Origin of the sequence: Glycomyces sp. NPDC048151 (assembly GCF_043202775.1) — a bacterium.
In the GTDB taxonomy this organism is placed as follows: Bacteria; Actinomycetota; Actinomycetes; order Mycobacteriales; family Micromonosporaceae; genus Glycomyces.
The window spans coordinates 400227-456762 of sequence record NZ_JBIDBB010000005.1 but is presented as its reverse complement, the minus strand read 5'-3'; the positions used below and the strand labels follow the sequence as shown (position 1 = coordinate 456762).

The window sequence follows — 56536 nt, the reverse complement described above, 5'->3', positions numbered from 1 at the left end:
GCGTCAGCGAGGAGCAGCTGACCCGGTTCTGGGCGCTCCTGGAGCATCCCGGCTTCACCGTCAACTCCTACCCGCTGGTCTCGGTGTGGGGCCGCAGGTCAGGTCGGTGAGCGCGGGGCGGCCGGTCGCGACCGGCCGCCCCGCTATGCCGAGGCCCGGCGCTTCCAGAGGAGGCCGTGCTTCGGGGCGGCGAGCCAGGCGAGGAGGAAGAGCCCGGTGAGGACGAGGACGATCATGCCTCCGGCCGCCAGGTCGTAGTGGTACGAGACGTACAGGCCCGCAACCGATCCGAACGCCGCGACGACGGACGCGGCGATGGTCATCGTGGCCAGGCGCTCGGTCGCCATGCGGGCCGTGGCTGCCGGGGTCACGAGGAGCGCCAGGACGAGGACGTTGCCGACCGCCTGGAGGGCGACGACGATCGCGGCCGTCACCATCGCGTACAGGACGATGTCCAAGGCCAGCACCGGGATGCCGGTGGCCTTCGCGGTCTCACGGTCGAGGCTCACGGCGATGAGCTGGCGGCGCAGCACGAACGTGAGCGCCACCAGGACCGCGCCGACGACCGCCACGGCGATCACGTCCCCGTCGCCGAGCGCGAGGATCTGTCCGAAGAGGAATGAGGTGAGGTCGCCGGTGTAGGCGTCCTGGGTCGAGACGATCACGATCCCCAGGCCGAACGAGCCAGCCCAGAAGACGCCGATCACCGTGTCCTCGTTCAGCCTCCGGGACTGGCTGATCAGCGCGATCGCCACGGCCGTCACGATCCCGGCGGCCGCACCGGTCAGCGACAGGTTCGCGTGCAGCACGAACCCGACCGCCACGCCGGGGAACACCGCGTGGGCGACGGCGTCGCCGATGAACGCCATGCCGCGCAGGACCACGAAGGTGCCGACGACGACGCAGACAACCGCCGCGATCAGCGCGACCAGGAAGGCCCGCTGCATGAACGGGAGCTGCCAGGGCTCGGCCAGCCACTCGATCATGTCGCCTCCCGCGCGGTGCCGGTGAGCAGCAGCGCCGACTCGGCGACCCCGAAGGCCCGCAGCCAGAGCGACGGGTCCTCCAGTTCGGACGGCGGGCCGTCCGCGACCACGGTGCGGTTGAGCAGGCACAGGCGCGTGCACACCGCGCGGGCCTGCGCCAGGTCGTGGGTGGTCATCAGGATCGCGGTGCCTTCCTCGGCAAGCTGGGACAGGAGCCCGACCAGGAGTTCCTGGGTCGGGACGTCGACGCCCGTGAACGGCTCGTCGAGGAGCAGCAGCCCGGGTTCGCGGGCGAGCGCGCGGGCGACGAGGACGCGCTGGCGCTGGCCGCCCGAGAGCGCCCCGATCGGACGCGAGGCGAGGTCGGCGAGGCCGACGCGCTCGACCGCCCGCGCGGCGGCCTCGCGGTCGGCCCTGCGGGGGCTCGTCCACCGGGTGGCGGTGCGGGCGTTGAGGACCGCCGCGCCCACGGTGATCGGGAAGTCCCACGCGAACTCGTGCTTCTGCGGCACGTAGCCGAAGTCGCCGCGCGCCGCGCGCGGGGCGCGTCCGGCGATGCGGACGGCCCCGGCGTCGGGAGTGAGCAGGCCGAGGACGGTGCGCAGGAGCGTGGTCTTGCCCGCCCCGTTGGGGCCGATCAGGCCGACGGTCTCGCCGGGGGCGACGGCCAGGTCCACATCGTGCAGGACCTGGTTGCCGCCCAGCGTGACCGCGAGCCCGGTGACGTCCAGGCCCGCGTTGTCGAGGTCAGCTCGCATCGGCGTCTCCGGCGGCGGCCTCGGCGGTGCTGCGGCGCTTGCGGGTCGCGACCATGATGATCACGCCGACCACGACCGCGACGGCCGCCGCGCCCAGCCCCCACAGGAGCCAGCCGGTGCCGGTGGTCGGCAGGAAGCCGCCCTTGTCGTCGTCGTCCGAGTCGGACCCGCTGTCGCCGGAGCCGCCGCCCTCGCAGGCCTCGTTCGGGTCGGCCGCGGAGCCCACCGCCAGCTGGATGTCCTTGGTGTCGGTCACCTTGTCGCCGTCGCCCGTGGTGGCCGTGAACTCGACCGTGAGGCGGTAGACGCCCGGTTCGGAGAAGGTCCAGTTGCCGTGCGCGTGGGTGTTGCGCGGGATCGAGACCTTCTGCGGCAGCGCCTCGGAGGAGTCGAAGAGGACTTCGGCGCCGCCGAACGTGCCGGTGAGGAAGATCGTGAACTCGCCGGGACCGTCCACTTCGGTGAGATTCCAGTCGACCGCGCCGGGGACGCCGTCGATCACGGTCTTGTCCTGGGTGTTCCAGCCGGGCCAGACGATGCCGGAGGCCTGGACCTGCGGCAGCATGTAGATCTCCTGGCCGGTCTCGCCGAGGAACCCGAAGTCGCCCTCGGGGATCGGGAACAACGCCGCGTCGGGGACCTGGAGCACGACGTCCTCGAGGTCGCGCCACACTGACTCTGAGGCGGTGTCGTCGCGCAGCTGCGCGGTCCAGGTCCCGTCGACGAAGCGCGGGCCGATGTCGATGTGGCCGTCACCGATGACGGTGCAGGCGGTGTCGGCCTGCGCGCCGCCGCTGTTCCCGCCCGCCGCGATCGACTGGGCCTCTTCAGCAGTGGCGTCCTCGGCGGTGACGCTGTAGCTGGCGCGCGCGGCGGTGGCGGCCTGGCCGTGGCCGGTCGGCGCGACCGAGCCTCCGGCGTCCTCGCTGGCGACGAGTTCGAGCGTGTACTCCCCCGGGGCGTCCACGGCGAGGACCACGGGGGTCGCGGTCCCGGCCTTGAGCGTGAACGCGGCGGCGTCGGCGGTCGTGGCGAGCGGCGCGGCCGTGCCGGTGCCCTCGAAGGTGTAGAGCCAGGCTTCGCCGGGGCCCTCGGTCTTCTTCAGGGACACTGCGACATCGGCGTCGGCTTCGCTCGCGTCGAGCATCGGGAAGGTCTGGCCGTCCACGGTCCCGGCGACCCACACCAGGTCGCCCGCGTCGCCGAGGAACGCGAAGTCCTCGCGTTCGGGGACGAGCGACGGCACGGTCTCCAGTTCGGCGGGCGCGTTGATCTCCAGGCGCGAGCCCTCGGACGCGAACTCAGCGAGCCCTTCGGCCGGCTGCGCGCCCGCGGGCGCGGCCCACAGGCCCGCGGCCAGCGCGGCGGCCCCCGTCAGGGCTCCGATCCGGTGGTGTCGTCTCATTGGTCTCCTCCCAGGCAGCGGCTCAGCTCGGAGGCGTTCTGCCGCATCATGTCGATATAGGTGGGTGCGTCTTGGGGCAGGGCGTCGCCGTGCAGGGTGCAGACCTGGACGCCCTGGTCCTCGGCCACTTGGCGCAGCACGGAGGCGCGGGCGTGCAGGTTGGGTTCGACGAAGACGGCCTGGACCTGCAGGTCGGCGATGGTCTCGGTGAGGGCCTCGACCTGTTTGGCGCTGGATTCGGCGGCGGGGTTGGGGACGACGAACCCGGCGATCTGCATGCCGTAGGCCTCGGCGAGGTAGCCGAAGGCGTCGTGGGTGGTGATGAGCTGGCGGTCGGCTTCGGGGATGGTCGCGATCGCTTGGGCCACTTCGGTGTCGAGGGCGTCGAGTTGGGCGAGGTAGGCGTCGCGGTTGGCCTCGTACGTGTCGCGGCCGTCGGGGTCGCGTTCGATGAGGGCGTCGGCGATGACCTGGACGTAGGCCTTGGCGTTGGCGACGTCCTGCCACAGGTGGGGGTCGATCTCGCCGTGGACGTGCTTGCCGAGGACGGCTTGCGGGAGCTGGTAGACCTCCTCCCCCGCGGCGCCGAGGAACGCGAACTGGTCGCCTTCGGGGATCTCCTCGATCGCCTTGGTGGGCACGTCGATCACGACGGCGTCGGTGGCGAGTTCGCCCCGGTCGTCGTCGCGGGCGATGAAGTCCTTGGCGTCGAGGTCGACGGTGAGGTCGACGTGGCCGCTGTCGAGGACCGTGGCGCCGGGCTGGACTTCGCGGGGGTTGACGCCGACCGCGTAGGTGAAGACGGCGGTGCCGGCCTCGGTGGACACGCCGTTGTCGGTGAGGGTGGCGGCGGCGGTCAGGGTGTAGACGCCCGGTTCGGTGAAGGTCCAGTTGACGTGCGTGTGCGCGTTGGGCGGCAGGGTGATGACGTCGTCCTCGGCGAGGCCGTCCGCGGTGTTCCAGTAGATCTCGGGCTGCCCGAAGGCGTCGGTGAGGAACATGGCGGCCTGGCCGGGTCCGGTGAACTCGGTGAGACGCACGCCGATCTCGGCGGAGCGGGTCTCGGTCTCGCCGCGCACGCCGAAGCCGAGCCAGACGGTGTCGAGGGTGATGTTCTCGACGAGGGGCATGAGCTTGGCGCCGTAGGGTTCGGCGTTCTCGGCGAGGGAAAGGTTGGGGACGCCTTCGGGGACGTTCGCGTCGAAGAGCTTGATGAGCGGGTGGTCTTCGAGGAGGAGGTGGTTGGTGAAGGCGAGTTCGGCGCGGGCGACCTTCGCGGCGTCGTTCGGGCTGGGCTCGTAGGAGTGCGGGTCGCCGCCGGGCGGGACGATCGTCTCGACGTCGACGCGGTCGCCGCCGACGACTTCGGTCCAGTCCTTGATGAGTTCGGTGGTGACGACGACGTCGACGCCGTCGCTGTCGCCTCCCGCGCCGGAGCAGGCGGTGAGCAGCAGCGCGGCGGCCGCGGTCGCGGCGGTCAGGATGGTCCTCATGCTTCGGCGGGCTCCTTTTCCTTGTCGTCGGCGGGCTCGGGTTCGGGCTGGACCGTGTTGCGCCGCTTGCGTTTGCGGGTCTTGACCCAGATCCAGGCTGCGAGGGCGAGCAGGGTTGCGACGGCGGCCTGGGTCCAGGGCGGGGCCCACAGGCCGGTCTCGTCGGAGCGGGACGGCAGCGGCGCTTCGGCGTCGGCCTCGTTCACCGCTTCGGGTCGCACGGTGAGGTCGAGGTGCTCGTAGAGGAGCGGCCAGACCCCGTCGAGGCGGGCGGTGCCCTCGTACCGGTCGCCGGGGAGGATCTGCGGGAGTTCGGCGACGGTGAACTCGCGCTCGAGGAGGCCCCAGGGTCCGGAGACGCGGGCGACGAGCGTCCCCTGGAGACGGACGTTGCCGGTGTTCGCGACGGCGTACGCGAAGCTCAGGTCGCCGGGTTCGATCGGGTTCCACGTGTAGTGGAAGGCCTCGTCGTCGCTCTCGGGGACTAGGTTCGGGTCGAGTTCGCCGGTCACGCGCAGGTGGATGCGGACGCCGACGCGCCGCTCGACCTGGATCTCGTTGCCGTCCGCGTCGGTCGCGGTCTCGGTGACGGCCGCGACGATGCCGCCGACGTGGTCGCCGGGGGTCGCGTCGGCGGGGACGGTGAGCGCGAACGGGACGTCGAGGCGGGTCTGCGGGTCGATGCCGAGTCGCGGCTCGTTGAAGCCGATCCACGAGCCGACGTCGATCGGGTCCTCACTGGACGGCAGGAGGTCGAAGGTGCCGGTCTCGGTCGTGTAGGCGTCGGAGGCGTACAGGTCGACGGTGACTGGCTCGGTGCCGAAGTTGGAGACGCCGACGAAGTCGATCAGGGTCTCGCCGGGGTCGAGCTCGTAGTCGAACGCGGCCCGGCCGTCCGGTCCGTCCTGGCTGGATGGGTTGACGCCCCAGGTGACGGCGGCGGGCTCGTCCTCGGCCGTCTCTTGGGCGGCGGCCGAGTCGACCGCGAGGAGGGCGGCGGCCGTCAGCGACGCGGCCAGGGCGGCGGCCGCGCTCAGGGTCTTGAGGTTCGGCACGGGGATGGGTTTCACTGGGGCGCTTTCGGATCAGGGTGACAGAGTGGAGGTGCGGGGCGGTCCCGCTGGAGTGGACCGCCCCGCTTTCCTGTGGGAGGGAACCAGGTCGCTAGCCGACGTCGAAGGTGTAGGTGACCGGGTCGGAGGTCACGGCGCCGTCGGTGATGTGGGTGTCGGTGAGCTGGAAGGTGAGCGTGTAGGTGCCGGGCTGGGTGAAGACCCAGGTCGGGTGGTGGTGGGTCTCGGAGACGGCGATCGTGCCGTCGTCGCAGGCGGGGTCGGTGTGGAGGCGGGTGGTGCCGGTGCTGGCGTCGTAGACCGCCACCTGGCCGCCGGTCGGGGCGGTGTAGGAGAGGAGGTCGGCGGTGACCGAGCCGCCGAAGTCTGCCAGGTTGAGGCCGTCGGTGTTCCAGCCGGCCCAGAGCTTCCCGGCGGTGTCGAGCCTCGGCAGGACCCAGTTGGTGCCGAGGTCGGTGCGGCAGGCGGTGGCGCTGGTCGTGGTGGCCTGGTGGGCGCTGGTGACGTCGAAGAGGACGTCGGCGGGTTCGGCGGTCGTGCCGTTCGCCAGCTCCACGTTGAGGTCGAGCTTGTTTGCGGCGTCGTCGTAGGCGAGCGCCAGGACGTCGACGTGGCCGGAGCCGACCGTGGTCAGCGCCTGCGCGGTGCCGGAGAACAGCAGTGCGGCGGCGGCGCCGATCGCACCGGCGGCGATGGAGGATTTCGCGAGGGTTCGCATGGGGTTCCTTTCTCGGGTATGGGGGGTGAGGCGGGCGGGGCGGTCCGGGGAGTGGGCCGGCCGGCCCCGCCGGCCTCATCGGGGTGGCTTCAGTGGCTAGGCCTCGACCCAGAACCAGTAGTCGACTTCGCCGGTGGAGACGGCCTGGCCGGTGGCGGCGTCGACGCCTTCGGCCTCGACGGTGAGCTTGTAGAGGCCGGACTTGGAGAAGCCCCAGTTCATGTGGCCGTGGCTGCCCGCCGTGGCCTCCCAGGTCCCCGCGCCGTCGTTGGAGTCGAAGAGGACGTTCGCGGCGCCGAAGTCGTCCACGGTGTAGAGCGCGACGTCGCCGCGGCCTTCGGCGTCGTGGACGGTGATCTGGAGGCTGTCGTCGACGAAGTCGCCGGGGATGATCTCCTCGGCGCCGTAACCGGCGAAGAGGAGGCCCTCGACCTCGGTGTCGGGGAGGATCCAGACGTTGGAGCCGGCCGCGCCGAGGAAGCCGTATCCGGCGGGGACGGTGGTCTTGGCTTCGTTGTTGGCCTTGAGGAGCACTTCGTTCGGGGCGTACTCGGAGGCGGTCTCCTCGGCGTGGACGTGGAGGTCGAGCACGCCGTTCTCGTAGGCGAGGCCGAACACGTCGACGTGGCCGCGGTCGAGGACCGTGATGCTCTGCGTGGTCTGGGCGGTGGCCGGGGCGGCGGTCGCGGCCAGGACCGCGACGGCGGCCGCGGCGACGGCGGAGTACTTCGCGATGGTGCGCAAGGGAACTGCCTTTCTGGTTATTTAGATGGCGGTGAAGGTGACGAGCGCGGTGTAGGTCCCGGACTCGACGTCGGTGGGCAGGTCCAGGTGGAGGTCGGCGCCGAGCACGCAGGTGCCCTTGCCCGCTCCGGCCGCGGCGGCGGCGAGGATCTGCGAGGTGGACAGGCCGGGGCCGCCGTCGAGTTCGCCTTGGACGGCGGCGCCGGGCGCGACCCGCTGGCTGTCGCCGGAGGAGACGACGCCGGGGATCCAGCCCAGGTGCGAGCTGCTGAATCCGCCTGCGTCGCTGGAGAACTCGGAGACCTGGGCGGCGGCGTTCCAGCCGGGGTCGGCCGAGCGGGTGTCGGTGACGGTGACGGGGCGCAGTTCGCCTTCGGTGGTCCAGCGGGTGGCGGTGCTGTTGAGCGCCATGGCGGGGAGGACCACGTCGCGGTCGTCCGGGTCGACGCTGATGACGAGCCCGCCCGCGTCCGTGTCCACGGTGGCGGTGATGGTCTGGGTGTGCTCGAGGTCGGGGTTGCCCGGGTCGTCGGGGTCGTCCGGGTCCTCGGAGGGCCATTCGCCGACGACGAAGACGTACTCCTCGGGGTCCGAGGTCACGGCGGTGCCGTCGGCGAGGACGGTCGCGTACTGCCACGTCAGGGTGTAGACGCCGGGCGCGGTGAAGATCCAGTTCGCGTGGGCGTGGGTGCCTGAGCGCGCGGTGATGCCGTCCGGGGCCCCGTCGCTCGAGTCGACCAGCATGTTCACCGCCCCGAAGTCGTCGAGCTGGTACAGCTTGAAGTCGCCGGGGCCTTCCATGCCGGTGAAGTTCAAGGTGATCGTGTCGTCCGCGAGTTCACTGGCGGCGATGTCCTCGGTGTTCCAGCCCGCGAAGAGCTTCCCGGCCTGCTCGGTGTCGGGCAGGAGCCAGACGGCGTCGCCGGCGTCGCCGAGCGCCTCCCCGCCCGGCTGCGACACCATGTCCTCTGTCAGCGTGAGCCGGGTCGAGGGCGGGGCGTGGAACGCCACGTCGTCCGGATCGCGGTAGACCACGTCGTCGGCGTGGACCTCGCTGCTGTCCTTGACGTTCATGACCAGTTCGCCGTCATCGGTGACGTCGCCGTTGAAGACGTCCATGTGCCCGCGGTCGAGGACGAGCCGGTCGTCGAGGCCGGGCGCGCCCGGGTCGGGATCGGGGTCGGGGTCCGGGTCGGGCTCCTCGTCCGGGAGCTCGCCGACCACCCACTCGTAGGCGTACTCCGGCGAGTCGACCACGGTCCCGTCCGCGAGGGTCCCGCTGGCCTTCCAGGTGAGCGTGTACTCGCCAGGGGCGGTGAAGGCCCAGGCGGCGTGCACGTGTGAGTTGACGCTGACATTGATCGCGTCCGGCAGGCCGTCGCGGGTGTTGAAGTGGACGGTGGTGCCGCCGAGGTTGCCCGGGGCCCACAGCGCCAGGTCGCCGGGGCCTTCGACTGCGGCGAGCGTCAACTGGATCCGGTTGTCGCGCAACTGGCCGCTGTTGAGCGGTTCGGTGCTCCAGCCCGGCCACAGCAGGCTGTGGTCCTGCGTGAACGGCAGGACCCAGATCGGGTCGCCGGGCTCGCCGAGGAAGTCCAGGACGCCGCCCTCGGGAATGGCGGTCTCGGCCTGCGGCAGCACCTGGAACAGCACGTCGTCGGGGTGGCGGTAGACCGGCTCGTCGCCGGTGTCGTCCTTCACCTGCAGCGCGAGCCGGTCGCCGTCCAGGTAGACCTGCATGGCGTCGGTGTGCCCCACCGAGAGGACGGTGCGGTCACCGGCGGGCTGCGCCGAGGCCGGCGCCGCCAGCGCGGCGAGGAGGAGCGCGGCGGCGAGGGCACCGGCCCGCGGCAGCGCTGAGGTCAGGGTCATCGGGGGGGTCCTTCGGATTCGTGAGGCGGGGTCTGTTGATCATGGTAACGGAAACCATTGTCAACATGAAGTCCTATTGCGCCTTCGATTCCGGTGACCTTGAATACCAACGGGATGCGCATATGAGCACTCGCGCATCAACGGACGGAGCGGGCCGTCAGGGACCAGGGAGGGATTAGTCGAGGGGGCGGCGCATGCAGAGGCGCGGCCAGCGGTCGAGGCCGAGGGCGGTCTCGTGTTCGCGGATCTTGCGGAGCCCCGGGGTCAGGTCGTCCGGGGCGATCGGCGCGAAGCCGCAGCGAGCGTAGTAGGGCGCGTTCCAGGGGACGTCGGTGAACGTGGTGAGCGTGAGCGAGTCCAGGCCGTCTGTGGCGGCGCGGGCGGCGGCGTGGTCGATCAGGGCGCGGCCGATGCCGCGGCGGGCCTGCTCCGGGTGGACCGAGACCTGTTCGATGTGGAGGGCGCCGTCCACCGGCAGGGCGATGAGATAGGCGACGGGGTGCTCGTCTTCGACTGCGACCCAGGCGAGGTCGGCCCGGACGAACACGGCGAGCTCCGCGAAGCCCAGCGGCTCGTCGTCGGCGATCTCGGCCATGCCGAGGTCGCGGAAGCACTCCCCCGCGGCGCGTTCGATGTCCTGGAAGAGCGGGAGGTCGGCGTGGGTGGCCGGTCGGATGCGCATCGGGACATTCTGCGGGAGCGGGCCGGTGGCGGCAAGCGGAATCGCCGCCACCGGCGCCGGTCACGGGAGTCGGCGCAGTTCGATCATCGTCGAGGCGTAGTCGGCCGGGTCCAGGCCGAGTTCGAGGCCGTGGGCGGCGAGGATCGCGCCGTGGTGGACGCGGCCGGTGCGCTCGTCGCGGTAGCGGGCGTCGGGGTCGAGCCCGGCGAGCTTCAGCAGCGGGTCGGGGTACGCGAAGGAGCGGGCCGCGCGCCAGGCCAGGACGACCGTGCGGTCGCCGCGGTCGTACTGGACGCCCGTGACGTTCCCGGCGCGCAGCGGGCGGCGGCGGCCGAGCTGCACGGTGGGGCGGATCCGCTTGTAGTCGGCGACGAGCCCGGCGCCGCGCGTCTGGTCCGCGTCGCTCCAGATCCGCAGGTCGCCGCCGACTGCGAGGACCCCGGCCATCGCGACGTGGAAGCGGAAGTCGAGCGGGACCTCTCTGCGGGTCAAGGGGTTCGGCGAGTCGGTGACCCACGCGCCCATGACCCGCGCGGGGTAGACCTGCGCGAAGCCGTCCTGGATCGCGATGCGGTCGAGGGCGTCGGTGTTGTCCGAGGTCCACACCTGGTCGGTGCGGCGGAGGATCCCGAAGTCGACGCGGCCGCCGCCCGAGGAGCAGGACTCGATCCGGAGTGCGGGGTGGTCGGCGCGGAGCCGGTCGAGGATCGCGTACAGGTTGCGGGTGTGGTCGAACCACAGCCGGTCGGGGTCGTCTTCGCCCGGCCAGCCGGCCTCGCTGAAGGGCCGGTTCATGTCCCACTTGACGAAGTCGATGTCGTTCTCGGTCAAGAGCTCGTCGAGGCGGGCGTGGATGTATTCGGCCACGTCGGGGCGGGCCAGGTTGAGCAGGAGCTGCTGGCGCACCTCACTGCGCTTGCGGTGCGGCTGGTGGTAGACCCAGTCGGGGTGGGCGCGGTACAGGTCGGAGTCGGGGTTGACCATCTCCGGCTCGACCCAGATCCCGAACCGCATGCCCTGGTCGTGGACGTGCTTGATCAAGGGGCCCAGGCCGTCCGGGAACCGGTCGGGGTTCGGGGTCCAGTCGCCGAGCCCGGCGCGGTCGTTGACGCGGGCGCCGAACCAGCCGTCGTCCATGACGAACAGCTCGCAGCCCATCGCGGCGGCCCGCTCGGCCAGGCGCATCTGGTCCTCGGCCGTGAAGTCGAACTCCGTGGCCTCCCAGGAGTTGTAGAGGATCGGGCGGACCTCGTCCGGGTGGGGCAGGACGTGCTTGAGCGCGTACTCGTGCCAGGCGGACGCGGCCGCTGCGAAGCCGTCGGCGGTGTGGACCCCGGCCGCGACCGGGGTCTCCAGGGTCTCGCCGCCGCCCAGGCGGATGGAGATCGGGTCGTGGCCGAAGCCCGCCGAGACGACGACGCTGCCCGTGGGTCCCTTCTCGACGGTGATGCGCCACGTGCCGCTCCAGGCGAGCGCGGTCGACCAGACCCGCCCGGAGGTCTCGGTGGCCTCGCCGTCGTCGATCGCGACCCACGGGTTCGCCTGGTGGCTGGTGATCCCCCGCCGGGAGCCGATCACCGTCTCGCCGTATGGGATCGTGGTGCGGGTGAGCTGCGTTTCGGCGCCCCATTCGCCGTGGAGCTGGCTCAGCCGGGGTGCGTCGAGGCCGGGGATGACCCAGGTCGCCGAGTCGGCGCGGACGACCTCGATCGGTTCGGCGCCGGTGTTGCGCAAGGTGAGCGAACGCTCGATGACGTCGGAGCCGGGGCGGGTGCGGTACCGGGCGCGGACCTCGAGCGGGTAGTGCCGGTCGGCGAAGACGAAGGCCAGCTCGCCGTCGCCTTCGATGGCCTCGGTGAAGGCGAGTTCGAGGTCGCGGGTGCCGTCGGCGAAGCGGACCTGGAGGCCGTTGTGGCCGTACTGGAACGCGGAGAAGACGCCGAGGTCGAAGCGGGGTTCGCGTCCGACGACGGGACGGAACGGGGATTCGGGGAGGTCGAGGAGGGCCAGCGCCTGGTCGGGGCTCAGCCTCGGTCCCCAGTGGAGGCCGCGGAGGCGGTCCTGTTCGTCCACGGCCACGACATAGCTCGTGTTCGGCGTGTCGATGGACCAGAGGCGGGTGTCTTGCGCTGGCATGGGTTTCCTTTCGGGTGGGTTTCGCGGTGAGAGCCCGCCCCAAGGGGTCGGGGCGGGCTCTGGTGACGTGCTGCTCCTACTGCTGGAGCGGCGCGAGTTCGAAGTGGTCGAAGTCGGCGGTGCGGCCTTCGCGGTCGCCGATGCCGGTGAACAGGCCGGGGTTGCCGATCTCGATGGTGTTGGTTCCTTCCTCGAGGTCGACGATGAGCGGGTAGGACCAGAAGTCGTTCCAGCTCCAGGTGCCGCGCATGGGCACGGTGGCGACGGCTTCGCCGTTCACGGTGAACTCGGCGTAGCGGGAGATGATGTCGGTGTTGTAGGCGTGGCCGCTCTTGCGTTCGTCGTTGGCGTAGTGGACGAGCAGCAGGTGCGGCCCGGCCTCGTCGGCGGAGACTTGGAGGGTGGCGGTGTTGCCTTCGCCGCCGCCGACGCCGGTGATCGCCTGTCCGTCTGTGGCCCAGATGTTGTCGGTGAGGGCGGCGGTGCCGGAGAGTGCGGCGTCGGCGGCCTGGATCCGGGTGAAGCCGTCGTCCCCGCCGTCGCCGGTGACGGTGAGGTCGTGGACTTGGAGCGTGCCGCGTTTCGCGTCGAGGGCGATGCGGTTGACGCCTTCGTGGAGGGCGAGGGTCTGCTCGTCTTCGAGTGCGAAGGCGATGTCCTCGCCGTGCGGGCCGAGGACGGTCAGTTCGCCCTTGCCTTCGGCGTCGACGGCGACCTCGTAGTAGCCGTCGGCCGGGGCGTAGACGTCGAAGACGGCCTGGTCGTCGCCGCGGAGCCGGAGGCCTTCGTGGCGGCCGTACTGGTATTCGGGGTCGCCTTCGGTGCGGGCGAGCACGGCCGGGTAGGTGTGGGTGTCCACTACGGACTGCTTGAGGTCGATCTTGTCGATCCCGGCTTCGCCGTAGGCGGTCCCGGCTCCGGGGTCGCTCTTGGCGAGAGCGATCGCGTTCTCGCCCGCTTCGAGGTCGACTTGGAGGGTGACCTGGCCGCGCGAGCCCCACTGCATGGTCGACGGGTAGGTCACGGTGGCGGCGTCGCCGCCGTTGACGGTGAGGAACTGCTCGGTCGGGGACGCGCCAGCGGCGAGGTCGCGGCCGTAGGTGTTGCCGTAGGTGACGGTGAGGTCGTACGTGCCGGACTCAGGAACGTCCACGGTGAACTGGACGCGGCTGTCGGCGCGGTTCAGCGAGCCGACGCTTTTGCCGCCGGAGGCCGGGAAGGAGAACGGCTTGGCGGCGCTGCCCTCGTCGTAGACGGTGCCTGCGGTGATCGCGGCCTGCTCGGCTTCCCAGGTGCCGCTCCAGGGGACCTCGACCGGTTCGGCCCTGCCGGTGCCCGGGGTGAGGGTGATCCAGTAGGCGGACATGGGGTCGAGGCCGCGGAGGTCGATGCTCGCGGCGCCGTCGGCGTCGGGCCGCAGGGCGATCTGGTCGATCGCCTGCGGGGCGGGCGAGGAGCCCTCGTTGCCGGTCCAGGCGATCTCGTGGACGGTGGCGGTGACCTTCCCGCCGAGGTCGAGGCCGGTGAGGTCGACGGTGGTGTCGCCGGCGCCGCCGCCGAGGAGGATCTGCGCCTGGTCCTTGGCCTCGTCGTAGGTGGCGATGCCCTGGAGGGTGTCGGCGGTGTTGTCCTGCGGGGGCGTGACGAGCGCGGTCTGGCCGGTCATCTGCGAGTAGGTCTTGAGGAACCACCAGCCGCCGTTGGGGACGTTGGTCTGCGGGGCGTTGCCGGAGAGGCCGCCCGCGGCGGTCCAGTAGGCCATGTCGGCGAGCGCGTCGGTGTCCTCGAACATCGCGGCCCACTGGACCATCTGGCCGGGCATGCCGAAGTCGCGGTTGTTGCCGTACTCGTTGATGTTGATCTGGCGCGGTTCGATGCCGAGTTCGGCTTCGAGCGCGCGGTAGTTCGCCTCGTTGGAAGCGTAGTAGCGCAGGGAGTCCGGGGAGAGCTCGTGCCAGGTGATGACGTCGGGCACGGTTCCGGCGGCGGCGGTGTGCTCCATGAAGTCGCGCATGAAGCGGGCGTCGTAGTGGGACTCGTTGGGTCCGGCGATCGGGGTGTCGGGGGCGATCTCGCGGAGGCGCTCGTAGGCGAGGTCCCAGTCGTGGAAGAAGCGCGCGGTGGTGCCCGCGTAGTCGGCGCCGCGGTTGTACCAGATCCAGTTGGGCTCGTTGAAGGGCACGTAGACGAGGCGGTCGGCGTGCTCGGAGGCCTCCATGACCGGCACCATCTCCTCGACCTCTGCGAGGTAGGCGTCGATCCCGTCGTTCTGGTACGGCCAGTCGGGGTACCAGTCCTGGAGGTTGACGAAGGCGTCGCCGCCGTCGTGCTCGGCGAGGGCGGCCAGGACGTCGTTCGCGTCGCCGTTGGGGTGCTGGGTGCCTCCGGTGGGCTTGGGGGCCATGGAGGACATGTGGAGCGGGTCGAGGAGGTTGTCGCCGGGGACGCCGTTCTCGGAGATGCCGTAGAGGGAGCCAACCGCGCCGTAGGTGGGCGCGCCGGTGAGCTGTCCGAAGTCGACGGCGAGGACGGGCGTGTCCTGGCCTTGGGCGGGCGCGGCCGCGAGACCGGTGAGGAGACCGGTGGCGGCGGTGGCCGCCAGGCCTCTGCGGAGGAGTGGATGCATTGCAGCCCTTTCGGTTGTCGTCATTGACGCGGTGGTCCCGAGGTCTCGCGCACGACGAGTTCCGGGGACCGCCAGGAGGGTCGGGGATCGGTGCCGCCTTCGAGGCGGTGTCGCAGGAGCTCGAAGGCGCCGCGGCCGACGCCGCGGAAGTCGAGGTCCACTGTGGTGAGCGGGGGGACGTGGTAGGCGGCGAGCGGGGCGTCGTCGAACCCGATGACGCTGAGGTCGCCGGGGACGGAGCGGCCCGCGCGGTGCGCGGCGTGGAGCACCCCGTAGGCGAGGTCGTCGTTGCCGCAGAGGATCGCGGTCACCGCGGGGTCGGCGACGAGGACGGCCGCGGCCTCGGCGGCCGAGCCGACGGTCCAGCCGGAGTCGACGACCTCGGGCGCTGCGATCCCGGCGGCGGCCAGCGCGTCGGCCCAGCCGTCCTGGCGGCTGGCGCGCGACGGGATCGCGAGGTAGTGGACCGTGTTGTGGCCCATGGAGAGCAGGTAGCGGGTGGCGCGGGCGGCGACGGTGCGGTCGTCGAGGGCGACGAGCCAGTCGGCCGCGTGCTCGGAGCCGAGGTGCTCGCCCCCGGTGGCGACCGTGGTGCCCGGCTGCTTGTCGTGGAGGACGCGCATGGCGTTGGCGGTCGTCTCGTCGTGGGCGATGACGATGGCGGGGGCGCCGTCGTTGGGGAGGCGGCCGAGGATGTCGGCTTCGCTGTAAGCCTGGTCGGGGTCCATGACGGAGACGAGCACGGAGAACCCGGCGGCCCTGGCGGCGTCCTCGATGCCGCGCAGGGTCTCGGCGGTGCCGTAGAGGGAGGTGTCGGTGGTGAGGACGGTGACCGACCGCATGGCGCCGCCGGCGAGGGCGCGGGCCGACCGGTTGGGCCGGTAGCCCAGGTCGGCGATCGCGGCCTTGACCTTGGCGCGGGTGGCCGCGGCGACCTGCGGCGCGTCGTTGATGACGCGCGAGACGGTCTGGTGGGACACCCCGGCGTGCTTGGCCACGTCGAAGATGCTCACGGCCTTGGTTTCGGCGTTCATGCGGTCGGTCACCTCTCGGTCGGCGCTATCCGGCGTTGGCGAGTTCGACGACCGCCTCGGCCGCGGCCTGGGCGTCCTTCTGCCCGAGCCAGACCTGATTGAACTCGTCGAGGGCGGCGGTGCCGAAGGCGGCGTCGTTCATCGAGAGCGGGTAGCCGATGGTGGTGCCTTCGGCGGCGGTCTGGAAGCCGGTGACGTCGATGCCCTCCCCGGCCCAGTAGTCGGCGAAGCCCTGGTTGAGGGAGGCGACGCCGGGCCAGACGGAGCCCATGTCGGTGGCGATCTTCTGGGCCTCTTCGGATCCGAGGAACTTGACGAGTTCCCAGGCTTCGTCGGGGTGCTCGGTGCCCGCGTAGATGGCGTTGGAGAGGCCGTTGATGACGGTGCCGGAGCCGACGGGCCCGGACGGGTTGTCGGCCACGGCCCACGTGCCCGGCTCGAGGCCGTCGCGGTAGAAGCTGAGCATCCAGGAGCCGTCGAGGGTGGTGGCGGCCTGGCCGGGGACGACGTAGTCGCCGGGGACGCCGCCGTTGGGCTGGTTGGTGGACTCGGCGGGGACGGCGACGTGCCACTTGTTGTAGAGGTCGGCGGTGAACTGGATGGCCTCGACGCATTCGGGGGCGTCGATGGCGTAGTCGCCCCAGGGCTCGGTCTGGAGGGAGCAGCCGTTCTGGACGGCGTAGTTCCACCAGTCGGTCTGGCCGGTGTTGGAGGACATCGCGGTGCCGTACTGGACGACGTTCTCGGGGTCGAAGTCGGGGCTGAGGGCGTTGTTGCCGTTCGCGTCCACGGTGAGCTTCTGGAGGAACTCGACGTAGGTGCCGCCGTCGACGGGGTTCCATTCGAGGTCGTTCACGGTGGCCGGATCGATCCCGGCGGCTTCGAGGGCGTCGAGGCGGTAGACGAGGCCGATGGAGTCCCAGTCCTTGGGGAGGCCGTACTGGTCGCCCTCGAACTGCCAGGAGTCGTAGAGGCTCGCGGGGTAGACGGTGGTGTCGACGCCGTCTTCCTCGATGTAGTCGGTGATGGGGAGGAGGACGCCGTTGCTGGCGTAGGTCGGGAAGCGGGAGACGTGGTCCCAGAACACGTCGGGGGCCTCCTCGGCCGCGAACTGGCTGTCGAGCCCGGCCCAGTAGTCCTCCCAGGGGTTCTGCTCGAGCTCCACTTCGATGTCGGGGTGGTCCTCGTTGAAGGCCTGGATCATCGCTTCGAGGGCCGGGCGCTGGTTGTCGTCCCAGAAGGCGTAGCGCAGGGTCACGGGGCCGCCGTCGTCGCCGCCGCAGGCGGCGAGTCCGGCGGGGAGGGCGAGCGCGAGGGCGGCGAGGACCGCGGGGCGCTTCTTGTTCATGCCGTTTGCCTTTCGTCGTTGAGAGGTCGGTTGGAAGGCCGGGATGTCACTTCATGCCGCTGAGGGCGATGGAGCGGACGATGTGTCGCTGGAAGGCGAGGAAGACGGCGACCAGCGGGAGGAGCGCCATGGCCGAGGCGGCCAGGATGAGGTGGTACTCCTGGTTGAACTGGGACTGCATCTGCGCGATGCCGCGCGTGATGACGCGGGTGGCCTCGGAGTGGGTGATGATGAGCGGCCACAGGAGGTTGTTCCAGGTGTTGACGAAGCTGATGATGGCGAGCGTGCCGAGGATCGGCTTGGCCATGGGGACCATGACGCGCCACAGGATCGTGAACGTCCCGGCCCCGTCGATGCGGGCGGCGTGCTCGATCGACTCGGGAATGGTCTTGAAGTACTGGCGCACCAGGAACACGCCGTAGGGCATGAGGAACCCGAACACGAACGGCAGGATCAGGCCCACGTGCGTGTCGACCAGGCCCAGTTCGCGCACGATGATGAAGGTGGGCACGAGGGTCACGATCTGCGGCACCATCAGGGTGGCGATGTAGGCCCAGAACAGCTGGTCGCGGCCGGGGAAGTCGAGGCGCGCGAAGGCGTACGCGGCGAGTGTGGAGAACACGAGCTGCCCGAGGGTGACCGCGACGGCGACGATGACCGAGTTCAGTACGAACGTGGCGAAGTCGTAGCGGCTCCAGACCTCTCCGAAGTTGGCGAAGACCGGGTTCGCCGGGAGCGCCCACGGCTCGGAGGTCAGGATCTCCTGTTTGGACTTGAAGGCGGCGTTGAGCGTAAGGAGGTAGGGGCCGACGGAGACGAGCGCCCCGGCGACGAGCACGAGGTAGAGCGGGATCTTCTTCATTCGCCTGGCCCTAACTGAAGTCGTAGGTGGTGCGCTTGCGGAAGAACGCGGCCTGCGCGAGGGTGATGAGGGCGATGACCGCGAACAGGACCACCGCGAGCATCGACGCGTACCCGGCGTTCCGCTGGGTGAAGGACTCGAGGTAGATCTGGTAGTTCAGCGTCGCGGTTGACCCGGCCGGGCCGCCCGCCGTCATCACGTGGATGGTGTCGAAGACCTGGAACGAGCCGATCACGCTCGTGATGAGCACGAACAGCATCGCCGGGCGCAGCAGCGGCAGCGTGATCTTGAAGAACCGGTAGAGCGGCGAGGCGCCGTCCACGTCGGCCGCTTCGTAGAGCTGGGCCGGGATCGCCTGGAGCCCGGCGAGGAAGAACAGCATCGTGTAGCCGGTGTACTGCCAGACGTTGACTGAAGCTATTACAGGCATGGCCCACGCCGAGTCGGTGAGCCAGGCCGCGCCGTCGACGCCGAACAGGGCGAGGAAGCGGTTCAGGGCCCCGTACTGCGGGTCGAAGACCCAGCGCCAGATGACGCCGAGCGCCACCGGCATCGCCATCCACGGCAGCACGTAGAGCACGCGGAAGGTGTTGCGGGCCTTGATCTTCGCGTTGAGCGCCAGCGCGAGGAGCAGGGCCAGCACGGTCTGGGCGGGGATGTTGAGGAGCACGTAGTTGAACGTGTTGCCGATCGACTGGAGCGCCCGCTCGTCCCCCGCCAGCTCGCGGTAGTTCGCGAGCCCGATGAACTCGGGGTCGGAGAGGAGGTTCCAGTCGTAGAAGCTCAGGACGGCGACGATCACGATGGGCGCGATGAGGAAGACCGCGAAGCCGATGATGCTCGGCGCGAGCATCGTGTAGGCCTCGGCGGTCGCGCGCGTTCGCCGGGAGGGCGCGGGGGCGGTTACGGGCATGGCACCTGGCTCATCACGTAGGGGTCGGGATGCGAGGAAATGTTAGCGCTCACGGTTGATACACGTCAATATCTGAATCTGAACTGGTTGAAATTCCGTGAGCGCTAACAGGCGCAGGTCAGCCGTCGTGGACGATGGGCGCAAGAATCTATACTATGTCGATAGGATATATATGATCTATTGATGCGGAGACCCCCTTGAGCAGCGAACACCTCTGGTACATCCCCAACCAGGCCCGCCCCGGGCACCGCGGCGACGACGTCGTCGAGGGGCACAACAGCCTGGAGACCCTGACCGCGCAGGCCGAGGCGCTGGAGGCCCACGGCTGGGGCGGCGCGCTGCTCGGCACGAGCTGGGGCAGGCCCGACACGTTCACCGTCGCCACCGCGCTCGCGGCGCGCACCACCCGGTTCAAACCGCTCATCGCGATCCGGCCCGGGTACTGGCGACCGGCCAACTTCGCGTCGGCCGCCGCGACCCTCGACCACCTGACGCAGGGCCGCGTCCTCGTCAACATCGTGTCGGGCCAGGACGGCCAGGCCGCTTACGGCGACACCGAAGGCGCGCAGGCGGACCGGTACACCCGGACGAAGGAGTTCATCCAGATCGCCAGGCGGCTCTGGACCGAGGACCACGTCACGTACGACGGCGAGTACTTCAGCGTCCAGGACGCGAGCCTCGAGCTGAAGCCGTTCGCGGACGGGGAGCGCCGCCACCCGCGCCTCTACTTCGGCGGCGCTTCCGAAGCGGCCGAACGGGTCGCGGCGACCGAAGCGGACGTGCAGCTGTTCTGGGGCGAGCCGCTCGACGGCGTCGCCGAGCGCATCGACAGGCTCAAGAAACTCAGCGAGGAGCTGGGCCGGGAGCACGCGCCGCTCGAATTCGGCCTGCGCGTCACGACGCTCGTCCGCGACACCACCGAAGAGGCCTGGGCCGACGCCGAAGCGAAGGTGGCGCAGATGGCGGCGGCCGGGAAGACCCCCACCGACCACGACTGGCACAAAGCCACCGGGCAGCGGCGGCTCCTCGACCTGGCCGCGCGCGGCGACGTGCTCGACGACAACCTCTACACCGCCCCGGGCCGCGCGGGCGGCGGCGGCGCGGGCACCACGTGGCTGGTCGGCTCGGCCGAGGACGTCGCCAAGTCGCTGCGCAAGTACGAGGCGCTGGGCGTCAGCCACTTCGTCCTCTCCGACACGCCGTACCTGCCGGAGATCAAGCGCCAGGGCTCGCAGCTCCTGCCGCTCCTGCGGGACTAGACGCTATTCGAGCAGTTCCGCGTCGTGCCGCTCGAAGAGCCGCCGCATCGCCTCGGGGCTCCGGTCGGCCGCCGCGTGGATGGCGTTGATGAGGGCGTTCGTCTTGGCGCCCATGACGAGCAGGTACCGGGCGGGCTCAGGGCGGGGGTTCCAGAAGGTGTGCGCGAGGCCGCCGGGGACGATCGCGGCCCCGCCCGCCGGGACCTCGACCTCGTCGTCGCCGATTCGCACGGCGAGCGTCCCTTCGAGGACGTACCAGGCCTCGTCGTCGCCGTGGCGGTGCAGCGGGGCCTGGTAGAGGCGTTCACCGTCCGGGGAGCCGTCGGCCTCCCATTCGGCGAGCACGAGGTCCGCGCCGGGCGGCGCCAGGGTCTTCCCGCGCAGGTGCGGTTCGAACGAATCCGGGACGGACATGGGCTCCATCTCCTTCGGAGGCCGGAACCTGCACGATAGCGGACTCATCGGCGCAGCGCGGCGGCCTTGCGGTCGAAGCCGAGCCGCCGGTTGGCGGCCAGGACCGTCCAGGCCGCGAGGGCCGGGAGGAACAGGGCGAGGTTCGTGCCGACCACGGGCAGTTGCGTGGCGGCCAGCGCGGTCGCGAGGACCGCGAGCCAGGCGAGCGGGGCCAACGGACGGGAGGCCGCGGCGTGGAGCGCGAGCGTGAGGAGTTCGAGGGGAGTCCCTGAAGCCCCTTGCGGCGCGACGCAGCAGACCGCGACCGCCGCCAGTGCCACCGCTGCTCCCCCGGCGGTGACGGCGAGGAACGCGCCGTCGCCGCCGTACAGGGCCGCGTTGTAGGCGAGGAGCAGTTCGAGTGCGGCGACGCCGAGCCAGAGCCACCGCAGTCCCTTTGCGCCCGAGGCGAAGTCCCGCCAGAAGCGGCGGAACAGTCCGCCCTCGTATCCTCCTGCGGCGATGAAGCCGCGCATCCCGGCGAGCACCGCGTACACGCCGGGCCCGATCGGGAGGGCCGCGACCGTGCCGAGCCAGATCGCGGCGTGCGAGACGCTGCCGGAGGCCTGGTCGACGATGATCGCTGGAAGCGCGGTGAGCAGGAACAGGCCTGAGACGGCGAAGAACTGGAACACCGCGAGCAGCGCGCGGGAGAGCCGCCCGTCGTAGGCGAACAGGCCCTTCGCGGCGGCGCTCATCCCTTCACCGCCCCGATCGACATGCCCTTGATGAAGTACCGCTGGAACGCGGCGAACAGGAGCACCGAGGGCACCGTCGCGACGATCGCGCCGGTGTAGATGAGCTCCCACTGGGACGCCATGAGCCCGGACATGCGGCTGAGCGCGACGTTGATCGTCCCGGCCGAGGAGGCGTCGAGGAACACCAGCGGGATGAAGAAGTCGTTCCAGAGGCCCAGGGCCTGGATGATGACGAACGCGGAGGTCACGGGCAGGAGCATCGGGAAGACGATCGACCAGAAGGTGCGCAGGCGGCCCGCGCCGTCCATGTTCGCGGCCTCCTCGATCTCGCGCGGCACGCCTTTGATGAAGCTGCAGTACAGGAGCACGCCGAACGCGGCCGAACCGCCGAAGTGGACGAGCATGACGCTGGTGAGGGTCGAGTAGAGGCCGACCTCGTTCATGGAGGTCACGAGCGGGATCATGCGCACCTGGAACGGGATCATGAGCCCGGCGATGAAGAGCAGGTAGATCCAGCGGCCGGTGCGCCCGCCGACCCGCTCGATCCCGTAGGCGGCCATGGGGACCAGGGCCATGAGGATGGCGAGCGTCCCGACGGTGATGATGAGCGTGTTGAGCAGGGCTTCGCCGTACTCGGTGGTCTGGAAGAGGGTGACGTAGTTCCCGAAGTCGAGCGAGGCCGGCAGGCCCATCGGGTCCTTGGTGATGTCCGCGTAGCTGCGGAAGGAGTTGAGGAGCGCGTACAGCACCGGGAACGACACGGCGAGGACGAGCACCGACAGGACCGCCATGACGACGACCTCGCCGGGCTTGAGGCGGCGGCGCTCGCACTTGGACTTCGAGGTGGTCACGCCTGGATCTCCCTGCTGCGCATGTAGCGGTTCGCGAGCACCGTGGTCGCCATGACCACGATGAACAGGACGACGGCGGCGGCGCTGCCGTAGCCCGCGCGGTACTCGCCGAAGCCGACCTTGTAGATGAAGAACGCCATGGTCTCAGAGACGAACCCGGGCCCGCCGAGGGTGAGGACCATGACCTGGTCGAAGATCGTCCACCCGGCGATCATCATGAGGGTCATGTTGACGGTGACGGCCCCGGCGAGCATCGGCCAGGTGACGTAGCGGAACACCTGGGCGCGGGAGGCGCCGTCGATGCGGGCGGCCTCGACGAGCTCCTGCGGCACCGACTGGAGGTTCGCGAGGTAGATCAGGGTGGTGTTGCCGCCCAGGGTGAAGCAGATGATGAACAGCAGGACGCCGATGACGATGTCGTGGTCGCCGAGCCAGTCGCGGGTCTGGGCGTCGAGCCCGAGGCCCTTGAGGGTCGCGTTGACGGCGCCGAAGTTGAAGTTCAGCACGTACTTCCAGATGGTGGCGGCGATGAAGCCGCTGACCAGGGCCGGGAGGTACACGATGGTGCGGAAGAAGCCCTGGGCGTGGTCGAGCTTGTCGAGCATCATCGCGACGGCGAGCGCGATGACGTTGACGACGACGGCCGATCCTAGGCCGAGGACCAGGGTGTTCTTGACGGCGTTCCAGAACCGCCCGCCGGTGAGGATGTCCTCGTAGTTGCGCAGGCCCACGTACTGGAAGGTGTCGCTGATGCCGTCCCAGTCCGTGAAGCTCAGCTGGATCGACTGCAGCGAGGGCACGATCATCATGAGCGCGTACAGGATCGCGGCGGGCGCGATGAACAGGAGCATCGCGGCGCGCTGGCGGTCGAAGCGGGCCCGGCGGCGGCCCGGCGCGGGCCGGGCGGCGGGCGGCGGCTCTGCCGGGAGCGCCTTGACGAGCACTTGCTGGTCGGTCACTGGAGTCCTCTCTGGCGGTCCGGGCGGCGCCCCGGGGTGAGCGCCGCCGAAAGATGCGTCAGCCTTCGGCCATGTTCTTCTCGAACTCGCCCTGTGACTTCTCGATGAGCTCGTCGATGGTGATCTGGTCGTCCATCATCTCGATCCGGCTCTGGCGGAAGAAGGTCTGGAACGTGGAGTGGTTGGGGTTGGTGGGCTCGTTCTCGTACCAGGCGAGCTTGGGGTTCTCCAGGAGCCCGAAGTAGTCGGCGGCGCCGGGGATGCTGGAGTTGCGGGTGACCTCGGCGGCGGCCTTGATGTTCGGGGAGACGACGCCGGTGGCCTCCATGAGGTCGCACGCGGCCACGGAGTAGTAGTACTCCAGGAACTCGACGGCGGCGTCGTACTGCTTGCCGTCCTCCTGCGCCTGCTTGGAGATCGCGATGCCGGAGGCGGTGTCGCCGTTGACGGAGTTCTTGAGGACGTGGAGCGTGCCGTCGTCGGCGGGGATCACGAAGAGCCCGGCGTTGAACTCGGGGTCGACTTTGGCGATGTCGTTGAGGCGGCCGAGCCCTGCGGAGGAGGTCGCCATGATCGCCTGGCCGTTAACGAGGAGCGTCGAGGTCTGGGCGTCCTGCGTGGACTGCCAGCCTTCGAGGGCGTAGGTGTCGGTGACGGTCTTCAGGCGCTCCATGGGGTCGCGCAGGTCGGCGATGGTCGCCTCCCCGGACTCCACGGCGTTCCAGAAGCCGCCGCCCTCGCTGTACTCGGCGAAGGTGGGCGCGGCGAGGGGCTTCCAGATCTGGTCGGAGGGCCAGATCTCGGCGGCGGCCATGGCGAGCGGGACGTCGCCGTTCGCCTTGATCGCGTCCATGAGGGCGATGAACTCGGCGTACGTGGTGGGCACGGCGAGGCCGTTGGCCTCGAAGTAGTCCTTGTCGTAGACGATGTTGAACCCGATCTCGCCGTTGAGGGCGGTGCTCGGGACGATGTAGACGCTGCCGTCCTCGGCGGGCGAGTAGACCTCGTCGCTGAGCAGGGCCGTGACGCTCTCGGGGATGGGCGCGATCTTCCCGGCCTCCATGTAGGTGAGGGTGTCGCGCATGTCGACCAGGGCCGGCCAGTTGCCGGTGGCGTCGACGGTCTTCAGGGAGGTCGCGTAGTCCGCGCCGGAGGGCAGCGGCTCGGGCTCGACCACGACGGTGTCGCTCTGGGCGTTGAAGGCCTCGGTGACGGCCGCGACGACCTCGTTCCAGGTGGCGTCGCCGGTCGCGTACAGGAACCGGATGAGGGTCTTGCCGCCGCCGTCACCTCCTGCCGAGGGGCCGCACGCGGCGAGCGCCGGGGCCGCGACCGCGGCCGCCGCCCCGGCCTTGACGACCGTGCGGCGCGAGAGGTTCGCAGTGCTCATGGGATCTCCTTCAAGGGTGAACGAGGTGAGGGACCGGCATAGAAACCGGATTCTGTGAGATTAGGTGAGCGCTGTCACGAACGCAAGCCGAGTTTGCCGAATCGTTACACGCGGAGGTCGAAGCAGTTGCGGAAGTCTATGAAACTGCAGGTTAACGACGACATGGGGCATGCATGTCGAAGGTCGCGGTACGGGCTCGACAAATCAAACGGGCTCCCTTACAGTAGAAATCGATTTCTACACGAACCGTTCGGAGGACCCTTCCCGTGGCCGATCTCCCCAAGGCGCTGTTCGCGATGGACCCCGTGTTCCTGCCGCAGCTCTTCCCCGGGCCGCTCATGCGCCGGCTCGGCGCCGTGCTCGACATCGACCCGGGGACCGTGACCCGAAGCTTCGAGGGCACGGACCTCGCCGAGTTCGAAGTGATCGTCTCCGGCTGGGGCTCGCCAGCGATCGACGCGGCGGTCCTCGACCGCGCGCCGAGGCTGCGGGCCGTGCTGCACGCCGCCGGTTCGGTCAAGGGCCACGTCGGCGCGGCGGTGTGGGACCGCGGCATCGCGGTCGCCTCGGCGGCGGGCGCGAACGCGATGCCCGTCGCGGAGTACACGCTCGCGGCGATCCTCATGGCGGGCAAGGGGATCTTCAACCTCCGCGAGCGGTTCAGGGCAGAGCGGACCTTCGAGCTCGGCTACATCCACCCCGAGGTCGGCAACTTCGGCCTCCGCGTCGGCCTCATCGGAGCCTCCGCGATCGGCCGCCGTGTCGCCGAACTGCTGCGGCCCTTCGACATCGAAGTGCTGCTCGCCGACCCGTACTTGGACGAGGCGGAGGCCGCCGCGCTCGGCGCGCGCCTGGTCGACCTCGACCACCTCGTCACCCAGGCGAACGTCGTCAGCGTCCACGCCCCCGACCTGCCCGAGACACGGCACCTCGTCGACGCCCGGCGGCTCGCCGCGATGAAGGACGGCACCGTCCTCGTCAACACCGCGCGCGGCCGCCTCGTCGACACCGACGCGCTCGTCGCCGAGCTGCGCACCGGCCGCCTCTCGGCAGTCCTCGACGTCACGCACCCCGAACCGCCGCAGCGCGAATCGGAGCTGTACGACCTGCCGAACGTCTTCCTGACCCCGCACGTCGCGGGCTCGCAGGGCAACGAGCTGGCCCGCATGGGACTGTGCATCGTGGAGGAAGCCGAACGCCTCGCTGCCGGGGAGCCCCTGCTCAACAGGGTCGACCCCGAACTTCTCGGCAGGCGGGCGTGACCGCCGCCCGGTGATCTAGCCTTGTCAACGTCCGGACACGAAAGGGGCGCCAGGTGCGCGAGACCTCAGGCGGGGGCAGGCGCCCCACCGTCAAGGACGTCGCGGCCGCCGCGGGCGTCTCGGCCCCCACCGTGTCGCGCGTCCTCGCCGGGAACTACCCGGTCGCGCCCGCCACCCGCGCGAAGGTCCTGCGGGCCATGAAGGAACTGGACTACGTCGTCAACGCGCACGCCCGGGGCCTCGCGGGCGCGACGACCAAGACCATCGCGTTCGTCGTCGACGACGTGACCGGTCCGTTCTACGCGTACATCGCGCGCGGCGTCGAGCAGCAGGCCGCCTCCGAAGGGCGCCTGTGCCTCCTGTGCACCACGCACGGCGACCCCGAGCGCGAGTTCGCCGTCGTCGAGCTCATGCGCGAGCAGCGCGCCGAGGCCGTGATCCTCGTCGGCGGGGCCTGGGACAACGAGCTCTACAAGGAGCGCATGGCGTACTTCGCGAAGGCGCTCGACAAGTCCGGGTCGCACCTGGTCCTGTGCGGGCGGCCCTCGCTCGGCGAAGGCGTCCCGGCGCTCAACGTCCAGTACGACAACGTGGGCGGCTCCTACGGGATGACCGCGCACCTGCTCTCGGCCGGGCACCGGAAGATCTGCTACCTCGGACGCGAAGTCGGTCTCTCCACTTCGGACGAGCGCATCGAGGGCTTCCGGCGCGCGCACGCCGACTACGGCGTCGAGCTCGACGAGACCCTGATCCTGCCCGGGAAGTTCCAGATCGACGCGGGCTACGGGCTCGCCAAGCGGCTCCTGGCCGAACGCGGCGACGTGACGGCGATCTTCGCGGGCACCGACATGGTCGCGATCGGCGTGCTGAAGGCCCTGCGCGAGCAGGGCGTGCGCGTCCCTGAGGACATGTCCGTGGTCGGCTTCGACGACATCCCGTTCGCCGCCGAGCTCACCCCGGCGCTCACCACCGTGCACGTCCCGCACGAGCAGCTGGGCCGCGAGGCCGTGCGCCTCGCGCTGCGCGCGGGCGAGGGCGCCGCGGCCGACAGGGTCGTCCTCGGCACCCACATCGTCGTCCGCGACTCGGTCGCCCCGCCCCGCCGCCGCGCCTGAGGATTCGGCTTCCATAGCGGCACAAGACCGGCGAATCCGGTGCTCAGGCCCCATTGGACTCACTGACGGTGATCGCATGGGAGCGCGAGTGTCGCACCCTCTTGTTAGGATGTCCTTCATTACCCGCCCGACGCGCCACGAGCAAACCGGAGCGGTGTCACAAACCTCTTGAAACCCCGCTGAGAGCCATACGAGAGCTCGAGATCCCATGTCCTGACCGTCGTCCGTGGGAGCGCTGCGCCAACGAGGTCGCCGACCGCTTCCGTACCCGCGTCGACGAGCGCCGGTGTGCCCGGCCGCGCTCGTGCCGACGCTCCCCTCGACTTGAAGGTGAGCATGAGAACCCCCGAAACCACCGTGCGCCTCTTCGGCGCCATCGGCATGTCCGTCGGAGGCGAGTCCGTCCATCTCGGACCCGCCCGCGAACGCGAGTGCTTCGGCATCCTCGTCATCCGCCGCGGCACCCCCGTCCTCGTCGACCAGCTGATCGCCGACCTGTGGGGCGCCGCCGCCCCCGCCAGCGCCGTCAACGTCGTCCACACCTACATCAGCCGCCTGCGCCGCCGCACCGGCAGCGCCGAAGGCCAGGGCCTCCTGCGGTCCCTGCGGCCCGGCTACTCGATCGACCCCGCCGACATCACCCTCGACGTCGAAGAGTTCGAGGCCGACCGCCGCACCGGCATGGCCTCGCTCTGGGCCGGGCACCTCGGCCAGGCCCGGGAGGCGCTCGACCGCGCGCTCGAACGCTGCGAGGGCGCCGAGGCCCTCCACGGCGCGACCGGTCCGCTCGCGACACAGGAGCGCCGCAGACTCGAAGAGCTGCGGCTCGACACACTGGAGACCGCTCTGGCGCTGCGGCTGCGCGTCGGCGGGCGCAGCGACACGCTCGCGGAACTGGCGACACTGGTCCGCCGGCATCCGTTCCGCGAACGGCTGTGGATCCTCCTCATGCTGGGACTCGACAGGGAGGACCGGCGCGGCGAAGCGCTCGTGGCGTACCACGATCTGCGTTCGCTGCTGAAGGAGGACTTGGGGATCGGCCCGTCGCAGCGGGCGCAGGAGCTGTTCTTCGACCTGCTGGCCGACCGGCCCCGAGAAGAACTGTGGACCGAGCACCTGACCCTCGCCGCACAGCAGCGGTGAGCGAGAAGAGGAGTGAAATGCGACGACACCAGATCGGCGGAGCGACGGGGTTCGAGGCCTCGCAGTTCTGCCTCGGCACCATGTACTTCGGGACCACGGTGGAGGAGGACGAGGCGTTCAGGATCCTCGACCGGTACGCCGAGGCCGGAGGGAACCTGCTCGACACCGCGAACTGCTACGCCTTCTGGGCGGACGGCGGCACCGGCGAGGAGAGCGAGGCGCTGATCGGGCGCTGGCTCGCAACGCGGGGCATGGCCGGGACGATGCGGGTGGCCACGAAGGTGGGCGCCGCGCCCGCGCGGCCCGATGAGCCGTACCACGGCGGGAACCGGGAGGGGCTGTCCCCCGAGCGGATCGGCGAGCAGTTCGAGCGCAGCCGGGAGCGGCTGGGCGTGGAGGCCGTGGACCTGTACTACGCGCACGCCGACGACCGCTCGGTGCCGCTGGACGAGACGGTGGACGCGTTCGCGGGCCTGGTCGAGAAGGGCGCGGTGCGGGTGCTGGGGGCCAGCAACCACGCGTGCTGGCGTCTCGAGCGGGCCCGCGCGGGCGCCGACCGGGCGGGCCGCGAGGGGTACCGGGCGATCCAGCAGCGCCACACGTACCTGTATCCACGGCCGCTGAGCGGGCCCGTGCCGGAGTCGATCCAGCTCGCGGCGAGCGACGAACTGCTCGACTACGCGGTGGCCGAGGAGCTGCCGGTGTTCGCCTACTCGCCCTTGTCGAACGGCGCGTTCTCGCGGCCGGACCGCAGGCCGCCCGGCGCGCCCGTGGACTACGACCACGCCGGTTCCGAGCGCAGAGTCGCGGTGCTGCGCGAGGAGGCGGCGGCACTGGGGGCGACGCCGAACCAGCTCGCGCTCGCCTGGCTCGCTTCGGGGGCGGCGACGGTGATCCCGATCCTCGGCGTGAGCAGTGTGGCGCAGTTGGACGAGGCGCTGGCCGGGGCCGGGATCGAGCTCGATGCCGACGTGCGCGATCGGCTCACGGCGGCCTGAGCACTGTGGACCACGTTCCGCGTCTGCGCAGGCGCGGAACGTGGTCCAGTCGCGTTTCAGGCCCGGTCGAGCATCGGTCGTGGCGGTGTAGAGGCCGGGTAGAGACGAGGTCGAGGTGCGGTAGTGGCGCGGTCGAGGCGGCGTCGAGTCGCGGTAGAGGCGCGGTCCAGCCCGGGTGATTACGTTCAGTACCAGGAGATGCACTTGCAGTGCAACGGAACCGAGCGAGAGTGACCCATGGGACGAGACCCCGCCCGACCGCGCGAGCGGCCCGCCGAAGGCCGGCTCTTCGTGAGCGCGATCGTGCCCTGCCACAACGCGGCCGGAACGCTCCGGGACTGCCTCGGGGCCCTGCGGAACCAGACGCGGGCGCCCGACGAGGTGATCGTGGTCGACGACGCGAGCACCGATGATTCGGCCGCGATCGCGGCCGAGTTCGGGTGCGAGGTGATCCGGTTGGCGCGCAACGCCGGTCCGTCCGCGGCGCGCAACGCCGGGATCGCCGCCGCCCGCGGCGAGGTCCTGTTCTTCACCGACTCGGACGTGGCGCTGCGGCCCGACGCGGTCGCGAACGCGGCCGCCCTGCTGGAGTCGGACGCCGGGCTCGACATCGTGCACGGCACCTACGTGCCCGAGCCGCTGCGCGGCACCGGCGCCACCGAGCGGTACCTGGTGCTGCGCGAGGCCTTCTGGCGGCATCGCTTCGCGGGACCGGCCAATGTGGTCGTTTTCGCGGTCGCGGCGGTGCGGCGCGGCGTGTTCGACCGGTTCGGGCCGCTCGACGAGCGGCTGCGCGACTGCGAGGACGTGGAGTACTCGGCGCGGATGGGCGGGCGCGCGTCGATCCTCATCACCGAGTCGGTTGCGGGGAGCCACGATGCGGGCTCGACGCTGCCGAAGGCGCTGCGGACGCAGTGGAAGCGCTCCACGCCGATGTTCTCGCTCCGCGCCCGCGGGGTCCGGCTCGAGCGCATCAACCGGATGCGCACGCTCGCGGCGACGGCCGCCGCGCTCGCATCCCTGCCGGTGGCCGTCTTCGCGCCGGAGGCGTTCGCCGTGGCCGGGGCGGCGATCGCGGCAGCTCTGGCCTCGGACGCGGACCTGCTCCGCTACGCCGGGCGCCACATCGGATTCGCGCGGACCGTGCAGTTCGCGGCCGTGCACCTGTGCTTCACGGCGGTGCTCGTGTGCGGCATCGCCGCAGGCGCGCCCGCCGCGCTCGCGCGCCGGGGCCCCCGCCCCGCCGCCGGCCACACCCCCACCACGAGGAACGAACCCTATGCGACTCATTGACATCGACGAAGCCGAGGCCATGGACCTCAAAGAGGTCCAGAAGCTCTACCGGCGCTACATCAACAGCAGTCAGGTCTCGCTCATGACCTCCTTCGGCTTCGGCCGCGAACTGGTCGAGCGCGCCGAAGGGTGCTACCTGCACCTCAAGGACGGCCGCCGCGTCACCGACCTCACCGGCGGCGTGGGCGTGCTCAACCACGGCCACAACCACCCCCGCATCCTCGAGGCGCGCCGAAAGTTCAACGAGCGCGGCCGCATGGAGGTGCACAAGACCTTCTTCTCCCCCTACCTGGCCGCGCTGAGCCACAACCTCGCCGAAGTGCTGCCCGGCGACCTCGACCACTCGTTCTTCCCCAACTCCGGCGCCGAGGCGATCGAAGGCGCCGTCAAGTGCGCCTACAAGTACCACCGCGGCCGCCGGAACACCGTCCTGCGCGCCACGTCCGCCTTCCACGGCAAGCTGCTCGGCTCCGGCGGCCTCACCGCCGCCCAGGGCCACGGCTTCCGCTTCCCGACGATCCCGGGCATCGCGGACTTCGTCTACGACGACCTCGACTCGGTGCGCAAGGCCGTGGCCGCCCACCCGGGCGACGTGTACGCGCTGCTCATCGAGCCGTTCAGCGCCTCCACGATGGGGCAGTGCTCCGAGGGGTTCCTGCGGGGGCTCAGGGCGCTGTGCGACGAGGAGGACATCGTCCTCGTCTTCGACGAGATCTACACCGGGTGGGGCAAGACCGGGAGCCTGTTCCACTTCATGCGCTACGAGGGCCTGGTCCCCGACATCCTCTGCACGTCGAAGGCGCTCGGCGGCGGGAAGTCCTCGATCTCGGGGTTCGTGGTGCGCAACCGCCTGTACCGCACCGCCTACGACAACCTCGGCGACGCGCTCCTGCAGACCACGAGCACCACCTACTACGGGTTCGGCGAGGAGTGCGCGACCGCGATCGAGGCCATCCGCGTCGCCGTCGAGGACGACTACCCGGCGCGGGCCCGCGAGATCGAAGCGGTGCTCGGGGCCGGGCTCGACCGGATCGCGAAGGCCTTCCCCGACGAGGTCGGGGACGTGCGCGGCTCGGGGGCGCTGTGGGGCCTGTTCCTCCAGGGCGGACCGTCCTTCGTGGCCCCGCTGCTCAAGCTCGTGCCCGGCGGGCTCGCCAAGGACCCGGGCTTCCAGCAGAAGCTGCTCTCCTCGGCGTTCCTGCAGGCGATGTACGAGGACCACGGCATCTACCTGTACTACACGCTCAACGGCGAGCACCCGGTCGTGATCGGGCCGCCGCTGGTGACGCCCATCGAGGAGGTGCACCGCTGCCTCGCCGCGATCGAGGAGGTCCTCGCCTCCGGCCTCGGGAAGCTGGTGCGCCGCTTCGTGGCCCAGAAGGTGAGCAGCCTGTGGTAGCCCTGCCTTCCCGCGTACTCGTCACCGGCGCTGCCGGGGTCCTCGGCTCCCGGCTCACCGCCGACCTCCTCGCGGACGGCGCGGAAGTCGTGTCCTACGACCTGCGCGCGCTCGACCCGGCTCCCGGGCTGACGGTGCGCACCGGGGACGTGCGCGACGCGACCGCGCTCGCCGAAGCGGCGGACGGCTGCGACGCGGTCATCCACTGTGCTTCGGCGCTGCCGTCGTACCCGAAGGACCGCATCCGGTCGATCATCGTGGACGGCGCGCAGTCGATGCTCGCCGCCGCAGCGAAGGCCGACGTCGCCAGGGTCGTCCACATCTCCTCGACCGCCGTGTACGGGCTCCCGGCCCTCGTGCCCACGCCCGAGGACCACCCGCACGAACCGGTCGACACCTACAGCGCCGCCAAGGCCGAGGCCGAGGCGCTCGTGGTCCCGCACCGCGCCGACCGGTGCGTGGGCATCGTGCGGCCCAAGACGTTCCTGGGCCCGGGAAGGCTCGGCCTGTTCGGGATGCTGTTCGAGTGGGCCGAGGAGGGCCGCGACTTCCCCGTCATCGGCCGCGGGGACGTGCGCGTCCAGATGCTCGACATCGACGACCTCGCGCGCGCGGTCCGCGCGGTGCTCACCGCCCCCGACCCGGTCGCCGCCGACACGTACAACGTCGGCGCGGGCGAGTTCGGGACGCTCCGCGAGGACTTCCAGGCCGTGCTCGACGAGGTCGGGCGCGGGCGGCGCATCCGGTCCGTCCCGGCCGCGCCCGCGATCGCGATGCTGCGCGCCGCCTCGGCGCTCGGCGTCTCCCCCGTGTACGACCGCTTGGTGCGCAAGCTCAAAGCGGACTCCTATGTGGATATCTCGAAGGCTTCCGAGCGGCTGGGCTTCACACCGGAGCACTCCAACCGCGACGCGATCCTGCGCACCTTCCGGTGGTGGCGCGAGCGCCCTCCCGCCCCGCGCGGGGCCGCCGGGGCGACCAGCTCGGACCGGTGGCGCCAAGGCCTCCTCGGCGGCGCCAAGATCCTCTTCCCACCCGCACGACGGCAGGAGCGCCGCCATGACCAGCCTCAAGGCCGGAGCAGTAGCTCCCGCCGCAACCCGGACGCCTAGCCGCCGCGCGGCCGCCGCGGCGGTCGCGCTGGTGCGGCCCCGCCAGTGGGTCAAGAACGTCGCGGTGCTGCTGCCGTTCCTCGACCCGGTGGTGTGGGACCGCGCCACGGTCGCCGGGCCCGTCCTCGCGGTGGCGGCGTTCATGCTCGCGTCCTCACTCGTCTACGCGGTCAACGACATCGCCGACCGCGAGCGCGACCGCCACCACCCGGTGAAGCGGCACCGCCCGCTCGCCTCGGGCGCGCTCTCGGTGCGCCAGGCCGTGTTCGTCGCGATCGGGTGCGGCGTCGGCTCGGCGGGCCTGGCCCTCGCGGCCGCCCCCGCGCTGCTCGTCCCCATCGGGGCTTATGTGGCCCTGAACTTCGCGTACAGCCGCAAGCTCCGGGACGTGCCGGTGCTCGAGCTGTTCGCCGTCGCGGCGGGCTTCCCGCTCCGGGCCCTCGCCGGGTACCTCGTGCTCGGCGCCGCGCCCGCGAGCCTCATCGTGCTCGCCACGCTGTTCATCTCGCTGCTGCTCGTGCTCGGCAAGCGCCGCAGGGAGATCGTCGTCGCGGGCACGGCGCACCGCGCGGCGCTGCGCGGCTACACCGCCTCGCTCCTGGAGCAGTTCATCTCCATCGCGGGCGGGCTCGCCACGGCCACGTTCCTGCTGTTCGCCCTGCGCGGCCCGCACGCCACCGAATCCGAAGGGCCGCAGGCGATGCTCGTCGTCCCGCTGCTGCTGATGGCGTTGTTCCGCTACCTCCAGCGGCTCGAGCTGCGCGGCGGCGACGGCGACCCCACGCGGCTGCTGCTGCGCGACCCCGTCCTCCTGGCCATCGCCGCGGGCTGCCTGGCGTGCCTCGCGGCCACGGCGATGTTCGACCTGTCCGACCTGTTCGATCCGAGTGATTGAGGGAGACCATGAGTCTGACCGAGAAGCCCGTCCCCGCGACCGACGCGGAGCCCGAGAAGCCCCGGCGGCTGCGACGCCTCGGCGTCCGCCTGGTCCTGGGCCTGACCGCACTGTGGGCGCTCTTCCTGTTCGCCCACCTCATCCTGGCCGGGCGGGTCTGGTGGTGGTCGCTCATCGAGATGGTGCCGCCGTTCGCGCTCCTCGTCCCGCCGGTCCTGCTGGCGCTCTGCGCGATCCCGCTCGCGCGCGGCAGGCGGTGGCGGCTGTGGGCGGTCCACCTCGCCGTGTTCGCGATCGCGTACCCCATCGCCGGGTTGAACCTCTCGGCGCTGTTCACCGGCCCGCCCGGCGAGGGCGACGCCGACGTCTCGGTGTTCACCTGGAACGCCGACTACTGGCACTACCGCTGGGACGACGCCGACGAGTTCTACGCCTACCTGCTCGAACAGGACGCCGACGTCTACCTCCTCACCGAGTACCTGACCCGCACCGACCGCGTCGAGATCATCGACGACGAAGCCGCCCTGCGCGCCCACTTCCCCGACTACGAACTCGTGATCGCCAGCGAGATGGTCACCCTCTCGCGCTACCCGATCGTCGAGTCCGAGGCGCTGGACACCGAAGCGCTCATCGACGCGGACGACCCGGGCGCGCCGCCCGCCGACGACCCGTGGCGCGAGTACTGGACCACCAAGATCCTCCGCACCGACATCGACGTCGACGGCCAGGTCGTCTCCATGTACAACCTGCACCTCTCGGTGCCCGTGCCCACGGGCGAGGCCTCGCCGCTCAGCGCGGAGTTCTACGAGTACGTGCGCTCGCAGTACCAGCGCCGCAGCTCCCAGTTCACCGTGCTGAACGAGGACATCGACGCCAACCCGCACCCGGTGTTCATCGGCGGCGACCTCAACTCGACCATCCTCAGCGCAGGGGTCGCGTCGCTGCGCGACCGCCTCGACTGCCCCGACCCGGACTCGGTCATGCCCGTGAGCTGGCCCTCGATCCGATTCCCGTTCCCGAAGTGGTGGCGGCTCGACTGGGTCTGCACCGGCCCGGGGCTGGGGGTCGCCGACTACCGGATCGTCTCCAGCGAAGGCCTCTCCGACCACGACGCCCAGATGGTCGGCCTCGACATCCGATAGGAGCCCTCGCGGTGAACTCCCGATACGACGCCTGCGTCGTGCTCAACTACTACGCCCCCTACACCAGCGGCCTGACCAGGGTCGCCATGGACGTGGCGGAGTCCTTGGCGGCCAGAGGGAAGCGGGTGGCCGTGGTGGCGTCCCGCCACGACCCGGCGCTGCCGCGCTTCGAGGTCCGCGCGGGCGTGCACGTCCACCGGGCCCGCGTCGCCGCCCGCATCGGGCGCGGCGTGGTCAGCCCGGGGTTCGCCTCGCTCGCGGGCCGGATCGCGCGGCGCTCGGACGTGGTCAACCTCCACGTGCCGATGCTGGAGGCCGGGCTCGTCGCGCGCGCGGCGGGCCCGACGCCCATCGTGGTGCACCACCACGACGACGTGTGGCTTTCCAAAGGCGTCACGGCCAAAGCGCAGATCGGGGTCGTCGACGCCTCGGTGGCCGCCGCGCTGCGCCGCGCCACGGTGGTCGTAGTCGCCAACCTCGACCACGCGAAGTCCTCGCGGCACTGGGGAATCATGGAGCAGCGCAAGGTGAGCGCCGTGCCGCCGCCGTGCCGCGAGCGGGGCCCCGGGGCGCCCGCGTACCGCGACGGCGTCGGCCCGCACGTCGGGTTCCTCGGCCGGATGGCACCCGAGAAGGGGCTCCACCACCTCGTGCGGGCCTTCCTGGACTGGGACGACCCGTCGGCGCGGCTGCTGCTGGCGGGCGACGAGGGCGTGGCGGGCGGCGACGTCGTCGCGCACCTGCGCGGCCTGGCCTCCGGGGACGGCCGCGTCCGCTTCCTGGGGCGGCTGGAGGAGTCGGCGATCGCCGACTTCCACGCCTCGCTCGACGCGTTCGCGCTGCCGTCCGTGGCCGAGGAGTCCTTCGGGATCACCCAGACCGAGGCCATGATGTCCGGCGTCCCGGTCGTCGCCTCGGACCTGCCGGGCATGCGGGTGCCGTTGCAGACCACCGGGTTCGGCGAGCTCGTCGGATCCGGCGACGCGGACGGGCTGCGCGCGGCGCTGCGGCGCGTGTGCCGCTACCCGGCCGAGCGGCGGGTCGCGGGCGCCGCGAGCGCCGCGGCCGCGTTCGGCATGCAGTCCACACTGGATTCCTATGCGGCGGTGCTCGAAGCCGCGGCCTCGGGCACCTGACCGGCGGCGCGGGCCCGCTTCCGGCGGGCCCGCGTCGCCCAGGCGTAGACCACCGCCGCCGAAGCGACCTCGCCGAGCGTGGCCACGGCCCGGCTCGTCACGGCGACCGCACCGGCCATCGGCAAGGGCAGCACCAGGGTCAGGGCCGCCACCAGGATCCCCTCGCGCACACCGAGACCGTCGGGCACGATCACCACGAGCGAGCCCACGGTCAGCGCCAGTCCGAACAGGCCCACGCACAGGAGATAGGACCGCCCCGGGTCCGCCCCGGCGGCCACCGCCAGCACCCACAGGTGATGGCCCGTGACCAGCCACGAGACCGTCTGGTACAGCAAAGAAGAGCGGATCGACCCGCCCGTGTAGGCAGGCGGCGCGGGCCTGCGTACGAGCTTCGCGAGCAGGGACGTGGCGCGGTCGACCAGGGCGGGGCGGGCGAAGAGCACGAGCCCGGGGAGGGCCGCGAGGAGCACCCACCAGCCGCGCGGGCCGAAGGCCGCCGGAGCCGCGAGGAGCCCCGCGAGCATCCCGGTGGTGAGCATGACGACGATGTTGAGCACGTAGACCCCGGCCATGCGGGCCGGACCGACGCCGACCTCGGTGCCCATGCGCACGTTCACCAGGAGTGTCCACAGGCGACCGGGCAGGTACTTGACGAGCATCCCGGCGAAGAAGATGTTCGCGGCGTCCCGGACCGGCACGGGCTCGCCCGCGCCGTTCACGATCGCCCGCCACGCGAGCATCCCGAGGACCAGTCCGACGAGGTTGATGAACGCAGCCAAGGCGATCTGCGGCAGGTGCTCGCCGCTCGCGAAGTCGAGGGCGGCGCTCCAGTCCTGGCCGCGCATGGCCGCGGCGACCGCGACGACGACAGCGGCCATGACGGCGATTCCCGAAACGCGCCAGAGGATCCGCTTCATGACCGACCCCTCCAGACGGCGGGCCGGAGGACCCCGACGAGGCTCGCGAGACCGGCGGTGCCGACGTAGAGCAGGTGCAGGGCGAAGACCGCGGCGGCCCAGCGGCGGCCGTGCGCGGCGGCTGCCGTGAGGAGCGGGGCGCTGGCGAGGGCGAACGCGGCGGCGAAGAGCACCGGAAGCAGGGCGAGCCACGGGGACCAGAGCGCGAGCGGCGCGGAGGCGCAGACCGCTGCCACTGCGAGCACGGCGTACGGCCCGTACGCGCCGGTGCGGACGGTGTCCGATGCGGACGGCGCGCGGCGGGCGCGGGCGAAGAGTTCGGCGAAGCGCAGGGAGCGGCGCCACTGCTCGGCCAGGAGCGGGCCGAGCCGGTCGACGTCGTCGTGGCGGCCGACCACGCCCGGATCGGTGACGGCGGCCCACCGCGCGGGCAGTCGGGAGCCGAACTCGACGTCCTCGCCCGAGCGCAGCGACTCGTCGAAGCCGCCCGCGGCGGTGAAGACCTCGGCGCGGATCGCCGTGAGCGCGAACAGGGTCACGCTCGTGGGCCCGGCCGCGTCGGTGCGCCAGCGGTGCTCGAAGAGGGTCTTGTACCGCTCGACGGGACCGTCGTCGATCATGGGCTCGGCCGCGTAGACGCCCTGGACGAGGCCGACGCGCGGCGCGGCGAGGGCGGCGGCGGCGCGGGCGAGCGCGTCGGGGCGCAGCTCGATGTCCGCGTCGAGGAAGAACAGCACGTCGCCCTTCGCTTTGGCGGCGCCGAGGTTGCGGGCGGCGGCAGGGCCCCGGTTGGGGTCCAAGGTGATCGTGCGGCAGGGGAACCGGTCCGCGATCGCGGCGGTGGCGTCGGTGCTGGCGTCGTCCACCACGATGACCTCCGCCGGAGGCGAAGTCTGCGCGAATACCGCGGCAAGGCAGCGCTCAATGGTTTTCGCGGCATTGTGGCAGGGGACGACCACCGACCAGGGAAGCTCCGTCGACATAACCCGATACTGCATTCCGGTCCTTGAATGTGCCGATATTCGACCTGTATCGCGACTGACCATTCCATACGCCGCCACCTGCGCCGAAGCCTTGAATGCACCTGGATGCGACCTTGACGAATCCCCTATCGCAACTATTCACGGATTGCACGTCGATGGCTCGCGTGATAATTTCGGAGCGCTTCTTCGAGCATTCGTTTCGCCCTATACCCCAAGGGATGCACCATGACCGTGAAAGACTCCCCCACTCTGTCCGTCGTCCGCGCGCGCACCGCCGCCCTTCCGCCGCGAAGCGTCGCGGTCGTGCGGATCGTCCTCGGCTGGGTCTTCCTGTGGGCCTTCCTCGACAAGACCTTCGGCCTCGGGTTCAACACGCCCGCAGGCCAGGGCTGGATCGACGGCGGCAGCCCGACCGCCGAGTTCTTCTCCGGCGGCGCCGGCGGGATGTACAGCGGCGCGTCCGGGATGGCCTGGGCCGACTGGCTGTTCATGGCCGCCCAGGCCGGACTCGGGCTCGGCCTGATGCTCGGCGTCTGCCTGCGCCCGGCCGCGATCGGCGGTGCGGTGCTCATGCTCGCCCTGTGGGCCTCGATGTTCCCGTTCGAGACCAACCCCGTGGTCGATCCGCACTTCGTCTACGCCATGGTCATGATCGCGCTGATCTTCACCGATGCCGGAGCCCGCTGGGGCCTGGGCCGCGCCTGGCAGCGCGTCCCGCTGGTCCGCCGCTTCCCGATCCTGCGCTGACTCAGCTGAGCGCGTCGGCGGTCAGCTGCTCGACGACGTGCTCGGCGATCGCCATCGACGAGGTCGCGGCGGGCGAGGGGGCGTTGCGGACGGCCGTGACGGGGCCGAGGCGGTGGACGCGGAAGTCGTCGACGAGGGCGCCGTCCCGGTCCAGGGCTTGGGCCCGGACCCCGGCGCCGTCGCGGGCGACGTCCTCGATGCCGATGGACGGGAAGTACAGCTGCGAGGTCTTCATGTAGGCGCGCTTGGAGACCGAGCCGTGGACCTCGTGGGCGCCCATGCGCCAGTGCTTCGCGGCCATCCGCCAGGCCCCGGGCCAGGCGGCGAGCCGGGCGAGGTGGGTCGGGCTGAGGTCGCGCCAGCGGTAGCCCTCGGCGGCGAGGGCGAGCACGGCGTTGGGTCCGATCTCGACGGTGCCGTCGATGCGGCGGGTGAAGTGGACGCCCAGGAACGGGTAGCCGGGTTCGGGGATCGGGTAGACGAGGCCTTTGAGCTGGGCGGCCTTGTCGTTCACGACGCGCAGGTACTCGCCGCGGAAGGGGACGATGCGCGGGCCGGGCTCGTCCCCGGCGAGCTTGGCGACGCGGTCGGCCTGGAGCCCGGCGCAGAGGACGAGGTGGTCGACGGTGACGCGGGCTTCGCCGGAGGCGACGCGCACGCGTTCGCCCTCGGGTTCGATGCCGTCGACCGGGAAGTTCAGGCGCACTTCGCCTCCGGCGGCTTCGACCTCGGCGGCGAAGGCGCGGGCGACGGCCGCGTAGTCGGTGATGGCGCTGCCCGGGGAGTGGATCGCGCCGAGGCCGGTCGCATGCGGCTCGATCTCGCGCAGCTCCTCGGGGCCGACGCGTCGCAGGCCCAGGACGCCGTTGGCGACGGCGCGCCCGTAGAGGGCGTCCATGCGCGGCACCTCGTGCTCGTGCACGGCGATGACGAGCTTCCCGCACTCTACATAGGGCAGTTCGCGTTCGGCGCAGTACTGCTTGAGGAGTGCCACGCCGCGCGTGCAGAGGCGGGCCTTGAGGCTGCCGGGGACGTAGTAGATCCCGGCGTGCACGACCCCGGAGTTGTGGCTCGTCTGGTGGGCCGCGACGCGGTCCTCCTTCTCGAAGACCACGATCCGGGCTCCGGGGCGGCGGACGGTCAGCTCGCGGGCGACCGCCAGACCCACGATGCCGGCGCCGACTACACCGATGACTTCTTCGACCATGATGGACCACCACCCTTTCGTCCCGGATGCCCGGATATAGAGGAATGTAAACGCGTCAGGCGGTCGCGGCCGACAGGATGAGCAGTCCGGCGCCGACGCCGGAGACCACGAGGGTCGCGATCTCGAACTGCTTCTGGTTGACGCGGTGCACTACCGCGCGGCCGACGAGCGCGCCGACCGCGATGGCTGGGACCAGCATGAGGGCCATGAGGAGCGAGTACCAGGAGATGAGGCCGAGCCCGACGCTGAACGGGACCTTGAACAGGTTGACCGCGAAGAAGAACCACGCCATCGTGCCCAGGAACCGCAGCTTCGGGAAGCCCGAGAGCATGAGGTACAGGATCATGACCGGGCCCGCCGCGTTGGCCATCATCGTGGTCGCGCCCGCCCCGATCCCGGCCCCGGCGGCGAGGCTCCGCCGGGCGAGGCCGCTGGGCGGCTTCGGTTCGACCGCCTTGGGCCGCATCCGGTTCCAGAGCTGGAGGCCGAGCATCGCGAGGAGGATGAGGCCGAGGAGCAGCCGCATGAGCGTGTCGTCGACGAAGTACAGCACGACCGCGCCGGAGACGGTGCCGACCACGACCCAGGGCGCGAGCCGTCCGAGCACGCGCCATTCGACGTGGCGCGAGTAGAAGCGGATCGCGAACAGGTCGGCGAGGATGAGCACCGGCAGCAGCGCGCCCGTGGACTCCTTCGCGGGGAGCACCGTGGCGAACAGCAGGATCGGCAGCGAGCCGATGCCGTTGATGCCGGTCTTGGCGAAGCCGACCAGCGCCGCCGCGAGGGCCAGCATGGCCCAGGCGGCGGCGTCGTCGGGCAGACCGGTCACGGGCGGAGTCGGCCGTCGACGCGCTGCGGGACGGCGGCGTCGTCGCGCAGTTCCGCGGGCAGCACGGACTCCGGCGCGTTCTGCCACGTCATCGGGCGCAGGAAGCGGCGGATCGCGGTGGCCCCCACGGAGGTGTGGAGCGTGTTCGTCGAGGGCCAGGGGCCGCCGTGGTGCTGCGCCCAGGACACGAGCACGCCGGTGGGGAACTGGTCGAAGACGAGGCGGCCCGCCAGCGGGGCGACGAGCGCGACGAGCGCGTCCATCTCCGGGTCGTCCTCGGCGGTGTGGAGGGTCGCCGCGAGCGAGGCGGGGAGGACGGCGAGGGCGCTGCGGAGTTCGGCGGCGTCGCCGTAGCGGACGGCGATCGCGCTGGGGCCGAAGCATTCTTCGGCGACGGCGGGCGTGAAGTCGGCGGCGTCCACTTCGAGCAGTCGCGGGCTGCCGAAGGAGCCGGACTCCGGTGCGGCGGTGCCGACGGCGAGTTCCCGCACGCCGGGCGCGGCCGTGTAGGACGCGGTGATCGCCTGGTAGGACTCGGCGATGCGGGCGTTCAGGAGCGGCTGCGCGGCGCTCTCGGCGACGAGGGCCGCCGCCGCGCCGAGGAGCTTGTCGCCGCCGGTGCCCTTGGGGACGAGGACGATGCCGGGCTTGGTGCACAGCTGCCCGCCTGAACCGGTGATGGAGGTGACGAGGCCGCTCGCGATCGCTTCGGGCCGTTCGGAAGCGGCCGCTTCGGAGACGATGAGCGGGTTGACGCTCGCGAGCTCGCCGTAGAACGGGATGGGCTCGGGGCGGGCGTTGATGATGTCGAGCAGGGCCCGACCGCCGTGGAGCGAGCCGGTGAAGCCGACGGCCTTCACGTGCGGGTCGGCGACGAGGGCCGCGCCCGCTTCGGTGCCGAAGACGATGCCGATGGTGCCTTCGGGCGCGTCGACGTCGCCGCAGGCCTGCACGATCGCCTCGTACGCGAGCTGCGAGAGCCCCACGTGGGAGTCGTGCGCCTTGACGACGACCGGGTTCCCGGCGGCGAGGGCCGAGACGGTGTCGCCGCCGGGGACGGAGAAGGCGAGCGGGAAGTTGGAGGCGCCGAACACGGCGACGGGCCCGAGCGGCACGAGCATGCGGCGCAGGTCGGGGCCGGGCCCCATCGGGGTGTCGGCGGCGTGGTCGATCGTGGCTTCGAGGTAGCCGCCGTCCTCGATGACGCTCGCGAAGAACTCGGCCTGGTAGGCGGTGCGGGTGAGTTCGCCGTTGAAGCGGGCCTCGGGGAGGCCGGTCTCCCGCTGGCCCAAGGCGACGATCGCGGCGCGGCGCTCTTCGAGGCGGGCGGCGATCGCGCGCAGGAGGCGGGCGCGGAAGTCGCGGCCGCGCCGGTCGAGTTCGGGCGCGGCGGCGGCCGCGGCGGCGGTGATGCGGCCGACCTCGTCGGCCGGGGTGGGTTCGGCTGCGGAGACGGTGGCTCCGGTGCGCGGGTCGATGCTGTGGACGGTCATGTCGGTTTCCTTGCGTTTAGGCGGTCTGCTGTTTCGTCCAGTCGCTGTGGCCGAGGCGGCGGGAGATCGCGGCGGCGGTCTCGGCGACGAGCGGCCCGAACGGGTCGGGCGCGGCGTCCATGCGGTCGGTCGGCCCGGCGATGCTGATGGCGGCCGTGACCGCGCCGCTCTGGTCGAACACGGGCGCGCCGAAGCACGTGCTGCCCGCGTCGAACTCGCCGTGCTCCTCGGTCCAGCCGCGCCTGCGCGCCTCGCCGACGGCTTCGCGGAGGCGGTCGCGGTCGGTGACCGTGGCTTTCGTGAAAAGCTGCATGGGAAGCCGTTCGATGGTCTCCTCGCAGCGCTCGGGTGCGAGCCCGGCGAGGTAGGCCTTGCCGACGGAGGTGGCGTGCAGGGGCCGCCGCGCGCCGAGCTCGGAGCGGACGTGCACGGACTGGTGGCCGATCTCGCGGAAGACGAACACCATCTCGTCGCCGCTGTAGACGCCGAGGCTCACGGTCTCGCCGGTGCGTTTCGCGAGGTCACGCAGCATCGGCGGGGCCACGGTGAGCACGTCCATGTTCTGCACGGCGGCCATCGCCATCCGCGCGGCGGCCGGGCCGAGACGCCACTGGCCGTCGGTGAGCTGCAGGTACTCGGCGGCCTGGAGGCGCTCGACGAGCCGGTACACGGCGCTGCGGCTGACCCCGACGGCCTCGACGAGCTCGCCCGTGGTCGCCTTGCCGCGCATGGTGAGGACCTCGAGGATCTCCAGCGCCCGGTCGAGCGCGCCCTTCGGTCCCCCGTCCGCGCGCGGCGTCACGCGGCCGACCCGAACCGTTCGGTGGCCTCGGTCCACGCGCGGGCCTGCTCGCTGAGGCTGAACCCGAGACCGGGGCGGTTCGGCACGACCATGCGGCCGTCCCGAATCTCCAGGCGCTCGTTGAACAGCGGCTCCAGCCACTCGAAGTGCTCCACCCACGGGTCGTGCTCGTAGGCGGCGGAGAGGTGGAGGTGGATCTCCATGGCGAAGTGCGGGGCCATCCGCACGCGCGCGTGCTCACCCAGCGACATGATCTTGAGGAACGGGGTGATACCGCCGACGCGCGGAGCGTCGGGCTGGATGAAGTCGACGCTGCGGTGCCGGATCAGCTCGGCGTGCTCGGCGACGCTGGTGAGCATCTCGCCGGTGGCGATCGGGGTGGCGAGCTCGCGGGCGAGGTCGGCGTGGCCTTCCGCGTCGTACGCGTCGAGGGGCTCCTCGATCCAGGTCAGTTCGAACTCTTCGAGCTTGCGGCCCATGCGGATCGCGGTGCTGCGGTCCCACTGCTGGTTGGCGTCGACCATGAGCGGGAAGTCCTCGCCCAGGTGCTCGCGCACGGCCGCGACGCGGCGCAGGTCGATCCGGGTGTCGGGCTGGCCGACCTTGATCTTGATGCCGCCGATGCCGCCCGCGATCGCGGCCGAGGTGTTGTCCAGGACCTCCTCGATGGACGAAGACAGGAACCCGCCGGAGGTGTTGTAGCAGGCCACGGAGTCGCGGTGGGCGCCCAGGAGCTTCGCGAGCGGCAGCCCAGCGCGCTTGGCCTTGAGGTCCCACAGGGCGATGTCGAACGCCGCGATGGCCTGAGTGGACAGACCGCTGCGGCCGACCGACGCGCCCGACCACACGAGCTTGGTCCAGATCCGCTGGATGTCGTTGGGGTCCTCGCCGATGAGGTCGGCGGCGATCTCGCGGGCGTGCGCGTACTGGCCCTTGCCGCCGGCGCGCTTGGAGTAGCCGTACCCGACGCCTTCGAGCCCGGACTCGGTCGTGATCTCGGCGAAGAGGAACGCGATCTCGGTCATCGGCTTCTGGCGTCCGGTGAGCACCTTCGCGTCGCTGATCGAGGTCTTCAACGGGAGGATCGCGTGCGAGATCCGCACGCCCGTGATCCGGTCGACGCTGGCTTCGCCGCGCTGGAGGGCGCTGAAATGGCGTTCGTTGACGGCGCTGGTCTCGGTGGCGCTGGTCCGCTCGATGAAGGTGGACTCGCTCGGCATGTCGGCTCGCTTTCCATTGCAGGGCAGTCCCATTCATTGGGAACTCATATCGATGAATGGGACGTGACGAGCTTAGGCCAGCCGCCGCGGCGATGCAATAGGCGTGCCGCATTCACATCGACCCGGCGACTGGGCGGTCGCCGGGTCGAGGCAGGAGCGGCACATGGCTAGGGCTTGAGCTCGGCCTCCATGTCGCCGGTCGCAGGCTCGCCCGCGAGCTCGTACTCGAGCTTGAGCGTGCCGTTGGCGAAGATCCGCGAGTCGGTGAGGCGCAGGGCCGAGGGCACCGCGCCGCCCGCGAAGACGCGCTTGCCCTCGCCGAGGACGAGCGGGTAGACCCACAGGTTGAGCTGGTCGACCAGGCCCAGCCGCAGGAGCGACTGGAGCAGGTCGAGGCTGCCGATGACGTGGACGTGCTCGTGCGCGGCCTTCAGGCCGGCGACGGCCTCGGCGAGGTCGCCTTCGAGGAGGTTCGCGGAGTCCCAGATCAGCGGCTCCAGCAGGGTGCGGGAGGCGACGTACTTGGGGACGCGGTTCATGAGCGCGGTGAAGTCGAACTCGACCGGCGCGGTGGGCCAGTAGGCCGCGAAGATCTCGTACGTGCGGCGGCCTAGCAGGAGCGCGTCCATGCTCTTGGCCTGCTCGAAGATGAAGTGCTCCTCGTCGCGGTCGATGAGCGGCGCCTGCCAGCCGCCGTACGCGAAGCCGCCTTCATCGTCCTCGTCAGGCGCGCCGGGCGCCTGGGCGACCCCGTCGACGGACATGAACTCGGTGACGATGAGCTTGCCCATGGTCTGCTCCTCTGGTCGGGAATCCTTACCGGTGCTGACGACGCGGGTGCCCGGGATTCATCGCGGTCAACCGGGCAGCGGCTCGCCGGTTTCGAGGAGGGTCTTGAGGCTGGAGACGAGCTCGGGCCAGCCTTCGCCGATCATCTGGAGCACGGTGCTGCCGGGTGCGAACCCGTCGTGGGTGACCTTGAGCCTGACGGTGCGGTCGCCGGGTTCGAGGTCGAACGCGACCTTGGAGCGTGGTTCGGCCGCGATGGCCTTGCGGACGTCCTCGGCGACGCCGACGCGTTCGGCCCATTCCACGGTGAAGGTGTGCCAGGTGTAGGCGAGGCGGCGCGGGAAGTCGTACTCGAGGACCCGCTGCTCCGGGTCGGCGACGCTGCCGCCGCGCTCGCGCCAGGTCATCGGCGAGCCGGGCTGCCAGTCGGTGTCGAAGGAGAGCTCCCAGTACCGCTCGGTGAACGCCGGTTCGGTGAGCGCCTGCCACAGCTGCTCGGGCGTGGCCCTGATCCGCGACAGGTATACGAACGCGTCCTCCATGCCGGTGCTCCTCCCCCGTCGGCGTCCCGGACCAGCGTAGGACGGGAAGCGCGCCGAGGGGCGGCAACCGGGCCAGAGGCGGTGGCCTCTGGCCCGGGGGTGTTGCGGAGTGCAGGTCTAACTGTGCTTCCTGCTAGAAGTGAACGTTCACGTAGCGGGGTCGGTAGAGCCGCGCGTCGGCGTACAGGTCGGATCCTTGGAAGCTGTTCACGTTGTAGGAGATGACCAGGGTGTCGCGGTCGCCGAGGTTCGGGTGGGCCTTCGCGTTGTAGGTGAAGACGTTCCCGCCGGTCTCCGGGGTCGTGTACAGCTCGGTCTTGCCGCCGTAGGGCCCGGTGATGTCAGCGCTGCGGTACATCACGACCTTCGCGCTGAGCGGTTCGGTCGCGTCACCGGTGACCAGCGTGAACTTGCCCTGGAAGCGGTGCACGCTGAACTCGTTGGAGACGCCTTCGAGGATGCGGCTGGAGCCGCTCGCGCCCCAGGTCCCGGCGTTGAAGTACTCCCAGGCCCCGGTCGTCAGCGAGCCGGTGGGCACGCGGGCCAGGTGGGCGTACTTCTGGGCCTGGTTGTCCTCGACGCCGAAGACGTAGGTGTAGCCCGCGGCGGGGTCCTCGTAGATAGCCGAACCCCAGTTGATCGTGGAATCGGGGAGGTCGGTGACCGAGACGAGGCTCATGTCGGCGGGGTCGAGCGTGGCGACGGCGTTCCCGGTGAACTTGAAGTCGAAGACGCCGCTTCCGGTCTTGATGAACTCGAGGAGCATGACGCGGAGCATGCCGTTCTCCACGGTCGCGTCCCCGAACCAGTACCAGCGCTGCGTCTCGTCGGCGCCCGCCACCTTCACGAGCGATTCGGGGGCGGCCTCGGTGCCGCCGGTGTAGGTGGTGAGGACGCCGTCGTCGTCGACGATGATCGAGTTGTGGAGGAACGGCGAGTCGGCGGGCCTGCCGCCGTTCGCGTCGACCTCGCCCATGAACGTGTCGGAGTAGATCCACGCGGTGGACCCGTCCGGCAGGTCGACGGAGTACGCGGAGTCGGCGCCGGTCCAGCGCCCGGCGGTGTCGCCGTAGGTGCCGAAGCGCTCGGTGAGCTCGGTGTTGATCTCGGTGGAGACGGGTGCGGCGCAGGCGACCGGGGCCGCACTGGCGGATATCGGGATGGCGACCGCGGCGGCGACGGCCGCGGCGAGGGTGAGCGATCGGTGGGTCATGGTCTGCTCCTTTGCAGGTTACTGACGTGGGGTGGAGATCGCCTGGGGCGTGTCGAGCACGAGGGCGGCGAAGCGTTCGGCGATAAGTCGCTGCACGTCCGGGCCGGGGTGCAGGTTGTCGGGCAGGGGCATGGCGGCGGCGTCGCGCTCGCCGTAGAGCGACAGGCCGTCGAGGTAGCGCAGGTTCGCGTCGCCGTCGGCGCGGCGTCGCTCCACTATGGCTTCGAGTTCGGCGCGGATGACGCGCAGCGAGAGCTTCCCGAGGGCCGTCTCCGCTTCGGTGCCCGCCGCGACCGACCACTCCTCGGCCCGATCCGGGTCCTGCGTGGTGGGTCCGGCCGCGGCTTCGACCGGCTCGCACCAGATCGGGGAGACGAGCACGACCGGGGTGTCCGGGTGGCCGTCGCGGATCGTGTCGAGGAACCCGTCGACCGCGGGCCGGAACGCGCGCACGCGCATCACGTCGCCGTTGACGAGGTTGATGCCGAGCTTCAAACTGATGAGGTCGGCGGGGGTGTCGCGGATGGTCCGGGCGGTGAACGGGTCGAGCATCGCGTTGCCGCTGAACGCCAGGTTCGTCAGGCGCGCACCGGTTTCCAGCGCGGCGACCACCGGCCAGGTGCCCGTGGTGGTCTCGGCCCGGTAGCCGTGGCTGATCGAGGAGCCGTGGTGGACCCAGCGCAGCGCGCCGTCATCGGGTATGGCGGTGACCGGTGCGTTGGCCCGGAGCGCGAGCAGTTCGACGTGGTCGTAGTACGGCAGCCACAGTTCGAGGTCGCGTTCGGCGCCCGTCGCGAGCCCTGAGAAGCGCACTGTCGCATCGGGACCGGGGACGATAGCGCCGTCGGGCCGCTCGAAAGTGAACACGAAGCGGGAGCCGACCGGGGCCTCCGCGGACGCGACGAGCGAACCGCGCTCGGTCAGCTCGTAGACGCTCGGCGGCATGGGCGCCTCCGCGTCGGAGGCGATCCGCCGGGCCTGCACGTCGAGCTCGATCTCGTCGGCGGCCGTGCGGAGCGCGAGCCGGACCCCGGCGCTCTCGGCGCTCGTCTGGACCATGAAGCGGTCCGGGATCTGCCGTCTCGCCCACTGCGGCAGGCGGTGCGGGATCAGCCCGCGCTCGGTCCGCTCGATCTCGACCGCGCCGCGGACCGTCGCGGCGTCGAGCGCGCTCATACGGCGTCCGTGACGGTGCCGTCCGCGCGGACGTCGACGAGCCGGTCGCCGATGCGCAGGCCGCGCAGGACCGCGTCGGGGTCGAGGTCGGCGATGCAGCCCCGGGCCGTGTCCAGGTGGTCCGAGCCGACCTTCGGGTCCACGCCGAAGAACGACTCGATCACCAGGGCCGCATAGGCTCCGGCCGACGAGCATGCCCAGTCGATGATGTACGGCAGCTGCGGCGGGGCCTTGCGCGCGCCGCCGTTCAGCGCTGGGACGGCCTCCTCGGTGAAGTGCGCCTGCCCGGGCGGGCCCTGGTTCGCCGAGCGCGCCAGGCCCGGGAGCCAGTCGATCGCGACCTCCGGTGCGCCGAGCGCGACGAGCGAGCGCGCCGCGTCGGCGGGCCAGGCCGGGTACGCGCCGTTCCACTGGTGGTCGGGCCGGGGGCTGAAGCTCGCGTCGGGGTCCCAAGGGGACAGTGAGCGCAGCCAGACCTCGGTCCGCAGCTCCTCCTGGAAGAACTCGACCATCTCTCTGCGCGTCGGCTCGTCGAGGTCTGCGGCGATCGTGGTGCCGACGACGCTGAAGTCGTAGACGTGCCGCACCGGGACGCGGGTGCCGTCGGGCTGGCGGGCCGCGAAGTAGCCGGTGCCGGGCAGGTAGAGGTCGGCGACGGCCTCCACGAGCCCGTCGGCCTCGGCCGCGAGGGCCGCAGCGCCGTCGGTGTCGCCCTGGGCGGCGAGGATCTCCGCGACCGTGCGCAGGTTCCACACGTTCGCCGCGTTCAGGCTCGCGACCTCGTGCGTGTAGGAGGAGACGCATTCGAGGAGGTTGTCGATCTCGCCGTAGTCGGCGAGCGGCCCCGTCCCGCGCAGCGACTGCCAGGCCAGCGCCCAGTCGCGGAGGTGCTCGCGGACCGGGCGGCCGCCGGGCGTCTCGTCGAGGAGGCCGGTGTCGCGGGTGAAGCGCAGATAGTCGTGGACGAGCCGGGTCATGGCGTAGTCGTTCACGGAGTACCAGCGGCCGACGGGCCCGCCGGTGAGCGAGGAGGTCCCGAAGTGCGTGTGGATGTCCGAGGCGATCCAGTGCGTCAGCTGGCGCCGCATCGGCTCGGGGTCGAGGAGCGCGTGCGTGATGGAGCTGAGGCTGTAGTCCCAGATGAACGTCGTGGTGGCCCAGTAGTTGGGCATGAGGGTGTCGTAGCTGCGGCCGAGCACGTTGCCCGCGAAGTCGCGGCGGAACCAGACGACGCCGAGGACGCCCCACCAGTAGAGGCGGCGCAGCGCGTCGGAGCTGGTCTCGAGCACGGGCAGGTGCCCGGAGAACTCGGTGTTGCCGGGCTGGAAGGCGGCGTCGAGCTGCCGGTTCCAGAACGCTTCGGCCCCTTGCACGGTGCTCGGGACGTCGGCGGCGACGCGGTCGAAGGCCGATCTAGCGGCGTCCTCGGTGGTGCCGACGGCGTGGACGTAGCCGAAGCGGGCGGTGGCGCCGGGGGCGAGTTCGAGGCGCACGGTGACCTCGCCGCCGCGTTCGATGCCGCCGATGCCGACTTCGTGCTCCCCTGCGGCGGGGGCGATGCCGGAGAGGCGCACGTCGGCGTCGGTGTCGACGCCTTGGACGCTCCACGCGGTGCCCGCGTGGTTCTTGAAGGTCAGGCGGGCGTCGCCCGCTGTGGCGCGGTTGCGTTCCTCCGGGGCGACGGCGTCGAGCCAGGCGTCTGCTGAGCGGGCGGCTCCGGCGGCGAGGGTGAGCGTGACCGGGACGGTTCTGGCGCGGTCGCCGGTGTTGGTGACGCGGACGTCGATGGCGACGGCGGTTTCGCCTGGGGCGCAGACGGTGTCGGTGACCAGGTCGAGCCCGGGGAGCGAGGTGCTGCGGCGGACGCGGTCGGGCCGCCACTCGTGGGTGACCGGCGCGCCGTAGGACTCGAGGAGGCGGTCGTCGACGAAGCACGCGGCGGTGCGGGTGAGGCCTTGCGAGACCGGCGGGAAGGCGACGGCGCTGATCGCGGTGAGGTCGTGGTCGACGCGGGCGGTGCCGAGGAAGTTGGTGAGGCCGCTCGGCGCGATCATGTCGTCGTAGTGGTGCGTGACCGGGTCGGCCGCGAGGTCGTCCACATTGGGGATCAGTCGCATGGGGGCTCCTAGTACTGCCCGAGGGCGAGGCCGCGGGCGAAGAACTTCTGCGTGAACAGGAAGAGGACCACTGTGGGCAGTGAGACGAGCAGGCCGCCCGCCAGGACCGTGGACATCTGCGCGCCGCCGTACGTGCTCTGCATCCCGGCGAGGCTGGTCACGATGGGCCGCACCGTGTCGGACTGGCTGAGGACCAGGCCGAGCAGGAAGTCGTTCCAGATGAAGGTGGCCTGCAGGATGAAGATCGCCACGAGCGCGCTCGACGCCATCGGGAGGTAGACGCGGGCGAAGATCCGCCAGGTCGAGGCGCCGTCGAGCACGGCCGCCTCGAAGACGGAGTGCGCGATGCCGGTGAAGAAGTTGCGCATCACGAACGCCGAGAACGGGATCGAGATGGCCGTGTAGACGACGATCATGCCGAGCCGGGAGTCGAACAGGCCGACGCGCGAGTAGGCGTCGAACAGCGGCAGGAGGATCATCTGGAGCGGGAACACGGTGCCGCCGAAGATCACGACGAACCAGGCGAAGCCGTGCCGCAGCCGGAGCGCGACGATCGCGAACCCGGCCGCCGCGCCCACGACCACCGCGATCGCGGGCGAGACGACCGCGTAGAGCAGGGTGCTCGCGGCGCTCTCGGCGAGCCCGGAGAGGCGCACCGCCTCGGCGATGTTGGCGAACAGGGAGAAGTCGTTCGGGATCCAGGACTCCTTGGAGGTGAACGACTCCGGGGACTTCGCGGCGTTGACGAGGAGCAGGTACACCGGCAGGAGCCAGAGCGCCCCGAGAACGGCCAGGACCGTGGTGCGGATGATGCGAGACATGGTCATACCCCGTGCTTGCTGGAGAGCTGCTGGCGCAGGTAGAGGATCGAGGCGGCGAGCGTCACCACGGTGAGGAACACCGCGATCGCCGAGCCGAGCCCGTACTCGCTGTTCACGAAGGTCTCCTTGTACATCGTGAGGGCGAGCGTCTCGGAGGCCCGGCCGGGCCCGCCTTTCGTCATGCCCTGCACGATGTCGAAGGTCTTCAGGCTCGCGACGATGGAGAGGCCGACGACGACCGCGGTGAGCGGGCGCAGCATGGGCCACAGGATGCTCCTGAACAGGCGCAGCCCGTTCGCGCCGTCGACGCGCGCGGCTTCCAAGGGCTCCTTGGGGATCGACTGGAGGCCGATCGTGAACAGGAGGGCGTTGACGCCGACGCCCTGCCACGCGGTCGCGAGGATCATCACGACCGTGTTGAGCGGGGCGTCGACGAGCCAGCGCGGCGTGTCCGCGATCCCGAAGGCGGCGAGCGCCTGGTCGAGCGCGCCGTCGCCGGAGAGGATGAACGACCAGATCACCCCGACCCCGATGCCCGACAGGGCGTACGGGATGAGGAAGGGCAGGCGCAGCCACGTGCCGCCCTTGAGGTTCCAGGTGAGCAGGGCGACCCCGAGGCCGATCCCCACGGGCACGAGGAGGGTGCCGCCGACCCACAGCAGCGTGTTGAGCACGGAGCCGATGAACCCGGGGTCGTCGAGCATCTCCAGGTAGTTCGCGAAGCCGACCCACTCGGGGTCGCCGAGGCCGTTGTACTCGGTGAGACTGAGGAACGTGGTCCACAGCAGCGGCAGGTAGAGCAGCACGGCCACGAGGATCACGCCGGGCGCGATGAACCCCGCGGCGGACCGGGCGAACGGGTCCTTGGAGCGCTTCAGGGTCGGGGTCTGGTCGGACGTCATGCGGTGCTTACCCCTGGTCTGCCCAGTAGGCGTCGGCTTCGGCCTGGATGGTCTCCAGGTACGGGAGCGGGTCGCCGGGGTTGGCGATGAACGCGCCGAACTGCTCGAGCGCGACGGTGAGGATCGGCGTGGGCGTGGCCTCGTAGTAGCGGTCGTAGCGTTCGTAGCCGTCGCCGGAGACGGTGGTGCCGAGCTCTTCGAGCATCGGGTCGGCCACGGTGGCCTGCGGGTTGAAGGCGACGTCGCCGCGGGCGGCGCTCCACGCGGTCTGCGCGTCGGGCGACATCCACCACTCGGAGTACTCGAGGCCGAGGGTCTTCTGGGAGGAGTTCTCGGCGACGCAGAGCGGCCCTGACTCGACGGCGACGGGGGTCGTGCCGAGGTCGGGGTTGACGGCGGGGATGACGAACATGTCGTAGTCCTGGCCGGAGACCATGCCTGCGCCGTCGAGGGAGCCGTTGAAGAACGACCCGAAGTTGATCATGGCGAAGTCGCCCTGCTTGAGGCCGACTGCCGGGTCGACGGTGCTGCCGGGGTCGGAGAACCAGCCCTTGTCCTGCTGGTCGCGCCAGGTCTCCATGATCTCCACGATGCGCGGGTCGGTGTACTCGACCTCGCCCGTGGCGAGTCCGTTGTAGAGCTCGGGGTCGGTGCCCGCGACGAGCTGCTGGAACCACGGGAAGGTGAACAGCGTGCTGGTCTGGTAGTAGGGCGTGATGCCTGCGCCGCTGAGCTTCTCGGCGGCGGCGTCGAGTTCGGCCCAGGTGGTGGGTTCGGCGATGCCCTGCTCGTCGAAGATGGTCTTGTTGTAGTACATGACCCAGTAGGCGACGTTCATCGGGACGCAGTACTGCTTGCCGTCGAAGGTGTAGGCGTCCTTGAGGTCCTCGCCGATCCAGCCTTCGTCGACGGCCTTCGTCCAGATGTCGGTGGTCTCGGCGACCAGGCCCTCGTCGACGAGTTCGGCCAGGGAGGGGCCGGTCTGCCAGGTGAAGAGGCCCGGGCTCTTGTCGGTCCGGAACGACTGCTTGATGAACGCGTCGTACTGGGCGGCGTCGGAGTAGCCGGTGGTGTTGAGGCTGATGTCGACATCAGTTTCGCTCTGGGCGTTGAGCTCGTCGAAGTCGGGCTCCCAGGCGGCCTTGTTGGTGTAGAAGTCGAGCGTGCCGGTGGTGGCGCCGTCGTCTTCCCCTCCGCCGCCGCACGAGGCGAGCAGCATGGAGGCGGCCGCGGCTGCGGCGATGACGGGGATCTTCCGTGATGGCATTGCGAACTCCTTTGTTCTGTAAGGGGGTGGGGTCGGGCGGTTCAGTGCTCTCCGGTGCGGGTGCCGCGGACCGAGGCTTTGACGGTGCCGAAGCGTTCGCTGCGGGAGCGGGCCGTGCGGCGGACGACGTAGGGGCCGACTGCGGCCGGGACGATGAACGTCTCGGCGTAGTGCACGGTGTAGGGCACGAAAGCGCCTGCGGGGCTGATGATCTCGACTTCGTCGCCTTCGACGAGGTTGAGGACGTTGACGGTGCCCTCGGTGTCGTGGGCGGCCTGGTCGGTGAACCAGTGGCGGCGGACCTCGATGTACTCGAGCTCGTGGAGGCCGGTGCGCTCCTCGACCACGTCGCCGGTGTCGGCGACGACTTCGACGGCGTTGACGAGGTTCTTCGCGGTCCACTCGGTGCCGCGTTCCCAGGCGAGGTTGTGCTCGCCGTGGTCGATGTGGACGGGCCGGGGGACGCCGTCGAGGCCGAGGCGGCCCCAGTCCCAGAGTTTGAAGGTGAAGATGAACGGGGTCGCGGAGATCTCCAGGACCATGGAGTTCGCCCCGGAGGAGTGGATGGTGCCCGCGGGGATGAGGAAGTGGTCGTGCTTCTTGGCGGGGAAGGCGTTCACGTACTCCTCGGCCGGGAACGGCTTCTCGCCGGTCTCGGCGGCGCGGAGGTCCGCGAGCATCGCGTCGCGGTCGACGCCGTCCTTCGTGCCGAGGTAGACCACGGCGTCGTCGCCCGCGTCGAGCATGTAGTACGACTCGTCCTGCGTGTACTGCATGCCGAAGGTCTGGTGGATGTAGTCGGTGAGCGGGTGGACCTGGAGGGAGAGGTTGCCGCCCTCCATGGTGTCGAGGAAGTCGAAGCGGATGGGGAACTCCGCGCCGAAGCGCGCGAAGGTGCGCTCGCCGAGGAGCGCCTTCGGCTGGGTGAGCACGAGGTCGAGGGACGGGATCTCGACGATCGCGCCGGTCGCGTCCTCCAGCAGGAGCGAGTTCTCCTCGGGCACGCAGTCGAAGCACCAGGCGTAGTTCGGCTGGGCCGGGTCGAGGTCGAGCTTGCGCTTCATCCACTGGCCGCCCCACACGCCGGGGTCGAAGAACGGGACGACGCGCAGCGGGGCCTTGGCGGCGTCGGCGAGTCCGGTCCGGAACGCGTCGCCGTCGATCATCCCTGGAGCGCGCGAGCCGGGCTCGGCGGCGCCGATCGCGTTGGCGTCCAGCACGAAGTCGAGGCGGTCGAACAGGGTCCGCTTGTGGCGGTCGGCCACGCGCCACTCGACGAAGAAGCCGCGCTTGTACTTGCGCAGGCGGTCCTCGCCGGGGTTCCCGGCGCGCCAGTTGGGGGCCCCGTTGCGCTGGCGGAGCTGGATTTCCCAGCGGGCCATGTCGGCGAGGACGATCGCGTACGGGGAGGTGAGGCGCCTGGCGACGAGGTCGGCGCCCCAGCCGAGGAGCACGGTGGGGCGGTCGGCGCCGTCGACTTCGACGGCGAGCTTCGCGAGCCGCTCTGCGTCGTAGAAGGCGTCCACTGTGGCGTGGGAGAGGACGCCGAAGACGCGGTCCTCGGTGAGGTTGTCGGCGAAGCGCGCCTCGATCTGCTCGATCGGGAGCGCGGCGGCCTCCTCGACGTCGACGATCTTCCAGTCCGGGAGGGCGTCGGCGATGAGCTTGGCGATCAGGGGGAGGTCCGCGCCGGGGTAGGCGTCGACGACGAGCCGCGGGGCGCGCTCGCCCGCTTTCGCGGCGGCCGCTTCGGCGGCGCGGACCCAGGCGTCCTGGCCGGTGAGCACGCGGGCGTCTGCCGGGAGCGGCACGGTGGGCCGCTTGTCGTACTGTCCAGTGGGGACGGTGGACACTGGTGCTCCTTCAGGGTCGTTCCGATGCCGCGAGGACGGCGAGGCCGCGCAGCACGGAGAGGTCGGGTCGGTCGGGGACGACGAATGCGGGCCGGTGGGAGCTGGTCCACAGGTGCTCGCGGACGTACGCCTCGATGGGGGCGGCGATCAGGGATCCGGCGCGCATGACGCCGCCGGAGAGGATCACCACGTCGGGGTCGTACGCGTGGCACAGGGACACCGCGGTGGCACCCCAGGCGCAGATCGCCCTGTCGCGCAAGGTGAGCGCGGCCTCGTCGTCGGCTTCGAACAGGTCCTTCACGTCGGTGACGGCGTCGCCGCGGATCTTGAGGTCGCGCCGCAGCGCCCAGGCTCCGGCGATGGACTCGGCGCAGCCGACGTTGCCGCAGTTGCACAGGCTCCCGGCCAGGTCCACCGTGAGGTGGCCGCCGAGGATGCCCGCATGGTCGTGGGCGCCCCTGAGGAGGGTCCCGTCGATGAGCGCGGCGGTGCCGATGCCGGTGCCGAGGGTCATGAGGACCGCGTCGCGGGCCCCGGCGGCGGAACCGGCGGCGGTCTCTCCGACGAGCGCGGCGCGGGCGTCGTTCTCGATCACCGCCGGGAGCCCGAAGGCTTCGCGGGCCCAGGCGACGAGGTCGAGCCCGTCGAGGCGCGGGTGCTTGTCGTGCGCTTTGACGAGGCGGCCGGCCTCGCGGTCGACGACGCCGGGGACGGCGATGCCGACGGCGTCCGGGCCCTCACCCTGCGGCGTGGCGAACGCGGCGGCGGCGATCATCTCGGCCGCCGCGTCCCGGGCCTGTTCGAGGTCGCCGGGGCCGGTGGGGACGGTCGCGGTGCGCACGGGTTCGCCCCGGTCGAGGATCCCGAGTTTGATCTCGGAACCGCCGAAGTCGATGCAGAGCTCCATCGCCCGCCTCCTTCCAGTCTCGCGGCCTTGCGGTTGGTAACGTTACCAACAACCGATCGGATTTGGCAAACACGCAGCTCAGCCGCGCTGAAACCTCAGGGATGGGCGACGGTGACGGGCAGTTCGACCGTGTTCGTCTTGTCCTCAGCCGTGCCCTCGAGACGCGCGAACAGCAGCGTCGCGGCCTCGCGGCCGAGCAGGCGCGCGTCGTGGTCGATGATCGTCACCGGCACCGGCATGAGCTCGGAGAGCTCGAAGTCGTCGAAGCTCACGATCGCCGGGCGCGGCCCGGGGACGCCGTCGCGGATGCGCCGCCCGATCTCGCGCAGCGCGCCGATCGTGTTGCGGTTGTTGGCGCTGAAGATCGCCGTCGGCGGCTCGGGGTGGTCGAGCATCGCCCGCGCGGCCCGGCTCGCCGCGTCCACGTCCTGCTGGTCCCGCGCGACGATCGACGGGTCGACCGCCGCCCCGCGCTCGGTCATCGCCTGCTCGTAGCCCCGGTACCGGCGCTCGCCGGTGAACACGGAACTCCGGTTGCCCAGGAACCCGATCCGGGTGTGCCCGGCGTCCAGCAGCGAGACCGTGCCCCGGTAGGCGCCGCCCACGTCGTCGAGGAGGACCGTGTCGGCGTCGAGGCCGGGGACGCGCCGCGAGGCGAGCACGAGCGGGACGTGCCCGAGCCGCTCCGGCTGCAGGTGCTCGGCGTCGCCGCTGGTCGGGACCAGGATGAGCCCGTCCACCTGGCGGCCGATGAAGTCGCTCACGAGCTGGCGCTCACGCCCGGCGTCCTCGCCGGTGTTGCCGAGGATGATGCGCCGCCCGTGCTCGGCGGCGACCTCCTCGACCCCGAGCGCGAAGTTCCCGTAGTACGGGTTGGCGAGGTTGGTGATCGCGACGCCGATGAGCCCGCTGGGCTGGCCGGGGCGCAGGCTCCGCGCGTTCTCGTTGCGGTAGTAGCCGAGCTCGCGCACGGCCGCCATCACCCGCTCCTGCAGG

51 protein-coding genes (2 of these 51 only partly in view) are annotated in these 56536 nt (G+C 71.0%); 13 read left to right on the top strand and 38 right to left on the bottom strand.

Going from position 1 to position 56536, the window contains the following annotated elements:
* Window positions 1–110 carry the final stretch of a class I SAM-dependent methyltransferase gene (locus ACGGCP_RS14615; protein ID WP_392966048.1) on the top strand. It extends 682 nt beyond the left edge of the window, so 110 of the gene's 792 nt are visible here — the last part of the coding sequence; its start codon lies off the left edge, out of view; its stop codon occupies window positions 108–110.
* Between the two features lie 33 nt (window positions 111–143).
* On the opposite strand, the gene ACGGCP_RS14610 is transcribed toward ACGGCP_RS14615, so the two are convergent.
* From ACGGCP_RS14610 to ACGGCP_RS14540, 15 genes are all read right to left on the bottom strand, one after another.
* Window positions 144–986: an anchored repeat-type ABC transporter permease subunit gene (locus ACGGCP_RS14610; protein WP_392966045.1), complete on the bottom strand. Its 843-nt coding sequence runs from the start codon at window positions 984–986 to the stop codon at window positions 144–146.
* Window positions 983–1744: an anchored repeat-type ABC transporter ATP-binding subunit gene (locus ACGGCP_RS14605; RefSeq protein WP_392966042.1), complete on the bottom strand. Its 762-nt coding sequence runs from the start codon at window positions 1742–1744 to the stop codon at window positions 983–985. Before ACGGCP_RS14605 ends, ACGGCP_RS14610 begins: the two co-directional genes overlap by 4 nt.
* On the bottom strand, window positions 1734–3149 hold the full coding sequence (locus ACGGCP_RS14600; protein ID WP_392966040.1) for a TIGR03773 family transporter-associated surface protein: 1416 nt from the start codon (window positions 3147–3149) through the stop codon (window positions 1734–1736). The genes ACGGCP_RS14605 and ACGGCP_RS14600 overlap by 11 nt, the downstream gene beginning before the upstream one ends.
* Window positions 3146–4642, bottom strand: coding sequence for an anchored repeat ABC transporter, substrate-binding protein (locus ACGGCP_RS14595; RefSeq protein ID WP_392966037.1), 1497 nt, complete (start codon window positions 4640–4642; stop codon window positions 3146–3148). Before ACGGCP_RS14595 ends, ACGGCP_RS14600 begins: the two co-directional genes overlap by 4 nt.
* Entirely contained in the window at window positions 4639–5712 is a 1074-nt protein-coding gene (locus ACGGCP_RS14590) for a WxL protein peptidoglycan domain-containing protein (RefSeq protein WP_392966034.1), read from the bottom strand. The genes ACGGCP_RS14595 and ACGGCP_RS14590 overlap by 4 nt, the downstream gene beginning before the upstream one ends.
* 94 nt (window positions 5713–5806) lie before the next feature.
* Window positions 5807–6433 (bottom strand): choice-of-anchor M domain-containing protein, encoded by a 627-nt coding sequence (locus tag ACGGCP_RS14585; RefSeq protein WP_392966032.1) that lies wholly within the window; start codon window positions 6431–6433, stop codon window positions 5807–5809.
* A 96-nt stretch (window positions 6434–6529) separates the two neighbouring features.
* Window positions 6530–7177, bottom strand: coding sequence for a choice-of-anchor M domain-containing protein (locus ACGGCP_RS14580; RefSeq protein ID WP_392966029.1), 648 nt, complete (start codon window positions 7175–7177; stop codon window positions 6530–6532).
* 21 nt (window positions 7178–7198) lie between these two features.
* The gene (locus ACGGCP_RS14575; RefSeq protein WP_392966027.1) at window positions 7199–9049 is read right to left on the bottom strand and encodes a choice-of-anchor M domain-containing protein; all 1851 of its coding nucleotides are present in this window, start codon (window positions 9047–9049) and stop codon (window positions 7199–7201) included.
* Between the two features lie 175 nt (window positions 9050–9224).
* Window positions 9225–9731 (bottom strand): GNAT family N-acetyltransferase, encoded by a 507-nt coding sequence (locus ACGGCP_RS14570; protein WP_392966024.1) that lies wholly within the window; start codon window positions 9729–9731, stop codon window positions 9225–9227.
* A gap of 60 nt (window positions 9732–9791) precedes the next feature.
* On the bottom strand, window positions 9792–11867 hold the full coding sequence (locus tag ACGGCP_RS14565) for an alpha-galactosidase (RefSeq protein ID WP_392966021.1): 2076 nt from the start codon (window positions 11865–11867) through the stop codon (window positions 9792–9794).
* 76 nt (window positions 11868–11943) lie between these two features.
* Window positions 11944–14493, bottom strand: coding sequence for a CBM35 domain-containing protein (locus ACGGCP_RS14560; RefSeq protein ID WP_392966019.1), 2550 nt, complete (start codon window positions 14491–14493; stop codon window positions 11944–11946).
* A 20-nt stretch (window positions 14494–14513) separates the two neighbouring features.
* A complete protein-coding gene (locus ACGGCP_RS14555; protein WP_392966016.1) occupies window positions 14514–15527 on the bottom strand; it encodes a LacI family DNA-binding transcriptional regulator in 1014 nt (337 codons plus the stop codon).
* Window positions 15528–15552: 25 nt separating this feature from the next.
* Window positions 15553–16875, bottom strand: a complete 1323-nt coding sequence (locus tag ACGGCP_RS14550) for an ABC transporter substrate-binding protein (protein WP_392966013.1) — start codon at window positions 16873–16875, stop codon at window positions 15553–15555.
* Window positions 16876–16921: 46 nt separating this feature from the next.
* Complete coding sequence (locus tag ACGGCP_RS14545) at window positions 16922–17737, bottom strand: carbohydrate ABC transporter permease (RefSeq protein ID WP_392966011.1); 816 nt, start codon at window positions 17735–17737, stop codon at window positions 16922–16924.
* A gap of 10 nt (window positions 17738–17747) precedes the next feature.
* Entirely contained in the window at window positions 17748–18650 is a 903-nt protein-coding gene (locus tag ACGGCP_RS14540; protein WP_392966008.1) for a carbohydrate ABC transporter permease, read from the bottom strand.
* Between the two features lie 197 nt (window positions 18651–18847).
* On the opposite strand from ACGGCP_RS14540, the gene ACGGCP_RS14535 reads away from it, so the two are divergent.
* A complete protein-coding gene (locus ACGGCP_RS14535; protein WP_392966006.1) occupies window positions 18848–19909 on the top strand; it encodes an LLM class flavin-dependent oxidoreductase in 1062 nt (353 codons plus the stop codon).
* A gap of 3 nt (window positions 19910–19912) precedes the next feature.
* Here the strand turns inward: ACGGCP_RS14535 and ACGGCP_RS14530 are convergent, their stop codons facing one another.
* The 5 genes from ACGGCP_RS14530 to ACGGCP_RS14510 are packed head-to-tail and all read right to left on the bottom strand — an operon-like array spanning window position 19913 to window position 24260.
* Window positions 19913–20323 (bottom strand): cupin domain-containing protein, encoded by a 411-nt coding sequence (locus tag ACGGCP_RS14530; protein WP_392966004.1) that lies wholly within the window; start codon window positions 20321–20323, stop codon window positions 19913–19915.
* 44 nt (window positions 20324–20367) lie between these two features.
* Window positions 20368–21060 carry a hypothetical protein gene (locus tag ACGGCP_RS14525; protein ID WP_392966002.1) on the bottom strand — a complete coding sequence of 231 codons (693 nt, stop codon included), beginning with the start codon at window positions 21058–21060 and terminating at the stop codon, window positions 20368–20370.
* On the bottom strand, window positions 21057–21911 hold the full coding sequence (locus ACGGCP_RS14520) for a carbohydrate ABC transporter permease (RefSeq protein ID WP_392966001.1): 855 nt from the start codon (window positions 21909–21911) through the stop codon (window positions 21057–21059). Before ACGGCP_RS14520 ends, ACGGCP_RS14525 begins: the two co-directional genes overlap by 4 nt.
* Window positions 21908–22870, bottom strand: a complete 963-nt coding sequence (locus ACGGCP_RS14515; protein ID WP_392965998.1) for a carbohydrate ABC transporter permease — start codon at window positions 22868–22870, stop codon at window positions 21908–21910. Before ACGGCP_RS14515 ends, ACGGCP_RS14520 begins: the two co-directional genes overlap by 4 nt.
* Before the next feature lie 58 nt (window positions 22871–22928).
* Window positions 22929–24260, bottom strand: a complete 1332-nt coding sequence (locus ACGGCP_RS14510) for an ABC transporter substrate-binding protein (RefSeq protein WP_392965995.1) — start codon at window positions 24258–24260, stop codon at window positions 22929–22931.
* A gap of 266 nt (window positions 24261–24526) precedes the next feature.
* Between ACGGCP_RS14510 and ACGGCP_RS14505 the strand changes: the two genes are divergently transcribed.
* The 10 genes from ACGGCP_RS14505 to ACGGCP_RS14460 all read left to right on the top strand — a co-directional run bounded on the left by ACGGCP_RS14505 (window position 24527) and on the right by ACGGCP_RS14460 (window position 35755).
* On the top strand, window positions 24527–25522 hold the full coding sequence (locus ACGGCP_RS14505) for a hydroxyacid dehydrogenase (protein ID WP_392965992.1): 996 nt from the start codon (window positions 24527–24529) through the stop codon (window positions 25520–25522).
* A gap of 53 nt (window positions 25523–25575) precedes the next feature.
* On the top strand, window positions 25576–26637 hold the full coding sequence (locus ACGGCP_RS14500; protein WP_392965990.1) for a LacI family DNA-binding transcriptional regulator: 1062 nt from the start codon (window positions 25576–25578) through the stop codon (window positions 26635–26637).
* A gap of 336 nt (window positions 26638–26973) precedes the next feature.
* Window positions 26974–27780, top strand: coding sequence for a BTAD domain-containing putative transcriptional regulator (locus tag ACGGCP_RS14495; protein ID WP_392965989.1), 807 nt, complete (start codon window positions 26974–26976; stop codon window positions 27778–27780).
* 17 nt (window positions 27781–27797) lie between these two features.
* Complete coding sequence (locus ACGGCP_RS14490; RefSeq protein WP_392965986.1) at window positions 27798–28778, top strand: aldo/keto reductase; 981 nt, start codon at window positions 27798–27800, stop codon at window positions 28776–28778.
* A 237-nt stretch (window positions 28779–29015) separates the two neighbouring features.
* A complete protein-coding gene (locus ACGGCP_RS14485; protein WP_392965983.1) occupies window positions 29016–30071 on the top strand; it encodes a glycosyltransferase family 2 protein in 1056 nt (351 codons plus the stop codon).
* Window positions 30058–31470 (top strand): aspartate aminotransferase family protein, encoded by a 1413-nt coding sequence (locus tag ACGGCP_RS14480; protein WP_392965981.1) that lies wholly within the window; start codon window positions 30058–30060, stop codon window positions 31468–31470. The genes ACGGCP_RS14485 and ACGGCP_RS14480 overlap by 14 nt, the downstream gene beginning before the upstream one ends.
* Window positions 31471–31472: 2 nt before the next feature.
* Window positions 31473–32582: an NAD-dependent epimerase/dehydratase family protein gene (locus ACGGCP_RS14475; RefSeq protein WP_392966328.1), complete on the top strand. Its 1110-nt coding sequence runs from the start codon at window positions 31473–31475 to the stop codon at window positions 32580–32582.
* On the top strand, window positions 32530–33477 hold the full coding sequence (locus tag ACGGCP_RS14470) for a UbiA prenyltransferase family protein (protein ID WP_392965979.1): 948 nt from the start codon (window positions 32530–32532) through the stop codon (window positions 33475–33477). Before ACGGCP_RS14475 ends, ACGGCP_RS14470 begins: the two co-directional genes overlap by 53 nt.
* A gap of 8 nt (window positions 33478–33485) precedes the next feature.
* Window positions 33486–34619, top strand: a complete 1134-nt coding sequence (locus ACGGCP_RS14465; RefSeq protein ID WP_392965977.1) for an endonuclease/exonuclease/phosphatase family protein — start codon at window positions 33486–33488, stop codon at window positions 34617–34619.
* A gap of 11 nt (window positions 34620–34630) precedes the next feature.
* On the top strand, window positions 34631–35755 hold the full coding sequence (locus tag ACGGCP_RS14460; protein WP_392965974.1) for a glycosyltransferase family 4 protein: 1125 nt from the start codon (window positions 34631–34633) through the stop codon (window positions 35753–35755).
* Here the strand turns inward: ACGGCP_RS14460 and ACGGCP_RS14455 are convergent.
* The gene (locus tag ACGGCP_RS14455) at window positions 35716–36672 is read right to left on the bottom strand and encodes a lysylphosphatidylglycerol synthase domain-containing protein (RefSeq protein WP_392965972.1); all 957 of its coding nucleotides are present in this window, start codon (window positions 36670–36672) and stop codon (window positions 35716–35718) included. The two genes, ACGGCP_RS14460 and ACGGCP_RS14455, sit on opposite strands and share 40 nt — an antisense overlap.
* Window positions 36669–37655: a glycosyltransferase family 2 protein gene (locus ACGGCP_RS14450; RefSeq protein WP_392965969.1), complete on the bottom strand. Its 987-nt coding sequence runs from the start codon at window positions 37653–37655 to the stop codon at window positions 36669–36671. The genes ACGGCP_RS14455 and ACGGCP_RS14450 overlap by 4 nt, the downstream gene beginning before the upstream one ends.
* Before the next feature lie 225 nt (window positions 37656–37880).
* On the opposite strand from ACGGCP_RS14450, the gene ACGGCP_RS14445 reads away from it, so the two are divergent.
* A complete protein-coding gene (locus tag ACGGCP_RS14445; protein ID WP_392965966.1) occupies window positions 37881–38402 on the top strand; it encodes a DoxX family membrane protein in 522 nt (173 codons plus the stop codon).
* A gap of 1 nt (window position 38403) precedes the next feature.
* Here the strand turns inward: ACGGCP_RS14445 and lhgO are convergent, their stop codons facing one another.
* From lhgO to ACGGCP_RS14365, 16 genes are all read right to left on the bottom strand, one after another.
* Window positions 38404–39609 (bottom strand): L-2-hydroxyglutarate oxidase, encoded by a 1206-nt coding sequence (lhgO, locus tag ACGGCP_RS14440; RefSeq protein ID WP_392965963.1) that lies wholly within the window; start codon window positions 39607–39609, stop codon window positions 38404–38406.
* Window positions 39610–39664: 55 nt separating this feature from the next.
* Complete coding sequence (locus tag ACGGCP_RS14435; RefSeq protein WP_392965960.1) at window positions 39665–40438, bottom strand: sulfite exporter TauE/SafE family protein; 774 nt, start codon at window positions 40436–40438, stop codon at window positions 39665–39667.
* Window positions 40435–41931: an aldehyde dehydrogenase (NADP(+)) gene (locus ACGGCP_RS14430; protein ID WP_392965958.1), complete on the bottom strand. Its 1497-nt coding sequence runs from the start codon at window positions 41929–41931 to the stop codon at window positions 40435–40437. Before ACGGCP_RS14430 ends, ACGGCP_RS14435 begins: the two co-directional genes overlap by 4 nt.
* 16 nt (window positions 41932–41947) lie before the next feature.
* A complete protein-coding gene (locus ACGGCP_RS14425; RefSeq protein ID WP_392965955.1) occupies window positions 41948–42733 on the bottom strand; it encodes an IclR family transcriptional regulator in 786 nt (261 codons plus the stop codon).
* Complete coding sequence (locus ACGGCP_RS14420; protein ID WP_392965952.1) at window positions 42730–43953, bottom strand: mandelate racemase/muconate lactonizing enzyme family protein; 1224 nt, start codon at window positions 43951–43953, stop codon at window positions 42730–42732. Before ACGGCP_RS14420 ends, ACGGCP_RS14425 begins: the two co-directional genes overlap by 4 nt.
* Window positions 43954–44120: 167 nt before the next feature.
* Window positions 44121–44744, bottom strand: coding sequence for a dihydrofolate reductase family protein (locus tag ACGGCP_RS14415; RefSeq protein ID WP_392965949.1), 624 nt, complete (start codon window positions 44742–44744; stop codon window positions 44121–44123).
* Between the two features lie 66 nt (window positions 44745–44810).
* Entirely contained in the window at window positions 44811–45284 is a 474-nt protein-coding gene (locus tag ACGGCP_RS14410; RefSeq protein WP_392965946.1) for an SRPBCC family protein, read from the bottom strand.
* Window positions 45285–45417: 133 nt separating this feature from the next.
* A complete protein-coding gene (locus tag ACGGCP_RS14405) occupies window positions 45418–46497 on the bottom strand; it encodes a DUF4185 domain-containing protein (protein WP_392965943.1) in 1080 nt (359 codons plus the stop codon).
* A gap of 18 nt (window positions 46498–46515) precedes the next feature.
* A complete protein-coding gene (locus ACGGCP_RS14400; protein WP_392965940.1) occupies window positions 46516–47673 on the bottom strand; it encodes a GDSL-type esterase/lipase family protein in 1158 nt (385 codons plus the stop codon).
* Window positions 47670–49790, bottom strand: coding sequence for a hypothetical protein (locus tag ACGGCP_RS14395; protein WP_392965937.1), 2121 nt, complete (start codon window positions 49788–49790; stop codon window positions 47670–47672). Before ACGGCP_RS14395 ends, ACGGCP_RS14400 begins: the two co-directional genes overlap by 4 nt.
* A gap of 8 nt (window positions 49791–49798) precedes the next feature.
* Entirely contained in the window at window positions 49799–50611 is an 813-nt protein-coding gene (locus tag ACGGCP_RS14390; RefSeq protein WP_392966325.1) for a carbohydrate ABC transporter permease, read from the bottom strand.
* Between the two features lie 2 nt (window positions 50612–50613).
* Window positions 50614–51513 (bottom strand): carbohydrate ABC transporter permease, encoded by a 900-nt coding sequence (locus ACGGCP_RS14385; protein WP_392965935.1) that lies wholly within the window; start codon window positions 51511–51513, stop codon window positions 50614–50616.
* A gap of 7 nt (window positions 51514–51520) precedes the next feature.
* Window positions 51521–52780, bottom strand: coding sequence for an ABC transporter substrate-binding protein (locus tag ACGGCP_RS14380; protein WP_392965932.1), 1260 nt, complete (start codon window positions 52778–52780; stop codon window positions 51521–51523).
* Between the two features lie 41 nt (window positions 52781–52821).
* Window positions 52822–54633: a class I mannose-6-phosphate isomerase gene (locus ACGGCP_RS14375; RefSeq protein WP_392965930.1), complete on the bottom strand. Its 1812-nt coding sequence runs from the start codon at window positions 54631–54633 to the stop codon at window positions 52822–52824.
* Window positions 54634–54643: 10 nt separating this feature from the next.
* Complete coding sequence (locus ACGGCP_RS14370; protein ID WP_392965928.1) at window positions 54644–55540, bottom strand: ROK family protein; 897 nt, start codon at window positions 55538–55540, stop codon at window positions 54644–54646.
* Window positions 55541–55635: 95 nt separating this feature from the next.
* Window positions 55636–56536, bottom strand: partial view of a LacI family DNA-binding transcriptional regulator gene (locus ACGGCP_RS14365; RefSeq protein WP_392965926.1) — the 3' portion only. It continues 116 nt past the right edge of the window; the window shows 901 of its 1017 coding nt (coding positions 117–1017); its start codon lies off the right edge, out of view; the stop codon is at window positions 55636–55638.

Excerpts from the sequence above, each read along its gene's own strand:
- ACGGCP_RS14610 (WP_392966045.1), bottom strand. The coding sequence starts at position 986 with ATGATCGAGTGGCTGGCCGAGCCCTGGCAGCTCCCGTTCATGCAGCGG.
- ACGGCP_RS14605 (WP_392966042.1), bottom strand. The coding sequence starts at position 1,744 with ATGCGAGCTGACCTCGACAACGCGGGCCTGGACGTCACCGGGCTCGCG.
- ACGGCP_RS14600 (WP_392966040.1), bottom strand. The coding sequence starts at position 3,149 with ATGAGACGACACCACCGGATCGGAGCCCTGACGGGGGCCGCCGCGCTG.
- ACGGCP_RS14595 (WP_392966037.1), bottom strand. The coding sequence starts at position 4,642 with ATGAGGACCATCCTGACCGCCGCGACCGCGGCCGCCGCGCTGCTGCTC.
- ACGGCP_RS14585 (WP_392966032.1), bottom strand. The coding sequence starts at position 6,433 with ATGCGAACCCTCGCGAAATCCTCCATCGCCGCCGGTGCGATCGGCGCC.
- ACGGCP_RS14575 (WP_392966027.1), bottom strand. The coding sequence starts at position 9,049 with ATGACCCTGACCTCAGCGCTGCCGCGGGCCGGTGCCCTCGCCGCCGCG.
- ACGGCP_RS14570 (WP_392966024.1), bottom strand. The coding sequence starts at position 9,731 with ATGCGCATCCGACCGGCCACCCACGCCGACCTCCCGCTCTTCCAGGAC.
- ACGGCP_RS14565 (WP_392966021.1), bottom strand. The coding sequence starts at position 11,867 with ATGCCAGCGCAAGACACCCGCCTCTGGTCCATCGACACGCCGAACACG.
- ACGGCP_RS14560 (WP_392966019.1), bottom strand. The coding sequence starts at position 14,493 with ATGCATCCACTCCTCCGCAGAGGCCTGGCGGCCACCGCCGCCACCGGT.
- ACGGCP_RS14555 (WP_392966016.1), bottom strand. The coding sequence starts at position 15,527 with ATGAACGCCGAAACCAAGGCCGTGAGCATCTTCGACGTGGCCAAGCAC.
- ACGGCP_RS14550 (WP_392966013.1), bottom strand. The coding sequence starts at position 16,875 with ATGAACAAGAAGCGCCCCGCGGTCCTCGCCGCCCTCGCGCTCGCCCTC.
- ACGGCP_RS14545 (WP_392966011.1), bottom strand. The coding sequence starts at position 17,737 with ATGAAGAAGATCCCGCTCTACCTCGTGCTCGTCGCCGGGGCGCTCGTC.
- ACGGCP_RS14540 (WP_392966008.1), bottom strand. The coding sequence starts at position 18,650 with ATGCCCGTAACCGCCCCCGCGCCCTCCCGGCGAACGCGCGCGACCGCC.
- ACGGCP_RS14530 (WP_392966004.1), bottom strand. The coding sequence starts at position 20,323 with ATGTCCGTCCCGGATTCGTTCGAACCGCACCTGCGCGGGAAGACCCTG.
- ACGGCP_RS14525 (WP_392966002.1), bottom strand. The coding sequence starts at position 21,060 with ATGAGCGCCGCCGCGAAGGGCCTGTTCGCCTACGACGGGCGGCTCTCC.
- ACGGCP_RS14510 (WP_392965995.1), bottom strand. The coding sequence starts at position 24,260 with ATGAGCACTGCGAACCTCTCGCGCCGCACGGTCGTCAAGGCCGGGGCG.
- ACGGCP_RS14495 (WP_392965989.1), top strand. The coding sequence starts at position 26,974 with ATGAGAACCCCCGAAACCACCGTGCGCCTCTTCGGCGCCATCGGCATG.
- ACGGCP_RS14490 (WP_392965986.1), top strand. The coding sequence starts at position 27,798 with ATGCGACGACACCAGATCGGCGGAGCGACGGGGTTCGAGGCCTCGCAG.
- ACGGCP_RS14485 (WP_392965983.1), top strand. The coding sequence starts at position 29,016 with ATGGGACGAGACCCCGCCCGACCGCGCGAGCGGCCCGCCGAAGGCCGG.
- ACGGCP_RS14480 (WP_392965981.1), top strand. The coding sequence starts at position 30,058 with ATGCGACTCATTGACATCGACGAAGCCGAGGCCATGGACCTCAAAGAG.
- ACGGCP_RS14470 (WP_392965979.1), top strand. The coding sequence starts at position 32,530 with ATGACCAGCCTCAAGGCCGGAGCAGTAGCTCCCGCCGCAACCCGGACG.
- ACGGCP_RS14465 (WP_392965977.1), top strand. The coding sequence starts at position 33,486 with ATGAGTCTGACCGAGAAGCCCGTCCCCGCGACCGACGCGGAGCCCGAG.
- ACGGCP_RS14455 (WP_392965972.1), bottom strand. The coding sequence starts at position 36,672 with ATGAAGCGGATCCTCTGGCGCGTTTCGGGAATCGCCGTCATGGCCGCT.
- ACGGCP_RS14450 (WP_392965969.1), bottom strand. The coding sequence starts at position 37,655 with ATGTCGACGGAGCTTCCCTGGTCGGTGGTCGTCCCCTGCCACAATGCC.
- ACGGCP_RS14445 (WP_392965966.1), top strand. The coding sequence starts at position 37,881 with ATGACCGTGAAAGACTCCCCCACTCTGTCCGTCGTCCGCGCGCGCACC.
- lhgO (WP_392965963.1), bottom strand. The coding sequence starts at position 39,609 with ATGGTCGAAGAAGTCATCGGTGTAGTCGGCGCCGGCATCGTGGGTCTG.
- ACGGCP_RS14430 (WP_392965958.1), bottom strand. The coding sequence starts at position 41,931 with ATGACCGTCCACAGCATCGACCCGCGCACCGGAGCCACCGTCTCCGCA.
- ACGGCP_RS14420 (WP_392965952.1), bottom strand. The coding sequence starts at position 43,953 with ATGCCGAGCGAGTCCACCTTCATCGAGCGGACCAGCGCCACCGAGACC.
- ACGGCP_RS14415 (WP_392965949.1), bottom strand. The coding sequence starts at position 44,744 with ATGGGCAAGCTCATCGTCACCGAGTTCATGTCCGTCGACGGGGTCGCC.
- ACGGCP_RS14410 (WP_392965946.1), bottom strand. The coding sequence starts at position 45,284 with ATGGAGGACGCGTTCGTATACCTGTCGCGGATCAGGGCCACGCCCGAG.
- ACGGCP_RS14405 (WP_392965943.1), bottom strand. The coding sequence starts at position 46,497 with ATGACCCACCGATCGCTCACCCTCGCCGCGGCCGTCGCCGCCGCGGTC.
- ACGGCP_RS14400 (WP_392965940.1), bottom strand. The coding sequence starts at position 47,673 with ATGAGCGCGCTCGACGCCGCGACGGTCCGCGGCGCGGTCGAGATCGAG.
- ACGGCP_RS14395 (WP_392965937.1), bottom strand. The coding sequence starts at position 49,790 with ATGCGACTGATCCCCAATGTGGACGACCTCGCGGCCGACCCGGTCACG.
- ACGGCP_RS14390 (WP_392966325.1), bottom strand. The coding sequence starts at position 50,611 with ATGTCTCGCATCATCCGCACCACGGTCCTGGCCGTTCTCGGGGCGCTC.
- ACGGCP_RS14385 (WP_392965935.1), bottom strand. The coding sequence starts at position 51,513 with ATGACGTCCGACCAGACCCCGACCCTGAAGCGCTCCAAGGACCCGTTC.
- ACGGCP_RS14380 (WP_392965932.1), bottom strand. The coding sequence starts at position 52,780 with ATGCCATCACGGAAGATCCCCGTCATCGCCGCAGCCGCGGCCGCCTCC.
- ACGGCP_RS14370 (WP_392965928.1), bottom strand. The coding sequence starts at position 55,540 with ATGGAGCTCTGCATCGACTTCGGCGGTTCCGAGATCAAACTCGGGATC.